Origin of the sequence: Rhizobium sp. ERR 1071 (assembly GCF_007828675.1) — a bacterium.
Classification (GTDB): Bacteria; Pseudomonadota; Alphaproteobacteria; order Rhizobiales; family Rhizobiaceae; genus Rhizobium; species Rhizobium dioscoreae.
On record NZ_VITM01000021.1, the window covers coordinates 1 to 54,440 of the forward strand.

Below are 54,440 nucleotides of genomic sequence, written 5' to 3' on the forward strand. Positions count from 1 at the left end.
CGTGTCGATACTCGTTAGACATAAGCATGTCCTCAAGCCTGTGCTTGAGCCTTTCTGCTTATGCCGACTGTCCGGTCAGAACGGGGTGCAGTTCAAATCTTTTGGAGCGCCCCGACTTCCGGACTCGTCACAAATTTACCAGTTACGAATCCCGTAGCGATAATGCCGGCCGCCACGCGGAAATAGCTCGAAGTAGTCGTCCAAGCCTTCGATGGCACGTACCCGTATCCAAATTGATGCGCGAACGCGCTTATTAGGGAAAGAACCAGCGAAAAGAGAAGCACAAGGCCCAGGCAAGCGAGCATCCAGCGAGCCGATCTTTTCTTTGTTGTGTCGTTCATAGGATCGCCTCTGCCTCGGGCCATGCGCATCATTTCTTGCACACCCTCAGTTGCACTAGCAAGGCCTCTTTCTCATCAGTTTCGCTAGACTTGACTCTTCCCCAAAATGAGAACATTTATAGAACATATTAAGGGAGACGCAATGAGCACCGCCGAAAAATTCATCGTGCTGCCGTATCGAAAGAATCGCGGGAACCTTGTTCCAGGCGAGATGCGACAGGCTTCGAACGCCGTCAGTGCCGAGAAGATTGCCACGGCTATGTCTGCCCGGTTTATCGGTGTTGCGGCTTACGCCGTCATGGTCGACGAGGAAACCGGCGATATGTCGTCGCCGCGTCTGCTAGCGAAACACGGCGAAATCGCCGACCTGAACGCCGCCTGAGATAGATTGAAAATTTGATGAGAAAGGGCCTGCTGCAATGCGGCGGGAGCGGAGACGTGCGCAACGCTGAACCTGCCACTTCCCCACCAAACATGCTTGCAGATCATAAGGGGGAAACGGTCGATTTCATCTGCGAGGATTGCGAGATTCTGAAGTGGCTGAAACCATCGGCTCTCTTGGAGCAATACGGTAACCAGACGATGCCGTCGCTCCCGCCGCTTGTCGCGAAGTCGCTGGGATGCAAGCGCACCGAGAACGCCTTCTATGACCGATGCAAGATGCATTTTCACTTCTCGCCAGGCGAATGGGCGAAGCGCATGGGGTACATCGATCCCCGAGAGCAGAAGCGCGGACAGCTTCGCTTTTCCGACCTGAGCCGATGGCATAGGCTTTACGTGCATGCAGCTGCGGACGGAAAAACGAGCTCGATCGTGAGCGACTTGAGAAATCGGCGGGAAGGAAGCCTTGATTTCTGACGCCGCCGGCAAGCTTGTTTGCAAAAAATGCGGCGTAAAGGGTTCGGCAAAGATCATCGTCCGCTCGCCCCCACGGGATTAGGGGGAAAGACCATGTGCAATCTTTATAATGTGACGACGAACCAGGAAGCCATTCGGCAGCTCACCAGGGCGATGATCGACAACATCGGCAACCTTGAGCCGGAGCTGGATCTCTATTCGGATCAGATGGGGCCGATCGTGCGGAACACGCCGGCCGGCCGAGAGCTGGCGAAGGTTCGCTGGGGCTTGCCGTCGTCTCAGAAGGCGCAGCTGGACGCCGCCACGAAGCGAGCCGATAAGCTGCGCGCAAAAGGCAAGGAAGTGAACTAATCATGCCGCATATAGCTCTTCGTTCCTTCATGGGTCGTGCAGAAGCGGCCGCCGCGAGGGCCGGTGCAATATTCGCCGCTGTCGCAGGAACAGTCGCCGGTCTCCGTCGGCGCCATTTCGGTTGAGCCCGATCCCATCAGACCTGCCGCCATCCCGAGGCCTCCAGTATAGGCTGGACAGGATTTCTTACTGCCGCTGACAGATCCGTCGTTGCAGACGAAGGTATTGCCCTGGCAATGGTTGATGCCGCCCTTATGACCGCTGCAGGGCGTATTTTGTGCATGCGCAATGAATGGGGCCAGCAAGAGTGCTGTAGCAAGGACGATAGTCGGTTTTCCCATTGCTTTCCCTAACTTGAACCGCACGATGTCTGTCTATGTCGTCGGTCGTAGTGCTTGCCGGCTGCCCCGAGTACAGTCGATGCAGCCACAATAAAATTCTTCCCTTGCGATGCCCAACCAGCCTCAACATCTCTTTCGCATACTCCCAAAGGCTGTGTTAATGATATATTAAAATTCAATTTGACGTAGCAATAGATTATGCGATGGTATCCTCGGGCAACTGAGGGGTTATCCGTGAAAATAGAATTTCTGACTCGACGCGTAAGCGCCGTGGCGATTTCGATTGCGCTTGCGAGTTGCACCACAACCCAAGCAGAATTTAGCAAGAAGCCGGCGGCGGTAAGCAAGGCAGCGCTATGTAAGACAGTGCTCGAAACACAAGATCCTGTGTTTCAGCAACAACTCTTAACCGAGCTAAACCGGCGCCGGATAAGCATCCCTGAGTGTCAGCAAATGGTCATCCAACAGAGGCAGGCAGCTGCAGCTTTAGTCGCCGTCGCCCTGGTTGGAACTGCGGTGGCAGTTTGCGCCAACAATAATTGCGGGGGTGGATCATATTACACGCCCGCGCCGCGATATCCGGGCAACTGCTATTCGTATTACGACCGGGCGACCGATGGAACTTTATGTGGCAACCGAAGCGCTATGTCCCGGCCCGGCGGTTGGTGATGGTAGGGGCTGCTTTTAGTCCAATAATCGAATCGACGGAGGAAGATAATCGCGACCCAAGCGCGATTCATTTCTTTAATCAACATAAAGGAATTCAAGCACTTTTCGAGCTGACTGGTATACCTCGACGCGATAGTAAAGGGCCGCTGAATGCCTTGCAACTGACTGAAAAAGCAGCCCATTTGAATTTTGACCCGGTAAAGGGGAAATTGCGGTGACCGCCCGACGGCGCGGCGAGCGAAATAGCCACATTGCAGCGCACAAAATCTGCTAGGGAGGAAAACGAATCGTTTTGCCGACAAGCGTAAGGATGTGCCGTGTTCGTTTTTTCGAAACTTGTCTGGATTTTCGGTCAGCCGCTGTCGCTGGCCTTCCTGTTTGTCCTGCTGGCATTTATCGCCGCACTGCTGCGCTGGCGCGCTACCGTCATCACCTCGGCGCTCTTGTCGGCGCTGATCCTGTTCGTCTCGCTGTATACAACGGCCGGCGCTTATGTTGTTCAGACGCTGGAAGAGCGTTTTCCGCACCCCGCAGCCGATCCCGCCGATCTCAAATGCATGATCGTTCTGGGCGGCGCCACGCAAAACGAAGTGACGACGGCGCGCGGCGGCTATGAGCTTGATTCGGCCGGCGATCGGCTGATAGAAGCGCTGCGTCTCGCGCAGAAATACCCGCAGTCACGCATCGTGATCTCGGGCGGCGATGGCTCGATCGGCGGCACCTATGAGGGCGATGCCGTGATTTCCGAACGCTTCTTCACTGCACTCGGCATTCCGACAAGCCGCATGGTCGAGGACAAGACTTCACGCACAACCTTTGAGAATGCGGTCAATACGAAGGAGCTGCTGGCGCAGAACGGTCTTTCGAATTGCCTGCTCATCACCTCGGGCTTCCATATGCCGCGCTCGATGGGCATCTTCCGCAAACAGGGCATCGATGTCGTGCCTTGGCCGGTCGATTATCGCAGCACCGGCAAGGAAAGCCTCGGCCTCGATTTTACCCAGCCATCACGCAATGCCCAACTGCTGGCGACGGGCCTGCGCGAATGGGTCGGTCTGGTCGGCTATTACGCGGTCGGCCGGACCTCGGCAATCTATCCCGGACCATAATATTATGTGGCCGGACCGTCGCCACATGTCCGGGCCGAATGACGTGCACGCACCGCAAATTCTATTTCTGAGATATGGTGACGAATTTGACGCCACGCACCCTGACGGTGATTTCGCAAGCGGCTTCGCCATCCTTGCGGTCGCAGAAGCGCGGATGCATTTTCATGACCAGCACCATGTTGCCGAAACGCTGGATGAAATCGTAGCCGTAGATCTTCGCCGTGGCGACGAGCAGATAGCCGCCCTCGGCCACTTGGACGTAGAAATTGTAGGGGCAGCCTTCGTCCGTGCAGTAGGGGCCTTTTTCGCCCTTGCAGGTGATCTCGCCCTCATTAATGACGATATCCATCAGCTTGTCGTTGTTGATGTCCTGCTGGGTAGCGAAATGATCGCCGAAGCTCACCTGGCCGTCGCAGCTTTTGGTGAAGTGATCCTTCTCGAAGGCCACGGGGTCCTGCAGGATCGATTGCTGCGCCTCGGCCACGGCAGGCATGATCACGAGAGCGAAGAGGTTGAGGATTACGATCAGCAGCGATTTCACGGGGGATTCCTTTTCGAAGCGCCGTTACGGCCACGATAGCAGCCGCAGCCGCTGCGACATCTTTGCACGCGCCTGCTTGCGCGGCCCTTGCCGTCGTGATTCATTTCGGAAAAATTGCCGGCCTCCCGTTGGAGTTTTCGATGTCGCTTCTCTCGTTTCTTGATTATGCCGGCGTCGCCCTTTTTGCCGCAACCGGCGCGCTCGCGGCTTCGCGCAAGCAGCTCGATCTGATCGGCTTCCTGTTCCTGGCGGCCGTCACTGGTATCGGCGGCGGCACGTTGCGCGATATCGTTCTGGGCCGGGTGCCGGTCTTCTGGGTGCTGAACCCGACCTATATCATCATCTGCGCCATGGTCGGCGTTCTGGTCTTCTTCACCGCTCATCTCTTCGAATCGCGCTATCGGCTGCTCATCTGGCTCGATGCCGTGGGGCTATCGGCCTACTGCGTGATGGGAGCGGCCAAGGGTATGGCAGCCACGGGCTCGCCCACCGTTGCGATCGTCACCGGCGCGCTGACGGCAACCTTCGGCGGCATCCTGCGCGATCTGCTTGCGAACGAACCTTCGGTCCTGCTGCGCCCGGAAATCTATGTGACGGCCTCAATCGTCGGCGCCGGCGTCTTCACCGCCGCCAATGCGACGACGCTGCCGCTTTATGTCTCTGCGGGATTGGGCGTGATCGCGGCCTTCGCGGTGCGCGGCGGCGCGCTCTGGTTCGGCTGGACCTTTCCGACCTATCACCATAAGCCAGGCCGGCATCCGGACGATGTGATGTAGACGCGAGGCATCAGGAATTAGGCAGTGGGCAATAGCGGGACGCTATGAAACAATTCTATTTCCTATTGCCTCTGCTTACGGCGCAGGCGGATCACCACGTCGACATGGGCGATTTCCATGCCCTGCGGCGGTTCGGGCAGATTGTCGATCGTCAGGTTGCTGATCGGGATATCCAGCACTTCGTTGTGGCCTTCCACGAAAAAGTGATGGTGGTCGGAGACGTTGGTGTCGAAGTAAGTCTTGGTGCTTTCGACGGCGAGCACGCGGATCAGGCCCGCCTCGGTAAATTGATGCAGCGTGTTGTAGACGGTCGCGAGCGAAACCGGAACGCCGGCGGCAACGGCTTCCTCGTGCAGTTCTTCCACCGTCAGATGCCGGTCGCCCTTGGCGAAGAGGAGGTCTCCCAGTGCGATCCGCTGTCGGGTCGGTCTCAGGCCGACATTGCGCAGCCTGGTTTCGATCGCGATTTCGGCTTCTTCCGCCATTCAGGGACTCCGGATTCCTGATCTCTATAATTCTTTACTAAGCCATATAACTTTTGCCTTGATTGCTTTCAATAGTTTCCATGGGGTGGGAAGGTGCTCAAAAGCCGGAAAAATCGGGCTTTTGCCGCATTTGGCACTGGTAGCAGCTCTGGCGTTCCTGTATGCGACCACCACATAGGAGCTACTGTGTTCGATCGAACGGCTGAATGAGAGTGTGATGGTTACGCTTCATTTTCTGTCGATCTTGCACTAAAGCTTCACATCCATCGGCATTCATGCGGGGGAAACGGAATTTTTATGACGACGAGACAATCCAGCTTCAATTACGAGGAAATCCTGTCCTGTGGCCGCGGCGAACTGTTCGGCCCGGGCAACGCACAGCTTCCCCTGCCACCGATGCTGATGGTCCATCGCATTACAGATATTTCCGAAACGGGCGGAGCCTTCGACAAAGGCTATATTCGCGCCGAATACGACGTGCGTCCCGATGATTGGTACTTCCCCTGCCATTTTGCCGGCAATCCCATCATGCCGGGCTGCCTCGGCCTCGACGGCATGTGGCAGCTGACCGGCTTCTTCCTCGGCTGGCTCGGCGAGCCCGGCCGCGGCATGGCGCTTTCCACTGGCGAAGTGAAGTTCAAGGGCATGGTTCGTCCGGACACGAAGCTTCTCGAATACGGCATCGACTTCAAGCGCGTCATGCGCGGCCGCCTCGTCCTCGGCACCGCCGACGGCTGGCTGAAGGCCGATGGCGAGACCATTTATCAGGCGACGGACCTGCGCGTGGGCCTGTCCAAGGACAAGGTTGCCTGAACTGCGGCACCGCCGCCTCCACAAAGACAGATGTTTTAGAAAAGGTCATCGACATGAGACGGGTAGTTGTTACGGGTCTGGGTATTGTCTCTTCGATTGGAAACAATGCTCAAGAAGTGACCGCCTCGCTGCGCGACGCCAAATCCGGTATTTCCTTCTCCCCCGATTTCGCTGAGCACGGTTTCAAGTGCCAGGTCTGGGGCGCGCCTAAGATCGATACGACCGACCTGGTGGATCGCCGCGCCATGCGCTTCCTGTCGCAGGGCGGTGCCTGGAACCACGTCGCCATGAAGCAGGCGATCGCCGATAGCGGCCTTGAGGAAAGCGATATCACCAACGAGCGCACCGGCATCATCATGGGCTCCGGCGGCCCGTCGACGCGCACGCTGATCGAAGCTGCCGACATCACCCGCAAGAACAACAGCCCGAAGCGCATCGGCCCCTTCGCCGTGCCAAAGTCGATGTCGTCGACGGCCTCGGCCACGCTTGCGACTTGGTTCAAGATCCACGGCGTCAATTACTCCATCTCGTCTGCCTGCTCGACCTCGGCGCACTGCATCGGCAATGCTGCCGAAATGATCCAGTGGGGCAAGCAGGACGTCATGTTCGCCGGCGGCCACGAGGATCTCGACTGGACCATGTCGAACCTCTTCGACGCCATGGGCGCCATGTCGTCGGACTTCAATGAGAACCATCCGGAAACCGCCTCGCGCGCCTATGACGCCAAGCGTGACGGCTTCGTCATCGCCGGCGGCGCCGGCGTGCTGGTTCTGGAAGAGCTTGAGCATGCCAAGGCACGCGGCGCCAAGATCTATGCCGAAATCATCGGCTACGGCGCTACCTCGGACGGTTACGACATGGTCGCGCCGTCAGGCGAAGGTGCCGTGCGCTGCATGCGCCAGGCGCTCGCCACCGTGAAGGGCGATATCGACTACATCAACACCCACGGCACATCGACGCCGGTGGGCGACAGCAAGGAAATCGGCGCGATCCGCGAAGTCTTCGGCGACAAGATCCCGCCGATCCAGTCGACCAAGTCGCTGACGGGCCATTCGCTCGGCGCAGCGGGCGTTCAGGAATCGATCTACTCGATCCTGATGATGCAGGAGCGCTTCATCGGCGAAAGCGCCCATATCACCGAACTCGATCCGGAATTCGAAGGCGTGCCGATCGTGCGCAAGCGTATCGACAATGCCAAGTTCGATATCGCTCTTTCGAACTCCTTCGGCTTCGGCGGCACCAACGCCACGCTCGTATTCCAGCGCTATAACGGATAAGGCAATGACGGGAATTATGCAGGGTAAGCGCGGCCTCATCATGGGCGTCGCAAACAACCATTCGATTGCCTGGGGTATTTCAAAGGCACTGGCCGCCGAAGGCGCTGAACTGGCTTTCACCTTTCAGGGCGAAGCGCTCGGCAAGCGCGTCAAGCCGCTCGCAGCCGAAGTCGGCTCGGATTTCCTACTGCCTTGCGATGTCGAGGATCTCGCTTCGGTCGATGCCGTCTTCGACGCCATCAAGGAGCGCTGGGGCAAGCTGGATTTCATCGTCCACGCCATCGGCTTTTCCGACAAGAACGAGCTGAAGGGGCTCTATGCCAACACCACGCGGGAGAATTTCACCCGCACCATGGTGATTTCCTGCTTCTCCTTCACCGAGATCGCCAGGCGCGCCGCCGAACTGATGACGGAAGGCGGCAGCATGCTGACGCTGACCTATAACGGCTCGACGCGGGTCATTCCGAACTATAACGTCATGGGTGTTGCCAAGGCGGCTCTCGAGGCCTCCGTCCGCTATCTCGCTGCGGATTACGGCCCGCGCGGCATCCGCGTCAACGCCGTTTCCGCCGGACCGATCCGCACGCTTGCTGGCGCCGGCATTTCCGACGCCCGTGCCATCCTCTCTTGGAACCAGCGCAATGCGCCGCTGCGTAAGTCTGTCACCATCGACCAGGTCGGTTCGTCGTCGCTCTACCTCCTGTCGGATCTGGCAGCAGGCGTGACTGGCGAAGTCCATTTTGTCGATGCTGGCTACAACATCACTTCCATGCCGACGCTAGAAACGCTGTCGAGCGCAGATACGGAATAAGCCTCCGATCTCAGTCGTGTCCTCCCGGTTTTGGCCGGGAGGATCAATTTCCGGATATCCTTTCAGAGGATTCCCGATGACGTCCATCGATGACGCAAAACCTTTGGCATCGACCGACCGTCTTATCCTTCGCCGCTTTGTGCCAGAGGATTTTGTCGCCTACAGCGCCTATCGCTCCCTGCCGGAGATCTATCGTTTTCTTTATCGCGACCCTCCTTCGCCTGAAGTGTTGCGAGAGCGTTTCGATATCCGCCTGAACTCCCCTTTCTCCGAGGACGGAGATACGCTGCTATGTGCTGTCATTCGGCGGGAGGATGGCGCTTTGGTGGGTGACGTTAGCCTGACATTTGCAAGCAAGGCCGCACTTCAGGCCGAGCTCGGCTATACCTCTAACCCAGCCTATGCCAGGAAGGGATATGCTACCGAGGCGGCGGAAGCCATGATTACCCTCGGTTTCGAAAAATTCCGCTTTCATCGGATATTCGCCCGGCTGGATGCGAAAAATGCCGGCTCAGTCGGTGTCGTCGAACGCCTCGGCCTGCGCCGTGAGGCGCTTCTGATCGAAAACGATCGCTTCAACGGTGTCTGGGGCGACGAATGCGTCTACGCCGTGCTGAACCGCGAATCGGCCGCAAGAGCGTCGAAACGAAGCCCCTGAGCCCCGCTCAAAAAATGGCGGCCATCTGACCGCCATCATTCCTCACTTCTTCGCCCAGAGCACCTTGTAGCGGGCGTTGCGGCAGGTCTCGCCGAACTCCTTGAAATTCTCCGCCAGCACCGGCTCATAGGGCAGGCCGCGATTGGCGACCAGCATTAGCCGTCCGCCGCCGCGCAGCGCCGAAGCGGCAGTCTTGATCATCGCCTGGCCGAGCGAAGGTTCGGCGGCATGGCCCTCATGGAAGGGCGGGTTCATGATGATCAGGTCGTACTTGTCCTTGACCGGCTCGCTCGCCAGATCGTGCCAGAAGAAGCGCTGCGCGACCTTGGGGCAGTGCGACAGCAGATTGGCCCGTGCGGCCTCCAGAGAGCCGTAATGGGCCTCGTAGAGGTCGATGCGTTCGATTCTCGGCGACTTCATTGCCAGCTCGACGGAAAGGTAACCCCAGCCGGCGCCGAAATCGGCAGCATCGCCGGTAAAATCGGTCGGCAGGCGCGAGGCAAGCAGCTCCGAACCGGCGTCGATACGGTCGTGGGAGAACATGCCGGGCGCTGTGGTGAAGCTGTCGTCAACGAGCGTCGCCGGCTTCGCGAGCTGCGCCGTCAGCAGCTTGATATCGGCAGGGCGGGTAAACCAGAAGGCAACGCCGTGATATTTGGGCATATGCTCGATGTCGAGACCGAAGGCCTCGACGCGCTTGCGCAACGGCTGGATGCCGTCTTCCTTGCCGCCGGCAACGACGATGAGGCCGCCTTCTCTCACGCGCGTCAGGGCTTCGGCGATGTGATCCTCGTTCTCGCCCTTGTGCTTGCCGCAAAGCACGAGCGCGCCGTCATAGCCTTCGCCTTCGATCTCCGGCGTCACGTTGATGCGCTGCGCCTGCAGCTGGCGATAAAAGGGACGGAAGCCCTGGACGGCGGAAAGCTCGGCAGCAAATCCCTCCGGCAGCGCAAAGCCCGCCTCGGCGCCGAGGAACAGGATCCGCTGACCCTCGCCGGGCGCGTCGACGGTGCCGGAGGCAAAGGGATGGAACAGGGTCTTCAGGGCATCGCGGCTCATGGGCGTGGTCTCGTTATGGGAATGGGTTTCGTCTGTCGGATATGCGCCATCATCGTATTCTGGGCTTGCCCCTCACCCTAGCCCTCTCTCCGCATGCGGGGAGAGGGCTAGGGTGAGGGGCCGGGCACCCACTTTCTACAAAACGGTCGGCACCGATAATATAAAAAGGGCGCGGAAAAGATCCCGCGCCCCGGAAAGTTTATGAAGGCGCGGGCTTATTCGGCCGCGTCATCCTTCTTCTTTTCGGCAACGATTTCCTGGCCGGTTGCCTGGTCGACAACCTTCATGGACAGGCGAACCTTGCCGCGCTCGTCGAAGCCGAGCAGCTTGACCCAGACCTTGTCGCCTTCCTTGACGACGTCCTGCGTCTTGGCCACGCGCTCGGAAGCGAGCTGCGAGATGTGGACGAGGCCGTCGCGGGCGCCGAAGAAGTTGACGAAGGCGCCGAAGTCGGCGGTCTTGACCACAGTACCTTCGTAGACCTGGCCGACTTCCGGCTCGGCGACGATCGAGTGGATCCACTTGCGGGCCGCTTCGATTTCCTTGCCGGAGGAGGAGGCGATCTTGACGGTGCCGTCGTCCTCGATGTTGATCTTGGCGCCGGTCTTTTCGACGATTTCGCGGATGACCTTGCCGCCGGAGCCGATGACTTCGCGGATCTTGTCGACCGGAATGTTCATGACTTCGATGCGCGGTGCGAATTCGCCGAGCTGGCCGCGGCTTTCGGAGATGGCCTTTGCCATTTCGCCGAGGATGTGCAGACGGCCGCCCTTCGCCTGGTTCAGGGCGACCTTCATGATCTCTTCGGTGATGCCGTCGATCTTGATGTCCATCTGCAGCGAGGTGATGCCTGCTTCCGTGCCGGCAACCTTGAAGTCCATGTCGCCGAGGTGGTCTTCGTCACCCAGGATGTCGGAGAGAACGGCAAAGCGCTCTTCTTCCTTGATCAGGCCCATGGCGATGCCGGCAACCGGCTTTGCCAGCGGCACGCCGGCATCCATCAGCGCCAGCGAGGTGCCGCAGACGGTCGCCATCGAGGAGGAGCCGTTGGACTCGGTGATCTCGGAGACGACACGCAGCGTGTAGGGGAACTGTTCCGCCGACGGCAGCATCGGGTGGATGGCGCGCCATGCGAGCTTGCCATGGCCGATCTCGCGGCGGCCCGGAGAACCCATGCGACCGGTTTCGCCGACCGAGTAGGGCGGGAAGTTGTAGTGCAGCATGAAGTTTTCTTTGTACATGCCGGTCAGGCTGTCGACATACTGCTCGTCCTCGCCGGTGCCGAGCGTGGCAACGACGATCGCCTGCGTCTCACCGCGGGTGAAGAGCGCAGAACCGTGCGTGCGCGGCAGCAGGCCGACTTCGGCGAGGATCGGGCGAACCGTCTGCAGATCGCGGCCGTCGATGCGGCTCGACGTGTCGAGGATGTTCCAGCGAACGATCTTCGCCTGCAGGTGCTTGAAGATGGCGCCGACTTCTTCGGCCGTGTACTTGGCTTCGCCTTCTTCCGGCAGGAAGTGTGCCTTCACCTTCGCCTTGACGGCGTCGACGGCAGCGTAGCGATCGGCCTTCTGGGTGATCTTGTAAGCGTTGCGCAGTTCCGCTTCGGCAAGGCCGAGCATTTCCTTTTCGAGCTCGGAATAGTCTTCCGGCTGGAAGTCGCGAGGCTCCTTGGCGGCGACTTCGGCGAGCTTGATGATCGCGTCGATGACGGGCTGGAAGCCGCGGTGACCGAACATGACGGCGCCGAGCATGATGTCTTCAGGCAGTTCCTTGGCTTCGGACTCAACCATGAGAACGGCTTCCTGCGTGCCGGCGACGACGAGGTCGAGGCTCGATTCATCCATCTCGTCGAGATGCGGGTTCAGCACGTATTCCCCGTTGATGTAGCCGACGCGGGCGCCGCCGATCGGGCCCATGAACGGGATGCCGGAGAGCGTTAGGGCTGCGGAGGTCGCGACCATGGACAGGATGTCCGGATCGTTTTCGAGGTCATGCTGGATGACGGTGACCACAACCTGCGTGTCGTTCTTGTAGCCTTCCGGGAAGAGCGGGCGGATCGGGCGGTCGATCAGGCGGGAAACGAGCGTTTCGTTTTCGCTCGGACGTCCCTCGCGCTTGAAGTAACCGCCGGGGATCTTGCCGGCTGCGTAGGTCTTTTCCTGATAGTTGACGGTAAGCGGGAAGAAGTCCTGGCCCGGCTTCGGCGCCTTGGCGGAAACGACGGTCGCAAGCACGACGGTCTCGCCGTAGGTGGCGACAACGGCGCCGTCGGCCTGGCGGGCAATCTTGCCGGTTTCGAGCTTCAGCGGGCGGCCTGCCCACTCGATTTCGACGGTATGGATATCGAACATATCTTGTCCTTGCACTATGCGGGAAAAGGCGCCGAGGCCGACGAATTCGGCAGGGCACATCTTCAACCGCACGAAATGTGACGCATCACGGGCAAGACAACGAGAGGCTTTCGAAGGTCGGCCGAAGCGTGAAGCTTCGGCTGAAAGCATCCGGCAATCCTGCCCCATGACAGGTCAACGGTTGTTGTTGGCAGCACCGGCCCATCCGGCCTGCCGGCGGTTTCGCATCGCACCGGCGTAAGGCGCGAGGGAAACTGGTCTCAAGGGTTTATACCCTTCATAAGCATCCGGCGGGCGTCCAGGTGAACGCCCGCCGGAAATTCCGTTAGCGGCGGATACCGAGGCTGTTGATCAGCTTGGTATAACGGCCCTCGTCCTTCTTCTTGAGGTAGTCAAGGAGCGAGCGTCGGCTGGAAACCATCGTCAGAAGGCCACGACGGGAGTGGTTGTCCTTCTTGTGGTCCTTGAAGTGTTCCGTGAGGTTGTTGATGCGCTCGGTCAGGATCGCAACCTGGACTTCCGGAGAACCGGTGTCGCCTTCGGCGGTAGCGTATTCCTTGATCAGCGCAGCCTTGCGCTCAGCAGTGATCGACATCGGATGGTCCTTTCTATGAGAGGAGATTGAAGTCGCCAAACGCCGGGATGTCGTCCAGCATTGGCCGCGAATGCAATCAGGCATGCCTGATGCTGGCGCTGCCTATAAACCAAATGAGCGCCAATGGAAAGAGGGTTCTCCCCGGGGCGCCTTTCAGCGCCCCGCCATGGCATCCCGGATCATGGCATTGTAGCCTTCCGGATCCTGCAGCATGGCGAAATGGCTGGCATCCTTCAGGATGACGAGCTTGGCGCCCGGGATCTCCTTCGCCATCATCTCGGTATGGTCCAGCTTCACCGCTTCGTCATGGTCGCCGATAGCAAGTGTCACTGGCACCGTGATCTTGCCGAGGTCGGCTGCGGTCCATGCCGGCTGCGTCTCCCACATCTTCGAGATCTGTTTGACGAATGCCTCATATTCGTTCGGGGTCGGCGACAGCTTCCTGTAATAGTCGCCAGCGACGTTGATGTAGTCGTTGAAAGTCTTGTTGCTCATTACATCGGGTTTCACGCCGTCGGTGGTGACATTGGCGGCCTGGGCGACCACGCGCGTCAGCTTTTCGGGATGTTTCATCGCCATGTCGATGCCGATGATGCCGCCATCGGACCATCCAACCAGCGTCACCTTGCCGACCTTCAGATAGTCGAGCAGCGCGGCGTAATCCAAGGTCATCAGATCGTAGCCGAAAGGCTGCTGGCTGCGCGTCGAGCGGCCATGCCCGCGGCTGTCGGCGACGATGACGAGATGATCTCTCGCAAAATCGGCAACCTGAGCGCCCCAAACATCGGCATTCCCGAGACCGCCATGAATGAAGAGGATCGGGTCACCTTCGCCATATTCGGCATAATACATCTTGATGTCATTGACATCGGCCATGCCGCTCGCCTTCGGCTGCGGCATTGGCGGGAACGGCGGCAGCCCGGCCCACCGTTCGGCGGATTGGGCGTTCGTCACCGTCAGGAACAGGGAAAGGAATGCAACTATTCCGAATGCAACGCTGCGCATGTTTGCCCCCTTTGGATGGCCATGATGGCCCGTCGGGGAACATATCGTATAGCCATCGCCCGCAATAGTCGCTATTTGCGGTTGATTGAGGTCAGCCGAACACGCGCTTCGGACGGAACTCGCCCTGGCCGATCTCGCCGATCGCAATCAGCTTGCCGCGTGCCGTGGCATAGGCCTCGGTTTCGGCAACCGGCGCATCGCGGCCGCGCACCAGGATCGGGTTGCCCATCTTCAGGCGGTGTGCCTGGTCGTCGCTGATGACGAGATGCGGCAGCGAAGACAGCGCCTCGGCCGTGTCGATCAGCAGCGCATCGAGGGCTGCAAGCCGCTCGTCCGTATCTTCGATCTCTTCCAGCGCCACGAGATCGGCAAGCGGCACCATCGTCTCTTCGGCGAAGGGAGCGACGAAGCTGCGGCGCAGGCCGGAAATATGGCCGTAGCAGCCGAGATCACGGCCGAAATCGCGGGCAAGCGCGCGCACATAGGTGCCCTTGCCGCACTCGACTTCGAAATGCGCCGTATTGGCATCCGGGCAGGCAAGCAGCGTCAGGCGGAAAATCTCGACTTCGCGTGAGGGGATCTCGACCGTCTCGCCTTCGCGAGCAAGGTCATAGGCGCGTTCGCCTGATATCTTGATGGCGGAGAACTGCGGCGGGACTTGCTGAATGACGCCGGTATATTTCGGCAGAAGCGCGCGAATATCTTCTTCGCTCGGACGCTTGTCGGAGGTGGCGGTCACTTCGCCTTCAAGGTCGTCGGACGCGCGTTCTTCGCCCCAGGTCACGGTGAACTCATAAATCTTGCGGCCGTCCATGACGTAGGGAACCGTCTTGGTGGCGTCGCCAAGTGCGATCGGCAGCATGCCGGAGGCGAGCGGATCGAGCGTGCCGGCATGGCCCGCCTTCTGGGCCTTGAACAGCCACTTGATCTTGGAAACGGCTTCGGTCGAGCCGAAATCCACCGGCTTGTCGAGGATGAGCCAACCCGAAATCGGACGGCCCTTGGGTTTGCGTGGCTTGGACATTCTCTGTCTCTGTTATTGATCTTGGTCGTTATCGTCGCCGAGATCACGGCTGACCTCGGGCGAGCGCAGAAGCGCGTCGATCTTCTTGTAATTGTCGAAGCTCGTATCGTCGCGGAAGCGAACTTCCGGCATGTACTTCATCTGGCGAAGCTGCGGGCCGAGACGGCCGCGGATGTATTTCGCATGGCGGTTCAGCGCTTCGATGACGGCGCCGTGGTCGGTAACGCCAAGCGGCGTCACGAAGGCGGTCGCGATCTTCAGATCGGGCGACATGCGCACTTCGGAAATGGAGATCACGGTGCGCTCGATCAGGTCGTCGCGCACTTCGCCGCGCTGCAGAACCTGCGTGATCGCTGAGCGCACCTGCTCGCCGACGCGAAGCATGCGCTGCGAAGGCGCGGAAGAAGTTGGTCTGGTCATGGTTGTTCCGTTAGCAGCGTCCTTTGGACGCGATAAAGCGGGTCAAATGACTCGATCCGGCGCAAAGGTCAAGGCTGGAGAGGGTTTGCGGCCTGCCAGAAGCCGAGAATCCTTGCGAAAGCGGCATCCTGAGCGTCCTGATCGGCAAAGGCGGATGCCGGGATGTAGGTGACAAAGGTTTCGGTATCGAATTCAATCCGTCCGCTGCGGCGGCTGATATTCAAGATCTCGCTCCAGCCAAGCCAAATCGATGTCTGCGCCGAATTCCAGGCGGCACCTTCGGGCGTGATCGTGACAGTGACGGTGACATCAGGGCGCAGGCGCGATTGCATCACCCTTAGGCGTCGGCGTGTGGCCCACCTAAAATAGAGCAAGATCAGTGCGTAGCAGATCAGTGTCGGTACGAGCCAAATGATCGCCATCTCACCCAGGCCGATCGATCGCGACAGCCCGAACACGGGAATGAATACATATTCCCGAAGAAGATGGAAAAAGACGGGAAGCGCTACGCCGACCGCGATCGCCGACACGAAGAACCAGGCCGTCTCGCTCTGTGCATTCCTTGGACGGCGAAGGGCAAAACGCTGTCCTGCCTGGCGCATCACGGCGACATGTTCCGCCGGCTGGCGAACGAAGGAGACGGTGAGGGATTGATCGCCTGCAAGCTCTGTCGTGATCTCCATGGCGTACCCATTTAGCGGCATTTAAAAAAACCGCCGGTTTCCGCCGGCGGTTTTGATATCTAGCAAATCGAAGGATTGCTTACAGCGTACGGGTGATGTGCTCGACGCGGAAGCATTCGATCGTATCGCCGACGCGGATGTCTTCGTAGTTTTCGAAGGCCATACCGCATTCCTGGCCCATGTTGACTTCGGAGACTTCGTCCTTGAAGCGCTTGAGCGTCTTGAGCTTGCCTTCGTGGATGACGACGTTGTCGCGAACCAGGCGAACGCCGACACCACGCTCGACCTTGCCTTCGGTGACGCGGCAACCCGCGACCTTGCCGACCTTCGTGATGTTGAACACCTCGAGGATCTCGGCATTGCCGAGGAAGGTTTCGCGGCGCTCCGGAGAGAGCAGGCCCGACATCGCTGCCTTCACGTCATCCACCAGATCGTAGATGATGTTGTAGTAGCGGATCTCGATGCCTTCGCGCTCCGCCAGCGTGCGGGCCTGAGCATTGGCACGGACGTTGAAGCCGATGATCGCTGCGTCGGATGCACCGGCGAGCGAGATATCGGATTCGGTCACGCCGCCGACGCCCGAATGGACGATGCGCGCGCGCACTTCGTCGGTGCCGAGCTTTTCCAGCGCGCCGGCAATGGCCTCGATCGAGCCCTGCACGTCGCCCTTGATTACCAGCGGGAATTCCTTGATGCCCGAGGTCTGCAGCTGCGACATCATCTGCTCCAGCGAGCCGCGCTGACCGGACTGGCGAGCGGCTGCCTTGTCGCGGGTGAGGCGCTGGCGGTATTCCGAGATTTCGCGGGCGCGGCTTTCGCTTTCGACGACGGCGAACTTGTCACCGGCCTGCGGTGCACCGGAAAGGCCGAGCAGTTCGACCGGCATGGCCGGCCCTGCTTCCTTCACATGCTCGCCCTTGTCGTTGACGAGCGCGCGAACACGGCCCCACTGATCGCCGGCGACGACGATCTGGCCCGGACGCAGCGTACCCTTTTGCACGAGCACGGTGGCGACGGAGCCGCGGCCACGGTCGAGCTGGGCTTCGATGACCGTGCCTTCGGCCGTGCGGTTCGGATTGGCCTTGAGATCAAGGATTTCCGCCTGCAGCAAGATGGCTTCGAGCAGCTTGTCGAGGTTGGTGCGGTTCTTCGCGGAGACTTCCACGTCGAGCACTTCACCACCCATCGATTCGACGAAGACTTCATGCTGCAGCAGTTCCGTGCGGACCTTCTGCGGATTGGCTTCGTGCTTATCGATCTTGTTGATCGCCACGATGATCGGAACACCGGCCGCCTTGGCGTGGTTGATCGATTCGATCGTCTGCGGCATCACGCTGTCGTCAGCCGCCACCACGAGGATCGCGATATCGGTCGCCTGGGCGCCGCGCGCGCGCATTGCCGTGAAGGCGGCGTGGCCGGGCGTGTCGATGAAGGTGATCTTCTGACCGTTCTGCTCGACCTGATAGGCGCCGATATGCTGGGTGATGCCACCGGCTTCGCCGGCGACCACGTTCGCATGGCGGATGGCGTCGAGCAGCGAGGTCTTGCCGTGGTCGACGTGGCCCATGATGGTGACGACGGGCGGACGCGAAACCAGTTCGCCTTCCTCGTCGGCAACATTGAAGATGCCCTGTTCAACGTCGGATTCCGAAACGCGCTTGACCGTGTGGCCGAATTCGCCGGCGATGAGTTCTGCCAGATCGGCGTCGATGACGTCGCCCGGCTTCATCATCTGACCTTCCTTCATCAGGTACTTGATGACGTCGACGGCGCGTTCGGACATGCGCTGCGACAGTTCCTGAATGGTAATGGTCTCGGGCAGCACGACTTCACGCGAGATCTTTTCGCGTGTTTCCTGCATCTGGCTGCGGCGGAACTTTTCCTGGCGGCGGCGCATGGCCGAAAGCGAGCGGCCGCGTGCGTTGCCGTCTTCGTCGACATCGGCGGTCGTGACCGTCAGCTTGCCGCGGCGGCGTTCTTCGTCGGTCTTCGGACGCGTGGTGACCGGCTTTGCCGGCTCAGGCCGGGTGATCTTGCCACGGACCGGAGCACCACGGGACGGGCCACGGCCTTCCTCATCCTCGTTGCCCGGGCGACGGCGATTGGCCGGCGCTTCCGCGGCGGCTGCGCCGGGGCGGGCGGACTGCGGGGCGGAAGCATCCGGACGGCGTACAACGGCCGGCGCCGGAGCAGGCTGCGTAGCCGGCTTCGGAGCGTCAACCTTCGCCTCGACTGGAGCGGCCGGGGCCTGTTCGGCGACCTTGGCTGCTTCTGCGGCGCGAGCGGCCTCTTCTGCAGCGCGACGGGCAGCTTCGGCCTGTTCGGCGACGCGGCGTGCTTCTTCTTCCTGGCGGCGGCGAGCTTCTTCCTCGGCGCGACGAACGGCGTCTGCCGCATCGCGGGCCTGTGCGTCAGCCAGCGCGCGGCGGCGAGCATCCATCTCGTCGGCCGACAGATGGTTCAGAACCACCGGACGCGACGAGCGCTCCTGCTGCGGGCGCTGCTGATAGCCCTGGTTGGATTGTGCCGGCCGCTGCTGCTGGCCGCCAGGCTGATGAATGCGCGGAGCCGGCTGCGGCGGGCGCGGCGGCTGCGGCGTCGGTTCGGCGACGCGCGTCACCGAGGGCGCCGATGTCGTTACCGGCGTGATTGGCTTTTCGTCTTCAGGACGTAGCGGGCGGCGCTTACGGGTCTCAACCACGACCGCCTTGGTGCGACCGCGGCCCATGTCCTGGCGCACGGTGCCCTGGTTTACGCCTGAAGGCTTCAAGGTGAGGGTCTTCTTACCCGAAACACTCAGCGTCTTGTCGTCTTGATTGTCGGTCATTCCGTTCCTGTTCCTTCGGACAGGGCACGGAAACGTCCGTCAGACCCTGTCGTTCAATGCATGTACCTTAATGAGGCGTCCGGCAAAGGCCGGTGACCGCGTCATTGTTTTCGCCGGCCAGCGCCGCCCGTTGCCCGGGACTGACCGCCGTTGCGGTACCGTTCGAGCAGGTTTGCGCGCTTCACTACACCCTCACCCGCCTGCCCTGCAAGCGCTGCGGCATGGATAAAAGCATTCTGGCCCATCAGTTCGTCCATTTCCGCCTCCGTAAAGACACGGAAGGACGGTATTTCCGCTTCGGTCTCCATGCCGAGATGCCAGGCCTTTCTTGCCTGATCGATCTTGCGCACGCCATCGGCGGCGGCGTTCATCGCATGGAACACGGCAAGTGCCGACCCGTTGCGAACGGCGCCATCCACCTTCGACGAGCCGGATACGAACTGGCCCGCCTTGCGTGCCATGTTCATCATCCCGGCCAGTTGCGCCGCTAGAAGGCGGTCGACGGTGGCGCCGAGATCGCTCGGCGCGGTCACCTCCGCCTTCAGGGCGCGGGAGAACAACTTCTTTGCCACTGCCTTGTCCACGAGTGCCCGGTCGATCTTGACCCAGCATCCGCGTCCCGGCAGCTGCCGCTTCAGATCCGGAACGACTGTTCCGTCCGGAGCGGCGACGAAGCGGATCAGCTCATCCGGCGATCCGCTTTCGCGTGTTACGATGCACATACGGCCATTTGCGCCGTCACCCGAAAGATCGTCGTCTTCGGGCGCGGCCTTCGGCCCCTCTGCGCTCATCATGCTTCCTGCTCGGCCTCGCCTTCACCTTCCGATACCTCTTCGGCTTCGGCGGCGAGATCGGCTTCGGTGATCCAGCCGGCCAGCAGGCGGGCCTGCACGACCATCTGTTCGGCTTCGACGCGCGAGACTTCGAGCTTGGAGAACAGGCCTTCGAACTTCTTCGTTTCGCCGTTCTTGCGTTCGCTCCAGCCGACGAGATCGTCGGCGGCGCAGCCGGCGAAGTCCTCGATCGTCTTGATGCCGTCTTCGCCGAGGGCGACCATCATCTGTGCAGTCATGCCGTTGATCTGGCGAAGCTCGTCGGAAACGCCGAGCGCCTTGCGCTTCTCGTCCATCTCCGCTTCGAGCTTTTCGAGATATTCGCGGGCGCGCGTCTGGATTTCCTGGGCGGTATCTTCGTCGAAGCCGTCGATCGAGGAGATTTCGTCCAGATCGACGTAAGCCAGTTCCTCGACGGCGGCAAAGCCTTCCGAGGCCAGAACCTGGCCGACCATCTCGTCGACGTCGAGCGCGTCCATGAACAGGTTCGTACGCTCGTTGAATTCCTTCTGACGGCGTTCCGATTCCTCGGCTTCCGTCATGATGTCGATATCCCAACCGGTCAGCTGCGAGGCGAGGCGGACATTCTGGCCGCGGCGGCCGATGGCGAGCGAAAGCTGCTCGTCCGGCACCACGACTTCGATGCGCTCTGCATCTTCGTCGAGAACGACCTTGGCGACTTCGGCCGGCTGCAGCGCGTTCACGACGAAGTTCGCCGGCTCGCTGGACCAGGGAATGATGTCGATCTTTTCGCCCTGCAGCTCGCCGACGACGGCTTGAACGCGCGAACCGCGCATACCGACGCAGGCGCCGACCGGATCGATCGACGAGTCGTTCGAGATGACGGCGATCTTGGCGCGCGAACCCGGATCGCGGGCGACCGACTTCACCTGGATGATGCCGTCGTAGATTTCGGGCACTTCCATGGTGAAGAGCTTGACCATGAACTGCGGATGCGTGCGCGACAGGAAGATCTGCGGGCCGCGCTGCTCGCGACGAACGTCGTAGACATAGGCGCGGACGCGATCGCCATAGCGGAAGTTTTCACGCGGGATCATTTCGTCGCGGCGGATGATGCCTTCGCCACGGCCGAGGTCGACGATGACGTTGCCGTATTCGACGCGCTTGACGGTGCCGTTGACGATTTCGCCGACGCGATCCTTGAATTCGTCGAACTGGCGGTCACGTTCGGCTTCGCGCACCTTCTGCACGATGACCTGCTTGGCCGACTGGGCGGCGATGCGGCCGAAATCCATCGGCGGCAGCGGATCGGCGATAAAATCGCCGAGGGCTGCGTCCGGGTTGCGGTCGCGGGCCAGTTCTAGCGGGATCTGCGTGGAATAGTCTTCGGCCTTTTCGACCACTTCGAGCAGACGCTGGAGGCGGATTTCACCCGTCTTCGGATTGATATCGGCGCGGATATTCGATTCCGTGCCATAACGCGAGCGCGCGGCCTTCTGGATCGCATCCGCCATTGCGGCAAGCACGATCTCGCGGTCGATGACCTTTTCGCGCGCCACTGCATCTGCGATCTGCAGAAGTTCTAGCCGGTTCGCACTGACTGCCATTGTTCTTAGTCTCCGTCTTCCTGCCTTTAGGTTTCCCGTTCCGTCAGGCGGTTCGTTGATCGGTTATTCCTGGTCGTCCGCTTCGTTCTGGTTCGCTGCCTCGGCTTTCGCCAGCTTATCGGCGCGCAGCGCGTCGCGGATGAGATCGTCCGTCAGGATCAGCTTGGCCTCGGCCAGCGTGCTGAACGGAATGGTCACCTTGGGCTCCTCGCCATAGGCGACCTGGTCGCGTTCGATCGTGAAGCCGTCATTGTCGACGGCGGCGATCTTGCCGCGGAAACGCTTGCGGTTATCAACGAGGATCGACGTTTCGCACTTGACGATATGGCCGATCCAGCGCTGAAAATCCGACTTTCGCACCATCGGGCGGTCGATACCCGGCGAAGACACTTCGAGATGATACGCCTTATCGATCGGATCTTCCACATCCAGGACCGGAGAAATGGCCATGGAGACCTCTTCGCAGTCCTCGACGGTCATGGTGCCGTCGTTGCGCTCGGTCATGATCTGCAGTGTCAGGCCGTTCAGATTGAGGAGGCGCACGCGCACCAGACGGAAGCCCATGCCCACAAGCACGGGCTCGATGATCGCGGCGACGCGCTGATCAAGGCCGGTTTCGACGATCAGCCGGGGTTCATTGGTATTGTCTGCGTTTGTCACGTCCGACAAGCATTCACTCCGCATTGTTCATGCATTGGGAGATCGCGCTAATAAAAAAGAGCGGGTCCTTGCGGCCCACTCTTCATCACACGATCAAGAATTTGATGCGGATATAAGCCTCTTTCTGGAAAATTGCAAGGCATTCGCGCCGAAAGCCTTTTCCGCAGCTATTTCAGCACGCCGAGCATGGAGCTATCGGGATAGCAGGTGGGCTTCATGCCGCTCTTTTCCTGCCATTGACCGATCGAGCGCCGGGTTTTGTAGCCGGGCAGGCCGTCCGTGCCGCCGACATCGTAGCCCTTGTGCTCCAGAACCTTCTGCATATTGGCGACATCCGAGCGCAGCATCTTGCCGACATCGCCCCATTTTTCCTGAAAAGCGCCGCTGCCATTGGCGATGCGGTCGGCAAGATTGCCGATATAGAGGCCGTAGAGATCGGAATTGTTGTATTCCTTGATCACGTAGAAATTCGGCGTGACGATGAATTCCGGTCCATCGCGGCCGGCCGGGACCAACATCATGCCGCTGGCGCGCATTTCGTCCGCTGGGAAGGCCTTGCCGGAAACCGGCTTGATCCCAAGCGAAGCCCATTGCGAGATTGGCTTCGCTAGATCAGGTCCTTCCTGCGCGCAGGACATATTCTGCGGAATGGTCACTTCGTATCCCCAGCCACGGCCGCGCTGCCAGCCCTTCTGAACCATATAGTTGGCTATGGAGGCCAAAGTGTCCGGCACTGAGGTCCAGATGTTGCGATGGCCGTCGCCATCGAAATCGACGGCATATTTCAGATAGTTGGTCGGCATGAACTGCGGCTGGCCGAGCGCGCCGGCCCACGAGCCCTTGAACTGATCCGGCGTCACATCGCCATGGTCGAGGATGCGCAGTGCCGCGATCACTTCGGTGCGGAACATATCCTTGCGCGTCGACATGAAGGCCTTGGTCGCCAGCACCTGCATCGCCGAATTCGGCAGCTTGGCGGCGCCGAAGCCGGTTTCGCGGCCCCAAATCGCAAGCAGGATCGGTCCCGGAACGCCATAGGTCTTCTCGATCCGCCGCAGCACCGGCCCATATTGCGAGGCGAGGCTCCGCCCGGTCGCGGTGAGCTTCTGCAGCCGCGCCTCGTTGAAATAGGGGGCGGGCGAGGAGAATTCCGCCTGTGTCTGTGCCTGCTCCTTCGGCTTCGGGAAACCCGGCGGCTCGAGGTCAGGCAGATCCCAGTTCAGCATCACGCCGGCAAAGGCGGCCTGGAAGGTCTTTTCCGAAATCCCGGCCTTTCGCGCTTCCGGCCAGAGATCCTTCTGAATCCAGGTTTGAAACTGCGCTTCGACATCGGCTTTCGAGGCGGCAAGCGCAGGGAGGGGGAGAAGGGCGAGGAGGAGGACGCAGAGTAGGGAAAGCAGCCTTTGTGCATGCCGAGTCGCTGATACGCCCCTCTGTCGCTTTTGCGACATCTCCCCCACTTGGGGGGAGATTGTTGGGAGTTCGCTGCCGCCGTTATCCGTAAAATTTCCCTCGGCATCTCCAGGCAGGATATTGGTTTGAGGCAGATCGCCGCTGCGGGCCACCAATCTCCCCCCTTGTGGGGGAGATGTCAGCGAAAGCTGACAGAGGGGGGTAAAAACTCTCCTCATACTCTTTCCTTTGTTGCGGCTCTCAAATCGCCGTCCGCGCCCTCAGCGCCGCCGCCAGCGTGCCTTCGTCGAGATAATCGAGCTCGCCGCCCACGGGCACGCCATGGGCAAGGCGGGTGATCTTGACCTCGAGGCCATCAAGCTGGTCGGTTATATAGTGTGCTGTTGTTTGCCCCTCGACCGTCGCATTGACCGCGATGATGATCTCTCGGATCCCGCCTTCGCTGACGCGCGCGATCAGCCCACGAATGTTGAGATCATCAGGCCCGACGCCGTCGAGCGGCGACAGGACGCCGCCGAGGACATGGTAGGCGGCGTTCATCGCGCCTGATCGCTCCAGCGCCCAAAGATCGGAGACATCCTCGACGACGATGATGACGGACTGGTCGCGGCGATCGTCGGTGCAGACAGTGCAGGGGTCGACGGTATCGACATTGCCGCAGCGCGAGCAGATCTTCACCTTGTCGTAAGCGTCGCCCATCGCATGCGACAGCGGGCCGAGCAGCTGGTCCTTCTTCTTGATCAGATGCAGCGCCGCGCGGCGCGCAGAGCGCGGCCCGAGGCCTGGTACTTTCGCCAGGAGCTGGATGAGTTTTTCGATTTCGGGGCCGGTGACTCGCTTTGCCATGGGAGGCTTTTAGCTCATAAGCTTCAAGAACGGAATCTCGGAAGGAACGGTTGACCGATGAAAATTCTGGCCATGTGCCGCGCTGCCCCTGAAACGCTGCCGGGCAAGAAGGCGAAAACCGGCATTAACAAGCACGCAGTCAGCGGTGCCGTCATGATCGACGAAATGGGACTGCTCGGCGATGCCATCTGCAATCGCAAGCATCACGGCGGCCGTGATCAGGCTGTTTATGTGGAGGGCTCGCTGACGCTGGACTGGTGGGCAGCCGAGCTTGGGCGACCGTTGGAGCCCGGCGCCTTCGGCGAAAACCTCGTCATCGATGGCCTGGACAATTGCAAGGTCGCCGTCGGCGATCAATTCATAGCCGGCGATCTTGTTCTGGAAGTGACCTCCGCGCGCATTCCCTGCTCGACCTTCGCGGCGAAGATGGATGATCCGCAATTCGTCAAGCGATACATCCGGGCCGGGCGGCCCGGCATCTATTGCCGCGTTCTTGCGAGCGGCACAGTGAGCGCTGATATGCCGGTCACCTACCTGCCCTATGCCGGCGAGAGGTTGGCCATGCCAGAAATGATGGCGACGTTCGGCAGGCGATTGTCACCGGAGGATCGGGCGCGCTATCTGGCGGCGCCCATTCATCACAAGCTGCGTGCGCTCATCGAAAGCGGCGCAGCAGTCTGAAATCACCGCATGGCAATCGCGACGGCGGCGCCTGCCATGGTGCCAGCGCTGGCGCGATTGGCGATGCGTACGGCGCGGCGGCTCTTGAGGAAAGTTCTGGCCTTCGCGGCAAGCATCGCCCAGGAGAGGTCGATGACGACGAGCACCGCAAACATCGTCGCTACCAGCTCGGCCCAGCCCGAAATCGTTACGCCGTGCAGATCAATGATCGAGGGCAGCAGCGCCACATAAAATACCATGATCTTGGGATTGCCCATGGTAACCGTGAAGCCCGCGAGGAAGAGCCGTATGGCTGATTGCTCGTCCGGCAGCTCCTCTCCCGCCGTATCGGAGGAGGCAAACCACATCTTCCAGGCAAGGTAGAGCAGATAGGCGACGCCCAGCCACTTGATCGCCACGAAGGCCAAATGGAAGGTTTCGGCGATGGTCGCAAGGCCGGCAACGGCGCAGGTCAGCCAGATCGCCTCGCCGAGCCACATGCCCGAGAGGAAGGGCAGCACGTTTCGCGCGCCCTTCGTCAGCACGCGCGCCACAAGTGCAGCTATGTTCGGTCCCGGCGATCCCGCCGCAATGAATAAGGCACCGGCAAAAACAAGCAGCGTCGACAGGCTCATCGAATTCCCTCCAACAGGGCAGGCTGGACGATATCTGGAAGAAGAACGCCAGAGATAGCATTCCGGCGCGGCTTTTCCAAATACCGGATTTATGTTCAGCAAAGCTCGGCGCGAAAACGCTCAAAGATTGCCTTGCCTTCCGACCAGTCGCCCAGTCCGGATGCCGCATTGATATGGCCGTGTGGCCCGACATCGACGAAGGTGCTGCCCCAGCTTTCGGCACTGCGACGCGCATGATCGAAGGAGCCGAAAGGATCGTCGGTGCTGGCGACGAGAAGGGACGGAAAAGGCAGTCGCTGCCGTGGCGGATTGGCAAAGCTGCCGGCTTCGGCAAGATAGATTTCGCCTGTGGGATCGGGCGCGGCCACCATGAACGCGCCAAGGATCGCTGTCTTCTTGATGGGCGCCCAATGGGCGATCAGCTGGCAGGCAAGGCTGTGCGCGATCAGGATCGGCGGCGTTTGCGAAAGGGAGATTTCGCGCTCGAGCGCGGCAACCCAATCCGAAAGTATCGGTCTGTCCCAGCTCGACGGCTGGAAGCGCCGCATGGTCGGATCGTCCCGTTCCCACAATGTCTGCCAGTGACCTTCTCCCGAACCGCCCAGTCCCGGTAGCGTGATGATGTCGCTCATATCTATCCTTTCTCCATGGTTCTACACGGAGAAAAGCTGGCATGCCGGGATGTCGATTGACATTGCAATCCATCGGATAAAACTTGTCCCAACCGATGAATTAAAGGCGAGCAATGGATACTATCGAAAGAGAACTGGATCCGACGGATCTGTCGATCATCGAAATCCTGCAGCAGGACGGGCGAATCTCGGTATCGGAGCTCGGCCGCCGCGTCGGCCTTTCGCAGCCGGCGGCATCGGAGCGGCTGAAGCGGCTGGAGGAGCGTGGTGTGATTGCCGGCTACCGTGCCGTCATCGATCCCGCTGCCGTCGGGCTCGGCATGATGGCAGTCATCCGGCTGCGGACCACGCATGAGCATATCCGGCCGTATCTGAAGCAGTTTTCGGAAATGCCCGAGATTATCGAGGTGCTGAGGCTGACGGGCGAGGATTGCTTTTTGCTCAAGGTTCTCGTGCCGACACCGGCTGACCTTGAAACCATCGTCGATTCAATCGCCCGCCATGGTGCGGTGACGACATCGCTGGTGCTGCGGAACGAACCTGTAAAGGCGATAGGCCGCGATCTCATTCGCAAGGCGGCCGCACGCTGAAAGAAATAGTCCAACCTCAGAACGGCAGCTTGAAACCGGGCGGGATCGGCAGACCGGCGGTCAGCTCGCGGGTCTTTTCGGCGGCGATCGCCTCAGCCTTTTCCTGAGCATCCTTGTTGGCGGCGACGATCAGGTCTTCGAGGATCTCGACATCGTCTTCCTTGAAGAGCGAGGGATCGATCTTGAGGCCGACCATCAGGCCCTTGCCGTTGACGGTGACGGTGACAAGGCCGCCGCCGGCCTTGCCTTCGACGCGGATGTCGGCGATCTCCGACTGCATCTTCTCCATCTTCGCCTGCATTTCCTTCACTTTGCCCATCATGCCCATGATGTCGCGCATCGTCTTTGGTCCTTCTTCTCCGAGTCTCTGTTTGAGCGGCAGGATATGTCGTCATGGTCGTCAACCGCTTCAAGCCGAAGCGGTTCCGTCAGCATTCATCCTAGCCTTAGAATTCGATGTCGTCGCCGGGTAGAATATCGCCATCGACGGATTCGGCGATTGCCGGCGGAGCAGTTGCTTCCTCTTCGTCGTCCGTCTCGGGTGCCCGCACCCGCACGTCGATGATCTTTGCGCCCGGAAATTGCGCCAGGATCGCTGCAACATCGGGGTCCTGCCGTGCATCGGCGACGCGCTGCTTCTGGGCGTTCGCTTCTGCTTCGACAAGTGTCGGCTGGCCCTCCTCGCGGCTGAGGCTGACGATCCAGTGAATACCGGTCCATTCCTTCAGCTTGACGGCAAGCTCATTCAGCAGAGTGCCGGGAGCGCCCGGTGCCAGGCTGACATCGAGCCGGCCCGGCTCCAGCTTGACCGGGCGCACGAAGGTACGCACCAGCGCCTTCATCTTCGGATCGCGCTTCTGGCTCGCAAGCTCGGCGATATCGGCCATCGAATTAACAGGCACAAGTGGCTTCGGCGCTTCAACCGGTTTTTGTTCGATGCGCCCGACAGGCTGCACGTCCGGCTGTGTATTCGGAACGGAGCGCAGCATAGCGACCGGTGCGGAAGGCGTAGGTCTTGGCGCTGGCGTTTCCACTGCACGCGCCATGGCATTGCCCTGATAGGACACCGCTCCGCCGCCACTGCCGCCGCTCGTAGACGGCGAGGGGCGGGAGCCGCCATTGCCGTCGGAAAATTCGGCAAGCCTGCGTGCCGCATCTTCCGGGGCCGGCAGATGGGCCGCGTGCGCAAGCCGGATCAGCACCATTTCCGCAGCGCCGGCGGTGCGTGAAGCGTTCTCCGTTTCGGCAATGCCCTTGAGAAGCATCTGCCAGATGCGGGAAAGTGCGGTTACCGCAACGCCTTGCGCGAATTCCGCCGCTTTCGTGCGCTCGACTTCGCTGAGCGACGGATCGTCGGCAGCATCGGGCACATATTTGAGGCGGGTCACGATATGGGTGAAATCAGCAAGGTCGGTCAATACAACGACGGGATTTGCGCCGGCCTCGTACTGGCTGTTGAATTCGGCAAGAGCTGCCGAAACATCGCCTTTGACGACATGGCCGAAGAGATCGACAATGCGGGCGCGGTCGGCAAGGCCGAGCATGGCACGCACCGCATCGGCGGCAACGAAGCCGCTGCCGTGGGCGATCGCCTGGTCGAGCAGCGACAGACCGTCGCGCGCCGAACCTTCGGCGGCACGCGCGATCATGGCGAGCGCTTCCGGCTCGGCCTCGATGCCTTCCTTGCCGGCAATGGTGGTGAAGAGCCCGACGAGATCGGAGGCGCTGATACGGCGCAAGTCGAAGCGCTGACAGCGCGACAGCACCGTGATGGGAACCTTGCGGATTTCGGTGGTGGCGAAAATGAACTTCACATGCTCGGGCGGCTCTTCGAGCGTCTTCAACAGCCCGTTAAAGGCCGCCGTCGACAGCATGTGCACTTCATCGATGATGTAGACCTTGTAGCGCGCCGAGACCGGGCGGTAGCGCACCTGCTCGATGATCTCTCTTATATCGTCGATACCGGTGTGCGAAGCGGCGTCCATCTCGATGACGTCGACATGCCGACCTTCCATGATCGCCTGGCAATGGTCGCCAGGCTCACGCAGGTCGATGGTGGGCCGATCGATGTCAGCGGTCTTGTAGTTGAGCGCGCGGGCAAGGATGCGGGCGGTCGTGGTCTTGCCGACACCGCGCACGCCGGTCAGCATATAGGCTTGGGCGATACGGCCGGTCTCGAACGCGTTGGTCAGCGTACGGACCATCGGCTCCTGGCCGACCATCAGGTCCGTGAAGTCCTTGGGTCTGTATTTGCGGGCCAGCACCCGGTAGCTGGTGCCGGTCGAGGCGGCATCTTTTGCTTGTCGCTCGGTGTCGCTCATCGCCCTGCTTATTGCCCGGTGCCCTGCTTGTCGCCCGGAAAGCCGGGTCCTGCTTTCGGAAAGGGTGGGAGGCTGGCACGAATGACCCGTGCCGGGCTCGTTAGGGCTGCTTCCTTCCGGACCTGACCCGGTTGGCGAGTGGCTCGTCCACCACCAACCTCCCGGATGCACATATCGGCAATATCGTCATCAAAAGCAAGCCAAGGTCAAAAAAAACTGCTAAACATTTGATAAAACAATGGAGGATGCCCCCTTGAACGAGTTTACGCTCGACGATCGTCTGGCGAATGACAGCGTTTCCGTCACCATAACTGGCCTGTGCGACGTCAGGCTGATGAAGGATCGCCGCTGGCCATGGCTCGTGCTCATCCCGCGCCGGCCCGGCAAATCGGAGGTCTTCGAGCTGACTCCGCTCGACCGGATCTTGCTGACCTTCGAAACGGATAAGGTCGCAAGCGCCCTGAAGACGGTGACGGCTGCGACAAAAATCAATGTCGGGGCACTTGGAAATATCGTCCGTCAGCTGCATGTTCATGTCATCGCGCGGTTCGAAGGTGATGCCAACTGGCCAGGCCCCGTCTGGGGCTACGGCAAGGCGGAACCCTATTCGGACGAAGACATGAACAGCCTCATAGCCAAGTTGCGGGAAACGCTTTTACAATGAGCCATTCCATCTTTTCCTCGGATGCGCCCCATCCGGAAGCCAGCAGTCTCACCGCTTTTGCGGAAAACCAGCTCAACCGGGATGCCGAGCATCGCGACGAGGAATCGATCAAGCAGGCGCTCGCCAAGGAAGGCACGCATATCCTGGCTTTCGCCCAGGACCGGCTCGTCCTGAAGCATGACGGGCAGGTGCTCGATCCTCTGTTTGCCCGCTACGAGCTGAACGACCTCGATCCGAATTGGGACGAGGCCGTTCTCCTCGGCTACCGCAAGACAGGCGAGCCCCGGCTTGCCGTGCCCGTGCGTGTCAATCCAGACGAGCTTGCCAGCCAGTACAAGCCGGCCGACATGCGCGCTCTGTGGCGTGATCTGCTGCTGGAAGGCGAAATCCTCGGTGAAGCCGCGCAGGGCGTGAGCCTCATTCGCTGGAATGGTGACAACCGCTTCTGCGGCCGCTGCGGCTCTGTCATGGAAAGCCGCATCGGCGGCTACAAGCGGATCTGCACGGCCTGCGAACATGTGATCTTCCCGCGCACCGATCCGGTCGTCATCATGCTCACGATCGACGAGGAGCGGAATCTCTGCCTGCTTGGCCGCAGCCATCACTTCGCGCCAGGCATGTATTCCTGTCTCGCCGGTTTCGTCGAACCGGGCGAGACCATCGAGAATGCGGTGCGCCGCGAAACGCTCGAGGAATCCGGTATTCATATCGGCCGCGTGCGCTATCACGCTTCCCAGCCTTGGCCGATGCCGCATTCCCTCATGATCGGCTGCTATGCCGAGGCGAAGTCCACGGACATCCACATGGACGAAGCCGAGCTTGAGGATTGCCGCTGGTTCACTCCGGAGGAGACGCTAGCCATGCTCGATCGCGTTTCGGCCTCCGGCAACACATCTCCACCCAAGGGCGCCATTGCCCATCGCCTGATGCGCGATTGGGTGGAATGGAAACGCTAGGTTTTATCGTGTCATGGCCCGCTCGGAACGCTTGCTGACGCTGCTGCAGACATTGCGGCGCTATCGCCGACCGGTCAGCGGTGCCGTTCTGGCGGAGGAGACCGGCGTCAGCCTGCGCACGCTCTATCGCGATATTGCCAGCCTGCAGTCGCAGGGTGCGATGATCGAGGGCGAACCGGGGATCGGCTATGTTCTGAAGCCCGGCTTCATGCTGCCGCCGATGATGTTTTCGCAGGATGAGATCGAGGCGCTGGTGCTGGGATCGCGATGGGTAGCCCGCGCTACCGATTCGCGCTTGGCGGCAGCCGGCGCCGACGCGCTTGCCAAGATCGCCGCCGTGCTGCCCGCCGACCTTCGCGATGAGGTCGACCAGGCGGCAGTGGTCGTTGCCACGCGACGTGTCACCGAAGACAAGGCCGATCTTTCCCTCATGCGCAAGGCGATCCGCACGGAGCGCATGGTGCAGCTGACCTATGGCGATGTGAACGGCGCCATTTCCACCCGGCGTATCTGGCCCTTCGCGCTCGGCTATTTCGACAATGCCCGCATCATCATGGCCTGGTGCGAGCTGCGTCAGGATTTCCGCCATTTCCGCGCCGACCGCATCGTCGATTTTGCGGTGCTGGAGGCGCGCTATCCGCGCCGGCGTGTCGCGCTTGCCAGGGAATGGCATGCCCGTGAGGGCATGGTCCACAATTGATCCGCCAAAGCATGTCTGGCAAAAGTGTGCAGCGTTTTTGCGACAACGACATGCGTAAAATCAAAGATCCAAAGCGCAGGAGGCGAATCTGAAAGATCGCGACCCGCTTCAGTGTGATGCTACTGCCAGAAACTGTCAGTAGATGCGGCTATGATGGGTCCATCCAATCAGGAAGGAGGACCGATCATGGCAGGCAACGTTTCCATCATTTCGCAACATGTGCATCGCGGCGGCGTCGAGGCGCTTAAAGGCAAGCATCAGTCATGGCCGGCTCGTCTCTCTGAGCTCGCGCTTGGCTATTTCACCCGCCGCTGGAATCGTCTCGATATCGAGGAAGCGCCGAGTTCCGTGATGCGGGATCTCGGTTTTCTCGATGGCCGTGCACCTTACCGTGAGGAAGAGCGGATGCATTAGAGCAGCTCCAGGAAAACTGCGCGGCAGTTTTCCGTCAGGAATTGCGGGAAATAAAGAGGTAGGGCGGTTCGGAAATTCCGCGAAAGACTGAACAGCCCCGGAGCATCCCGCGCGAAGTTCGCCGCGACTTTGCGATAACGACATCGGTAAAATCGGAAATTCAAGTGCAAGACACTGATCCGAAGGCTGCAACAGGCTTCGGAAACGTGGCTTCGCACGCACTCATCATGACAGACAAAGCCATCCTCGGCGGCTGAGCTCCGTCCGCCGGGCTACAGCCGCATGCCCTTAAATCCATCAAAACAAGAGGACTATTCAGATGACCAGCCCCAACCTAATCATCTTCTATGTCAAGGACCCCAGCGAAAGTACGCCGTTCTACCGCGATCTCTTCGGCCGTGAGCCGGCCTTCGCGTCGCCGAACTTCGTGGCTTTCGCGCTCGACAACGGCCTAAGTCTCGGCCTCTGGCGCCGAAGCAGCGTCGAACCCCAGCCCTCCGCCATCGGAAATCGCGGCGAACTGGGCTTCATGGTCGAAGGCGCTGGCGCCGTCGAGCAGCACTACAAGGATTGGAAGGCACGCGGCCTGCCGATCGCGCAGGAGTTGACGACGATGGATTTCGGCCCAACCTTTGTTGTGCTCGACCCGGACGGCCATCGCCTGCGCGTTTGTGAGCCGGATAAGTGAGTTTTGGTGGCAATTTGCGCTTCCCCTCTTCCCGTTAAAGGGGAGAGGGGAACTCGTTACCAAGGCTTTATGATAATCTCCTTTTAGAGATTGCCCCGCATCGGATGACCCTTGTAGACGCCGAGGATGCGGACTTTTTCGGAGAAGAAGCGCAGTTCCTCCAGCGCCCGGCGCACATGTGGATCAGAAGGATGACCTTCGATGTCGGCATAGAACTGCGTCGCAACAAAACGGCCGCCGAGCTGATAGCTTTCGAGCTTTGTCATGTTGATGCCGTTGGTGGCGAAGCCGCCGAGTGCCTTGTAGAGCGCGGCCGGAATGTTGCGGACGTTGAAGACGAAGGTCGTGACGATTTTTTCGTCCGGCGCACTGCGCTCGGCCCAGTCCTCGTCGCGCGACAGGATGACGAAGCGCGTCATGTTGTTTTCGGTGTCTTCGACATTCTCGGCGATGATTTCCAGCCCGTAGAGATCGGCCGCAAGCCGGGGCGCCAGTGCCGCCATGCTGCGATCGCCGGTTTCCTTCACCAGCTTGGCAGCACCCGCCGTATCGCCTGCAATGACAGGCTTCCAGCCGTTCTGACGCACGATGTTGCGGCATTGGCCGAGCGCATGGATGTGGCTGTGCACCGTGCGGATCTCTTCCTTCTTCACGCCTGGCAGAACCATCAACTGGAAACGAATCGGCATGAAATATTCGCCGACGATATGCAGTCGCGATTCCGGCAGCAGATGATGGATATCGGCGACTCGCCCGGCGATCGTGTTCTCGATCGGGATCATACCGAGATCCGCATCACCATTATCGATGGCGGTGAGGGCATCCTCGAAGGTCTGGCAGGGCAGCGGCTCCATGGTCGGGAACATGTCACGGCTGGCCATGTCGGAATTGGCGCCGTACTCGCCCTGGAAGGAGATCTTATTGGTCTTGGTAATCATGGGACTGCCCTTGGGGGAATGCCGTCAGAGAGAGGCGGCGGAGAGGATGCGTCTGGCCTTTTCGAGGTCGGCGGGAGTATCGACACCGAGCGGTATCGTGTCAACGATCTCGACATCGATGCGCATGCCGGCCTCCAGCGCCCTCAGCTGTTCCAGTGATTCGCGCCGCTCCAACGTCGATGGGCCGAGGCTCACGAATTTCGCGAGGGCGGCGCGGCGGTAGGCATAGAGGCCGATATGGTGATAGAGCGGCCCTTTGCCATACGGTGCGGTCGTGCGGGTAAAATAGAGCGCGTGCAGACGGCTGTCCGAGATCGGTGAGCCGACGACCTTGACGACGCTCGGCGCGGTCTTTTCTTCCTCGTCCTTGATCTCGACCGTCAGCGTTGCGATGTCGACGGCCGGATTTTCGAGCGGGCGCAGCGAGGCGCGGATCGTCTCAGGATCGATGGTCGGCAGGTCGCCCTGTACATTGACGATGATCTCCGCGCGACCTTCGGGATCGACGGCCTGCAGGGCTTCGTAGATGCGGTCCGAGCCGGATTGATGGTCGGTGCGCGTCATGACGACCTCGAAGCCGGCATTGGCGACGGCGGCATAGGTATCCGCATGGTCGACGGCGACGACGATGCGACCGATCGCCGCCTCGCGCGCACGCTTGGCAACCTGTACGATCATGGGCAGACCGCAAATATCTGCGAGCGGCTTGCCCGGCAGGCGCGTGGAGGCCATGCGGGCGGGAATGAGGACCAGCGTCTTGTCTAAATTTGAATCACTCATTGTTGGGCCTTCTATTCCCGAGGGAAAAGTGTCAAAACGTCTCATGGTGGAGACCGTTTACAGAGTTGCAAGAAACAGCCAAAAGACATAGGTTTCGCGCGAATTCAAGATGGGCCAGCGGAGGATGCTGGCGGCGAGGGGAGCATAGCAGATGAATTCATCCTACGTGAACATGGGAGTCGGGGCACTTCTGGCCACGCTGTTCGTGTTGAAGTCCGTGTCGCTCGCGTCAGGATTTATTTTCCATTCAGAGGCACCGGAAAAGCCCGGTTTTGCCATCGTCGCGACCGAGGAGCCGGCTGCTGGCGGTGACAAGGGGGCTGCTGCCAAGGCGGAAACGCCGATCGCTCAGCTGCTGCAGAAGGCGGATGCCAAGGCCGGCGAAGCGATCTTCAAGAAGTGTCAGGCCTGTCATTCCGGAGAGAAGGGAGGGCCAAACAAGGTTGGCCCTGATCTCTGGGGCATTGTCGACCGCCCGGTCGCAGAGCACGAGGGCTTTGCTTATTCGGCTGGCATGAAGGACTTCTCCAAGGGCGGTTCGGAAAAGTGGACCTATGACCACCTCTATCACTTCCTGGCCGCTCCGAAGAAATTCGTCGCCGGAACGGCGATGGGCTTTGCCGGCCTGCCGAAGGAAGAGGATCGCGCCAACGTGATCGCCTATCTGCGCACGCTCGCCGACACCCAGGTGCCGCTGCCGGATCCGAACGCACCGGCCGCGACGAACTGAGGCAAATTCTCGGACCAATTGAAAAACGCGGTCGCCAGGCCGCGTTTTTGTATTGATCGTTCAGATTGAAAGCCGGCGTGAGCGCGTCCGCTGATCGAGGTCGAAGACCTTCAATCCATCCTCGGCGCTTGGCGGCATGCGCCAATCCTCGGCGATCAGCGCCTTTCGCGCATCGCGCAGGCCGGCCTCCCAATGTTCGCGCATGGACAACGCAGAAAATTCGTAGTCCTTCGAATGCGAGCGGAACTGCTTGTTGCGATAGATCAGGTGGATGATCGTCACGCCGTAATCGGAGCAATGCTGCTCCAGTTTCTTGATTTCCGGATCGGCCTTGGCCTCTTCGGGAAGGCGGGCATAAAGATCTGAGATGGTCCGCCGCAGGCGATGACGCTCGAGAAAGAGGTCGGTGTTGAGCCGGGTCCGGCTGGAATAGGTAATGTCCTTGCGCCGCTCCTCGACTTCCTCGAGATCCTGCGGCAGCGGGCCGACGGCGCTGAAGAGATCGACCTGAAAGACGACCGTATCGATATCGGCACCATTGCGCAGCACGTAGCTGAGCGGCGTGTTTGAGACGAGGCCACCGTCCCAGTAATGCTCGTTGCCAATCTTGACCGCTGGAAAACCGGGCGGCAAGGCGCCGCTCGCCATCACGTGCTCAGGCCCGATCTTGATGTCCCTATTGTCGAAGAAGGCAAAATTGCCGGTGCGCACATTGACGGCGCCGAGGCTTAAGCGCACCGGGCCATGGTTGATTCGGTCGAAATCCACGTGATCGATCAGCGTCTGGCGCAGCTGCTCCGTATCATAGATGCTGGTCGCGCCCGCCGAGCCGCGTGTCTGAAACCAGGCCGGAATCTGCCAAGGGGAAAAGAAGCCGGGCACGCCGAAGGTCGAAACCCACCAACTGCTGACCGAGCGATAGAAGGGATTGGTCTCGCGCCGATCTTCCATCAGCAGATCGACGGGAAGATGCACGGTCACCTTGTTCCAAAAGGAACGCAGAGCCTCAAGCCGTTCGCCGGGCACGTTGCCGGCCATGATAGAGGCATTGATCGCGCCGATCGAGATGCCGGCGATCCAATCCGGTTCGATATTCTGTTCTCTGAGTGCCTGGAAGGCACCCACCTGATAGGAGCCGAGCGCGCCGCCGCCTTGAAGCACAAAGACCTTCTGCGAATAGGCTGACGCGGGGTTGGTGACTGGAGCTGCAATATTCATGTGCCATCCTTTGCTGCGCTCCGGGTGGGAAGGCCGGGATGCGCAAAATATATGACCATTTTCCTGCCTGCCTCTCCGTAAGCGGAGAGATGCCATTGTTGTCGGCGGGGTCGAGCTTCGGCTATCCGAGCAGATAGGCCCAAAGCGACACTGAGAACGCCCCGAGCGCTGTCGTCAAGGTAATCGTCGAGGCCGCGAGACTGTGGCCGACCCCGAAGCGATTGGCAATCAGCCAGGCGTTCACACCTGTAGGAACTGCGGCAGTCAGCACGAGCGCGGCGCGCCATTCCGCGCTAAGGCCAAGGAGGTGGCCGGCTGCTAGCACACAGGCTGGCAGAAGGAATAGCTTGAAGGAGGCGATCACACTGGTGATGCCGAGATTGCCTGACATTCCGTATTGACGCAGCGCCATGCCGAGCGAGATCAACGCCGCCGGGCCGGCGATATTGGCAATGCTGTCGATAGCGGTTCCGAGCGTCGCGGGAATGGGAAGGCTGGTCAGATGAACGACGAGGCCGCAGAAAAGGCCGATAACGAGCGGATTGCGGACGAGATTGCTGCCGACCTGCCGCAGCAGCTCGGGGGTGCTGCGGCCGGCGCCGGCATTTTCCTTGCGCTCGGCCTGTTCCATCAGCAGCGTGCCGGCGATCATCATGGTCGGCAGGTGCACGGCGATCAGGATCGACATCGCCATGACGCCATCCGGCCCGACGGTGCGCCCGACCAGCGGCAGGCCGATGAAGATCGTGTTGGCGAAGGCCGAGGAAACGCCGGCAAGCACGCCTATGCGAGCATCCCGCCCGAAGAACCGGGTCGCGACAATATGGCCGGCGGTCCAGGTGATGGCGACGCCGGAGAAATAGGCGATCCAGAGCCGAAAAGGCGATGCGCCGCGAAAATCCGCCTCCGCTATGGTCTGGAACAGCAGGAGCGGCACGGCGATCTTGAAGACGAACTCGCTCATCGCCTCGCCGACCTCGGCCTTCAGCAGGCCGGTGCGAACGATCATCCAGCCGACAAGAATGAGCAGGAAGACCGGAAGAACATCGGTGAGGATTTCGGACATGCCGGGCGAGGTCGTGAAAAAAGTGTGACTCTGGAGGGTGATCCGGGAGTTGTAGCAGTTCGCCGACGTGTGAGAACCCACAAAAACAAAAAAGCGGGCATTGCCCGCTTGTGTGTCCGGTCTCGCCGGAAAGTCCCCCCGGTGCACATGCCGCCAGTTCATCCGTGGTCGGCCCGCGTACCGGTGAGGCGGAAGGCATCATTCCTTCCCAGACTGGCTCGGAAGTCTTTCGAGCTTCCCATCCCAGCCGCTTGATAAGCATTTAAAGATAGAAAGTGACAGGCAAATGACTGATTGGAATTAAGTTGGCAGCCTCGGCGCTGATTTTTCTTCCAAACTTCGGAAAAACCGATATTACCGGATACCGGCTATCACCAATACCGGGATCCTCCAATAGATGACTCGTTTCGACGTACTGACCGTTGGCAATGCCATCGTCGACATTATCGCCCGTTGCGACGATCAGTTCCTGATCGACAACAAGATCACCAAAGCCGCGATGAACCTCATCGACGCCGAACGTGCCGAGCTCCTTTATTCGCGCATGGGCCCGGCTCTCGAAGCCTCCGGCGGCAGCGCCGGTAATACGGCTGCGGGTGTTGCGAATTTCGGCGGCAGGGCAGCTTATTTCGGCAAGGTGGCAGAGGATCAGCTCGGAGAGATTTTCGCCCATGATATCCGCGCCCAGGGCGTGCATTACGAGACCAAGGCGAAGGGCACGTTCCCGCCGACTGCCCGCTCGATGATCTTCGTCACCGAGGATGGGGAGCGCTCCATGAATACCTATCTCGGCGCTTGCGTCGAACTCGGTCCGGAAGACGTCGAGGAACAGGTCGTCGCAGATGCCAAGGTAACCTATTTCGAAGGCTATCTCTGGGATCCGCCGCGCGCCAAGGAAGCTATCCGCGAATGCGCCCGTATCGCCCATGCCAATGGCCGGGAAATGTCGATGACGCTCTCCGACAGCTTCTGCGTCGGTCGCTACCGCGACGAATTTCTCGATCTCATGCGCTCCGGCACCGTCGATATCGTCTTCGCCAATCGCGACGAAGCCCTCTCGCTCTACGAGACCGACGATTTCGAGAAGGCGCTGAAGCTCATTGCAGCCGATTGCAAGATCGCCGCCGTGACGACAGGCAAGGACGGTGCCGTCATCGTGCACGGCAGCGAACGCTATGTCGTCGACGCCCATCCGATCGAGGAACGTGTCGACACGACCGGCGCCGGCGATCTTTTCGCCGCCGGCTTCCTGTTCGGCTATACGCAGGGCCGCAGCCTGGAAGATTGCGCCAAGCTCGGCAACCTCGCCGCAGCGATTGTCATCGAACAGATCGGCCCGCGGCCGATGCGGTCACTCTCGGAGGCCGCGAAGGAGTTCGGCCTGCTCTGACGGAAATCCGTCCGCGCATGATCGTAACAGCCGTCCGCTGCCGAGAGCGCCGGGCGGTTTTTACGTTTGACACGGCTGCCTAAAGTGTCGCGCAAAAGCGTGTAGCGGTTTTGCGAGAACGACATGCGCAAAATCAAGGACCTAAAGCACAGGAAGCGAATCTGAAGATCGCGACGTGCTTTAGTGCCAGAAGAGCGTTGCGGTCCCGCCCTCGTAGAAGATGAGGATGCCGAGAGCGATCAGGACGAACGGCACGATCCTGTGGCCGTGGCGACGGATCGGTGCACCCAAGGTCGGATGATTGACGAGCGAGTGCGCGGCACCAAGCCAGATGGCCGTCAGCACCGCGAACATGCAGCCGATGGCGAGGATCTCATAGGCGGAACGCGTTGCGAAGATCGGCGTATAGATGCTGATATTGTCGCCGCCATTGGCGATCGTCACCAGCGCGACCGCCACAATGTTTCCATGTCCCGCCGAAGCTTTCGCATGATCTTCCGGATCTTCGCCGGTCTCGATGCCGTTCCAGAGTTCCCATAGTCGCCTGAGGCCAAAATAGATCGGCGCAAGGCCGAGCACGCCGATATAGGCAGCCGGAATGACGAGAACCAGAAACGAGGCGAGGGCGCTGAAGCCATAGAGCGCGCCGATGCCGAGATATTGGCCAATGACGATCTGTCTCAGGCGGAATTTCCGGTCGGCGAAAAAGCCGAGAAGGACGAATATGTCATCTATGTTCGTCGATGCGAACATGACGATGGCAACGCCGAAAACGCCTAGCACGTAACCCAAGATCGCCGGTCTCCCTATCCGATCCCGGATACAGCATTGCGTAGCGAAAGTCGCGTGGCTGCGTTCGGCGCCAAGCGAGCGGTCGTTACTTGAAGGCTTCGCCTGGGTAAGCGCCCCAGATCTCGGATTGCGCCACCCATCCCTCGGTGCCGTCGGCGGTGACGAGGCACCAATCGCCCGTGCATTCCTTGACGCTCATCATCACGCCGGGCTGAAGCTTGGCAATGACCGCGGCGGATGGCTGGGATTCGCGGCGCATGTTGACGAAGACGGCCTTGCCCTTGCCCTTCATCCAGGGAGCGGCGATGGCCGAGCGCTGGCCCGACAGCAGAGATTGGTTGACCCAGCCTTCGGTGCCGTCGGCATCGCGCACGCGCCGCCAGTTATCATATTCTTGGATGATTTCGACCGGCAGGCCCTGCTTAAGGTATAACCACGACACTGCGTAATCCGCGCTCGGGCCGATGCGCAGATTGACCCGCTTCGATTTCAGTGTGACGAAGCGCGGCAGCGGCAGGCCGCTCGGCCCCTTGGCGGCCTGGGCCGCGGCAAGATCGGCCGACACAGCGGCCATCATCAGGCCGATTGCGAAAATGGCGCAGGACTTCAAGACGTTGCCACGCATGGGATTTCCGTTCGTTCGTCATGACAAAGGCGCGCCATTCCGGCGACCTTTCGCTCCGGTGAGCGGCAAATCCTCGGATCGCGTCAGCGAGTTTTGTTTGTCTTCGCCTGCGGGTCTGGTAGAAATGCCCGGAACGGGAAAATTATCCTGCTTCTTGGTTAAGAACATCTGAACAAGGCATCGCCGCTCGCCATGACGACGAAGAAAAAACCGAAGGTCTATGTCACGCGCAAACTGCCTGACGCGGTGGAGACGCGCATGCGCGAGCTCTTCGATGCCGAACTCAACATCGATGATCGCCCGCGCACGAAGGACGAATTAATTGAGGCCGTCCGCTCTGTCGATGTGCTGGTGCCGACAGTCACCGACCGCGTCGATGCCGAGATCATCGAAGAAGCCGGCCCGCAGATGAAGCTGATCGCCAGCTTCTCCAACGGTACGGACCACATCGATGTCGAGGCTGCAGCGCGCCGCGGCATCACTGTGACAAATACGCCCAATGTGCTGACCGAAGACACTGCCGACATGACCATGGCGCTCATCCTCGCCGTGCCGCGGCGACTGGCGGAAGGTGCGCGCGTGCTGACCGACAGCCCCGGTGAATGGGCCGGATGGTCGCCCACTTGGATGCTCGGCCGCCGCATTCATGGCAAGCGCATCGGCATTGTCGGCATGGGGCGGATCGGCACGGCTGTTGCCCGCCGCGCCAAGGCATTCGGCCTGTCGATCCATTATCACAACCGCAAGCGGGTCAATCCGGCAACCGAGGACGAACTGGAGGCGACCTATTGGGACAGCCTCGACCAGATGCTCGCCCGCGTCGATATTGTTTCGGTCAATTGCCCATCGACGCCGGCTACCTATCACCTCATCTCGGCCCGCCGCCTGGCGCTGCTGCAGCCGACGAGCTATATCGTCAACACGGCGCGCGGCGACGTCATCGACGAGACGGCGCTGATCAAGATCCTGCGCGAGGGCAAGATTGCCGGCGCCGGCCTTGACGTGTTCGAGAACGAACCCGCCGTCAATCCGAAGCTGGTGAAGCTCGCCAACGAAGGCAAGGTGGTGATCCTGCCGCATATGAGCTCGGCCACACTCGAGGGCCGCATCGACATGGGCGACAAGGTCATCATCAACATTCGCACCTTCATCGACGGCCATCGCCCGCCCAATCGCGTTCTGCCGTTTCGGTGACTGAAGCATGCTGATTCGCCCGCCGAAACGCGGCTGAATACCCGGCTGCAAATTTGATCTCACTTCCCTCTCGCCGGTCATGTGCATGTCACAAAGCCGGCCCAGAGGTGACCACAAACATAAATCAGGAAGGGCGGAAATCATGGCGCGGGCGCTGCCGCATGAGCGGGTGCAATATGTGGTCGAGGGCGGCTTCAAGCTGTCGGGAGAGATCGAACCGAGCGGCAACAAGAATGCTGCATTGCCGATCATCGCCGCATCGCTTCTGACCGATCAACGTGTCGAGCTCAGCAATGTGCCGCGTATCCGCGATGTCGAGGCGCTGGTGGAGCTGATCCAGTCGGTCGGTGCAAAAGTGCGTTGGCTGGGAAAGAACGAGCTCGAAATCGAAGCGCGGGAGCTTCGTCCTGCCAATCTCGATCCCGATCTTTGCGCCCGCATCCGTGCCTCCATCCTGCTTGCCGGTCCGATGCTCGCGCGCTGCGGCGAGATCACCTTGCCGCCGCCCGGCGGCGACGTCATCGGCCGCCGGCGCGTCGATACGCATTTCCTGGCGTTGGAACAGCTCGGCGCCAAGATCGAGGTCAACAGCGTCTACAGCTTCCGCACCGAGGGCTTACGCGGCGCCGATGTCTTCCTCGACGAGCCCTCCGTAACGGCGACCGAAAACGCCCTTTGCGCGGCTGTCTTCGCTGAGGGGACGACCATCCTGCGCAATTGCGCCTCCGAGCCGCATGTTCAGGATTTGGCACGATTCCTGATTGCCATGGGCGCCCGAATAGAGGGCGTCGGCACCAATATGATGACCATCCATGGCGGCCAGCGACTGAGCGGCGCGTCGCATCGCATCGGCCCCGATCACAATGAAGTCGGCTCGCTGATCGGCCTTGCCGCCGTCACCGGTTCGGAAATCACCATTCGCCGCGCAGGCGTCGAGCATCTGCGCTCCACGCTGATGACCTTCGAGCGCCTCGGCATCCGCTGCCAGATCGACGGTGACGATCTCATCATCCGCTCCGGTCAGGAAATGAAGATCCAGCCCGATTTCGGCGGTCACATTCCGAAGATCGAGGATCAGCCCTGGCCGGCCTTTCCCGCTGATACCATGTCGATCGCCATCGTCACCGCCACGCAATGCGATGGTGTCGTGCTGATGTTCGAGAAAATGTTTGAAAGCCGCATGTTCTTCGTCGACAAGCTGATCGCCATGGGCGCCCGTATCGTGCTGTGCGACCCGCATCGCGCCATCGTTGCCGGCCCCTCCAAGCTGCGCGCCGCCCAGCTCGAAAGCCCTGATATTCGTGCCGGCATGGCGATGCTGATCGCGGCCATGTGCGCCGAGGGCACGAGCGTCATCAACAATGCCCAGCAGATCGAGCGCGGTTACGAGCGCATCGAGGAGCGGCTGAACGCCCTGGGTGCCCGCATCACCCGCATCCCGCCGCGCGAGGCGTGACGGCTCCATCCACCGGCTGAGGGTGCGCTAGGCAATCGCCTTGCGCATCTCGATCGATGTCGTCCGATCGAAGCCGGCGTGGCGATTTTCGGCCGTCTTCCGAAAGCCCCATGCGGCGAAGGTGGCGTGATTGTCGGTGAGCTCGATCCGTGTTTCCAGCCGCAACGCCTTGAGGCCAAGCTCTCGTGCCGTTGTCTCGGCCACGCCCAGCAATCGCTTGCCGATACCTTTACCCTGTGCTGCCGGCAGCACGGCGAGCTTGCCGACATAGAGGCTTTGCGCCTCCGGCCGGCAGAAAATGCAACCGACCAATTGCTCGCCATCGAGTGCCACATAAGCGATCTCGCTAAGCGCCTTCGCTTTCAGAGTTTCGAATGTCAGCGCGTGCGCGGAGGAGGGCGGATCGATGCGGTCGTTCATGTAAGCGAAGGATGCCAGGATGAGAGCCAGCAACGCATCCCAGCGATCGAAGCCGTTATCGAGGCGACGAAGTGCGATTTCGCTCATTCGGCGGCGACCCGGGCACGTTTGCGACGATAGCGCACGGTTTCGAAGCGCGAGGAAAGCCCATCATAGAGCAGCAGGCGGCCGATCAGCGGCTCGCCGATGCCTGTGATGAGCTTGATCGCTTCCATCGCCATGAGCGTGCCGATGACGCCGGTCAAGGCGCCGATGATGCCCGCCTCGGCGCAGCTCGGGATTAGACCTTCCGGCGGCGGTGCTGGGAAGAGATCGCGATAGCTCGGATTGGGGTTGCCATCGGCGTCGCTTTCATAAGGCTTCAATGTGGTCACGGAACCATCGAATCGGCCGACTGCACCTGTCACCAGCGGCAGATGCGCCGCCTCTGTCGCGTCGGCAGCCGCATAGCGTGTATCGAAATTGTCGGAACCGTCGATGACGAAATCGAAGCCGGCGAGGTGCCGCGCGGCCGTATCGAGGCTGAACCGCTCCTCGAAGCGGATGACGCGTACATGCGGGTTCAGCCGCGCGATCGCGTCGGTCGCGCTCTGCGTCTTCATCTCGCCGATCGTGCCCGTGTCGTGAATCACCTGCCGCTGCAGATTGGACAGCGAAACGCGATCGTCATCGGCAATCCCAAGCGTGCCGACACCGGCGGCAGCAAGATATTGCAACACCGGCGCACCAAGGCCACCGGCACCGATGACAAGCACGCGCGCCGCCTTCAATTTTTGCTGGCCAGTGCCACCGACCTCCGGCAGGAGGATATGGCGGTGATAGCGGGCGATTTCGTCTGAGCTCAAAGGATCCATGGGCGCAAGTCTAGCACAATCGAGGGCGAGGAGGCGCTAGGATTTCGTAATGCCGCCATGCGCCACGGTAAAGAATTGCGCGCGCTCGCCAAGGGCCGAGAACATGGATTTGTCCGTGCCGGTCATGAAGGCCTGGCCGCCGAGCCCGTCGATGAGATCGAAAAGCGCAGCACGCCGTCCCTCATCAAGATGGGCGGCGATCTCGTCGAGCAGCAGGATCGGCGCATAGCCTGTGAGATTGCCAACCAAACGCGCATGGGCAAGGATGAGGCCGACGAGCAGCGCCTTCTGCTCACCCGTGGAGCACCGCTCCGCTTCCATATTCTTCTCGCGATGCCTCACCATAAGATCGGCCCGATGCGGCCCATCCAGTGTGCGACCGGCGGCCGCATCGCGGTAACGTCCCTCGCGCAGCATATCGGCATAGGTATCTTCGAGATCGACGGCCGGCCGGTCGAACTGTCCGTCGAGGAAGCCGGAAAGCTCAAGCGCCGCGGATGGAAATGGTGTCGTCTCGCGCGTCTCGGCAATCAGCCGTGAGAGAAGGCCGAGCATTTCCTGCCGCGCGATCGCCATGGCGATGCCGAGGCTCGCCATCTGCTCCTCGATGCCGCCGAGCCAGGATGGATCGAACCGGCTTTCGGATAAAAGCTTGTTGCGGCTGCGCATGGCGCGCTCGAAATCGCTGGCGCGGCGGCCATGAGCGGGGTCAAGCGACAGGACTAGCCGGTCAAGGAAACGGCGGCGTTCCGAGGAGCCGCCGGTAAACAGGCCGTCCATGGCCGGCGTCAGCCAGAGAACGCGCAGATGATCGGTCAGCTCGTCGACCGTCTTGGCTGGAGTGCCGTTGATTCGCAGCCGACGGGCGGCTGATTCGTCGGTCGTATCGATGCCGGTGCCGATTTCGACGCTGCCATCCATGCCCTCGATCTCCGCGAAGATGGAAAAGCCGCCTGGCGCATCGACCCGGGTGACATCGGTATAGGCGGCGCGACGCAGGCCGCGGCCAGGCGATAGCAGAGAGACCGCTTCCATGAGATTGGTCTTGCCGGCGCCGTTGTTGCCGGTCAGCACCACGTGCCGCTCGTCAAGCGTCAGCGCCGCCGCCGCATAGTTGCGGAAGTCGGTCAGCTTGAGGCGCGAGATGGAAACCTTGTTCGGCATCTGTCTTTAAGATTCGCAATCGATGGCCGAGGGGTATGCCGAACCCCGCGCAAGTGCAAGGTTTTTGCCGATGGTTCGAAATGTAAGCGCCGTCACGGGCCACCCTCGTCCTTCGACAAGCTCAGGATGAGGGTGGAGTGAGGCCCGCAGGCTGAGGGAAGCTGTGGGCAAAGCGGGGGGAGGAGCCCTCATGGTGAGCAGGCCTGAAGGGCCGTCTCGAACCACGAGGGCGGGTGATTGATCCGCTATTCGGCATCCTTGTCTTTTGAAGAGATCTGCTTGAATTCCCGCCGATATTGGCATTAGCGCACGGCACTACCTATATCGCCATGCTCGGAGAAGTTTTGTGTGAAGAGGGCATCAATTGGAATTTGCAAAGGCATTGCTTGCGCATACCCACGTTGGTTGGACACGTGTGAAGGCTGGCGAATCAGGCGATCTCGTCTATCGGCGCGAAGATGGCCTCGCTTATGCGAAAATCGCTTCGGCTGAGCGCTCCATCGATCTTGCCGGCGAGCGCGATAGGCTGCTTTGGCTGCAGGACAAGGGAATCGCCGTCCCAGGAATTATCGATTGGCGTGAGATGGAGGAGGGTGCGTGCCTGATCATGACGGCAATTCCCGGCGTACCGGCAGCCGAGCTGGATGGAGATGCGCTGCTGAAGGCCTGGCCATCGATGGCGCGGCAGCTGAAATCTCTTCATGAGCTGCCGATTGATCGATGCCCCTTCGATCGCAGCCTGTCGCTGATGTTCGCAAAGGCAGCGGATGTGGTTTCGCGAGATGCTGTAAACCCAGATTTCCTGCCGCCGGAGGATCACAAGAGGTCGGCCCGCGAACTGCTGGATCGCATTGAGCGCGATCTGCCGGTTCGGCTCGATCAGGAAGCCATCGACAAGGTCCTCTGCCATGGCGATGCCTGCATGCCCAATTTCATGGTTGATCCGCATAGCCTGCAATGTACCGGGCTGATCGATCTAGGCCGTGTCGGCAAGGCCGATCGCTATGTCGATCTCTCGCTGATGATTGCCAATGCCGAGGAGAGCTGGATGACGCCCGAACAAGGAGAACGAGCCTTTTCGATCCTGTTCGAAACCCTGGAAATCGCAGAGCCGGACCGCGAACGTCTCGCCTTCTATCTCCGGCTCGATCCGCTGACATGGGGCTGATTCGCGCGAGAGCGGCGATTCGTTCATCCAAATAAAAAATCCGGCCGAGTCATCGGCCGGATTCATGTGAAACATTTTGATTCGCGGCTCAGTCGCTGAACGTGTCGAAGAAATCCTTCATGCGGGCGAAGAAGCCTGTCGATTCGGGATTGTTGTCCTTCGAGGAGATTTGCTCGAATTCCTGCAGCAGTTCCCGCTGCCGTTTGGTCAGCTTCTGCGGCGTCTCGATCTGGATCTGGATATAGAGATCGCCGACCTGGCTGGAGCGCAGCACCGGCATGCCCTTGCCCTTCAGTCGGAACTGCTTGCCGACCTGCGTCCCCTCGGGAACGGTGACGCGCGATTTGGTGCCGTCGAGCGTTGCGACATCGAAGGTGCCGCCAAGTGCCGCCGTCGTCATCGATATAGGCACCGCACAATAAAGATCGGCGCCATCGCGCTGGAAGAACTCATGCGGCTTGACGGAGAGGAAGATGTAGAGATCGCCCGCCGGTCCACCGCGCAGACCAGCCTCGCCTTCGCCCTGCAGGCGAATGCGCGTACCATCTTCGATGCCGGAGGGAATGTTGACGGAGAGCGAGCGCTCCTCGGTCACGCGGCCCTGGCCGTGGCACTTGGTGCAGGGATCGGGGATGATCTGGCCGCGGCCATGGCAGGTCGGACAGGTGCGCTCGACCGAAAAGAATCCCTGGGCAGCGCGCACGCGGCCGGAACCCTGGCAGGTGCCGCATGTCTTCGGCTGCGTGCCGGGCTTGGCGCCCGAGCCGGAACAGACGTCGCAGGTGATCGAGGTCGGAACCCGGATCTGCGCCGTCTTGCCGCTGAAGGCCTCCTCCAGCGAGATTTCCATATTGTAGCGAAGATCGGCGCCGCGCTCGCGGCCGCCGGAAGAACGCCCGCGCGAGCGGCCGCCACCCATCATCTCGCCGAAAATGTCCTCGAAAATATCGGAGAAACCGCCGCCGCCGAAACCGGCTCCGAAGCCGCCACCGCCGCCCATGCCGCCATGCTCGAAAGCGGCGTGGCCATAGCGGTCATAGGCTGCGCGCTTCTGCGGGTCCTTGAGCGTTTCGTAGGCTTCGTTGATTTCCTTGAACTTCCGCTCGGCATTGCTGTCGCCCGGATTCTTGTCCGGATGATATTGCATTGCCAGCTTGCGAAAGGCGCTCTTCAGCTCTTTCTCGTCCGCCGTCTTGGAGACGCCCAACGTCTCGTAAAAATCCGCTTTTGCCATATTAAGGATTAGAACCCCGGAAATGGATTTCCGGCTGCCAAAAGGCAGCCGGATCTAAGTTTCCTCAAACCTTTCGGTTCGCGCTTATGCAGACCGCTTGCGGTCGTCTTCGTCCTTGATTTCCTCGTAATCGGCATCGACGACATCGTCCTTGCCGCCTGCTGCCGAGGCATCACCGGAACCGGCTTCCGCCTGCTGGGCCTCATAGATCGCCTGGCCGAGCTTCATGGAAACCTCCATGAGCGTCTGGGTCTTGGCCTTGATGTCTTCGGCATCCGGCTCGGAAGCTTCGGTCGCCGTCTTCAGCGCTGCGATCGCGTCGGAGATCGCGGTGCGATCGGCTTCGCTGACCTTGTCGCCGTAATCCTTCAGCGACTTCTCGCTGGAGTGGATCAGGCTTTCGGCCTGGTTCTTGGCTTCAACGCCTTCGCGACGCTTCTTGTCTTCAGCGGCATGGGCTTCCGCATCCTTGACCATCTTCTCGATGTCGGCATCGGAGAGACCGCCGGAAGCCTGGATGCGGATCTGCTGTTCCTTGCCGGTGCCCTTGTCCTTGGCCGAAACCTGAACAATGCCGTTGGCGTCGATATCGAAGGTGACTTCGATCTGCGGAACACCACGCGGTGCCGGCGGCAGGCCGACGAGGTCGAACTGGCCGAGCAGCTTGTTGTCGGCAGCCATTTCACGCTCGCCCTGCGAAACGCGGATGGTCACGGCCGACTGGTTGTCGTCGGCGGTCGAGAAGGTCTGCGACTTCTTCGTCGGGATCGTCGTGTTGCGTTCGATCAGACGGGTGAAGACGCCGCCCAGCGTTTCGATGCCGAGAGACAGCGGGGTCACGTCGAGGAGCAGAACGTCCTTGACGTCGCCCTGCAGAACGCCGGCCTGGATGGCTGCGCCGAGTGCGACGACTTCATCCGGGTTGACGCCCTTATGCGGCTCCTTGCCGAACAGCTGCTTGACGACTTCCTGTACCTTCGGCATGCGGCTCATGCCGCCGACGAGAACGACTTCGTCGATTTCAGCAGCGGTAACGCCGGCATCCTTCAGCGCTGCCTTGCACGGAGCGATGGTGCGCTGGACGAGATCGTCGACCAGGCTTTCCAGCTTGGCGCGAGTCAGCTTCAGCGTCAGGTGCTTCGGGCCGGTGGCGTCTGCCGTGATGAAGGGCAGGTTGATTTCGGTCTGCTGCGAAGACGACAGCTCGATCTTGGCCTTTTCGGCAGCTTCCTTCAGACGCTGCAGGGCAAGCTTGTCGCCCTTGAGGTCGATGCCGTTGTCCTTCTTGAATTCGGCAACGAGGTATTCGACGAGACGCATGTCGAAGTCTTCACCGCCGAGGAAGGTGTCGCCGTTGGTCGACTTCACTTCGAAGACGCCATCGCCGATTTCGAGGATGGAAATATCGAAGGTGCCGCCGCCAAGGTCGTAAACGGCGATGGTCTTGCCGTCCTTCTTGTCGAGGCCATAAGCGAGTGCTGCAGCCGTCGGCTCGTTGATGATACGCAGAACTTCGAGACCAGCGATCTTGCCGGCATCCTTGGTTGCCTGGCGCTGAGCGTCGTTGAAGTATGCGGGAACGGTGATAACGGCCTTGTCGACCTTTTCGCCGAGGTAGGATTCGGCGGTTTCCTTCATCTTCTGAAGGATCATTGCGGAAATCTGAGCGGGCGAATAGCCCTTGCCGTTGGCTTCGACCCAGGCGTCACCATTGTCGCCCCGAACGATGTTGAAGGGAACAAGGTGCTTGTCCTTCTCGACGGTCGGATCTTCGTAGCGGCGGCCGATGAGGCGCTTGACAGCGAAGAGGGTATTTGTGGGGTTGGTGACAGCCTGGCGCTTGGCAGGCTGGCCGACGAGACGTTCACCATCGTCGGTGAAGGCAACCATGGAGGGGGTGGTCCGGGCGCCTTCGGCATTTTCGATCACTTTTGCGTCCTTACCGTCCATGACGGCGACGCAGGAATTTGTCGTTCCAAGGTCGATACCAATTACTTTTGCCATGTCATTCTCTCCTTGAAGCAAGCTATCGGAACCCCTGTCAGGCATTCCATTGACAGCCCCTTACGGGATGGTCTTGAGGATTGCGCAGCCATGACTGCGGTGATGCCGCGTATATAAGTAGCGGTTTTACTGACTGCAAGGCAGGAAATCGCCTGAAATCCAGCAAAACAAATGGTTTGTCGCCCAAATTCCACGTGGTCCCGTATGCGCCGGGGATCAGCGGATTTGACACGACCGCGTATCAGAGCAGCCTTGCCGCGGCCATGCAAGCGTCTGCTGCATGATTCCTTAAATCGGGATCGATTTAGGGAAAAAATTATACAGCAGATATGAAGGGCTGCGGCGGCCTTTGCGCGCGATATATGACGCGCGGCGCTGTAAGCGCAAAATTGCAATTTTATCGGCCGAGGATGACGTCGAGCAGCGACGAGCGGTGCGACCGTGTGGTGGCGACCGGAGCGCCGCTTTCGCCAACATCGGCGGGCGGTATATCGCTATCATAGGGGTTGGAGCTGTAGGGATTGGTGTCGTCGGCAAGATTTGCCGGCGGCAAATCTTGCGGATCGTCGTTGGCGGCGGTCTGGTTGACGATCTGCGGCTGGATCGGCTGCTGCGACGGCCTTTGCTGCAAGGTCGGCTGCTGCACGGGCTGTCCGCCATCGGCGACGCCGGAGATGATGTTGCCGATGGTGGTCGGCTGATCGCCGTTCGGTCCCGTCTGCGCCATCGGCAGGCCGTTGTCGATGATCTGGCCGCCGCCGAAGATCGGCGTCGGCGTGATGCCCTTGTGGGCGGCGACCATGAATTCCTTCCACGCTTTCGCCGGCAGCCCGCCGCCAGTCACCTTGCGCATCGACTTGCCGTCGTCATTGCCGAACCAGACGCCCGTGGTCAGATGGCTGGTGAAGCCGACGAAGAGCGCGTCGCGGAAGGATTGGGTCGTGCCTGACTTGCCGGCCGCCTGCCAGCCGGGAATGCGTGCAGCCTTGCCGGTGCCATTGGCGATGACGCCGGCCATCATGGCGTTCATGTTCGTGACAATATCCGGGTTCAGGACGCGCTCCGGATTGTCTGTATTGGCCTGGTAGAGCACCTTGCCGGAGGCGGTCGTCACCTTGGTGATGACATGCGGAGCCACTTTGTAGCCGCCGTTCATGAAGGTGGCATAGGCGGAGGTGAGCTCCAGCAGTGATACTTCCGAGGTGCCGAGCGCGATCGAGGCATTGGCCTGCAGGTCGGATTCAATGCCGAGCCTGCGGGCAACCTTGATGACCTGATCCGGCCCGACTTCGGCGACGAGCTGCGCGGCAACGGTGTTCAGCGATTTAGCCACCGCAGTTGCCAGCGTCACCGGGCCGCTGTAGCGCTGCTCGTAATTCTCAGGCGCCCAGTTGCCGATCTTGACCGGCATGTCGTTGCGGATCGAATTCGGCGTCAGGCCCATCTCAAGCGCCGCGGTATAGACGAAGGGCTTGAAGGCGGAGCCAGGCTGGCGCTTGGCCGTCACGGCACGGTTGAACTGGCTCTGCGCATAGTCGCGGCCGCCGACCAGCGCACGGATGGCACCCGTCGCATCGACGGAGACGAGCGAGGCCTGCGAGGCGTTGAGCTTCTTGCCTTCCTTTTCGAGCACGTCGCTCAGCGCCTTCTCGGCCTTTTCCTCCAGCGACATGTCGAGCGTCGTGTCGACGATCAGGTCTTCCTTGACGTCGCCGCCGATCAGCTTCGGCAACTGGTCCATGACCATGTCGGCGACGTAATTCTCGGCACCGCTCCAATAGCTCTTCGATCGGGTCGGGGGCTGCGCCATCGCCGTCTTGATGTCGGATTCGCTGATGAAGCCCTGGTCGTGCATCGCCTGCAGAACGAGCTGCGCGCGGGCCTCGGCGGCGGCCGGATCGCGGGCCGGCGACAGTCGCGAGGGGGCCTTGACCAGACCAGCGAGCATGGCGGCTTCGCCGAGATTGACGTCCTTTGCCGATTTGTTGAAGTAGCGCCGCGAGGCAGCCTCGACGCCATAGGCGTTGGAGCCGAAATAAACGCGGTTTAGGTACATCGTCAGGATCTGATCCTTGGTGTACTTGTGCTCCAACCACAGCGCCAGCAGCACTTCCTGCACCTTGCGTTCCAGCGTGCGGTCCGGCGAGAGGAATAGGTTCTTGGCAAGCTGCTGCGTCAGCGTCGAGCCGCCTTGGACGGCGTGCCCGGTTACCACATTGGTCACGACGGCGCGGGCAAGGCCGATCGGGTCGAAGCCGAAATGCGAATAGAAGCGCCGATCCTCGATGGCGATGATGGCTTCCGGGATATAGGGGGACATGTCGCCGAGCGCGACCGCTTCGCCGCCCGTCGTGCCACGATTGGCGATCAGGCTGCCGTCGAGATCGTTGATCTTGACGTTCGGTGGCCGCTCTGGGATCGACCACGTGCTGGCGCTCGGCATGCGCGAGCCATAATAGGCGACGAGACCGGCAAGGCCGATGCCGGCCCAGAGGCAAAGCACGAGGCCCCAGTAGATCGTCGAACGGATGAAGCCGAAGAAGCCGCGCCGCGGCCGCGCACGGCGTGCCGGTTTGCGGCGGCTGCTGGCACGGGTGCGGCGAGGCTTTTCGACCACGGGTTCATCCTCGTCGTCTTCATCCTCATCTTCGTCGGGTTCCGGCTCTTCATAGTATGTTTTGGAAGAAGACGAATATTTCTTGGCCGAGCGCCTGTTGCCGACGATGCGCTCCCCGGCATTGAATCCGTCCTCGATGCGTTCCCGGCCGCTGGAAAAGGATGGTTCTATCCTCTGGCGTGATTTCTTCTTATCTGCCATTGCCGGCCGGTCGTACCTCGGTGCCCTTGTATTCCATGTCTTCTATCAGGCTGATTACGGGAGCGGTAGAAATCTTTAAGCTTGATCCGTCGCCTGGTCGGCGCGCGACCTCGAAAACCCTCATTGGCTTTCAAGGCGGAGCAACCCGCTATTCGTCCACGCACCGCTCGTGAAGACATCAAGTCCCGCCTGAACTGTAAATGCGGCGATTTAAGGAGGGATTAAGAACATTCCGATCCGCTTGCCGCTGCCTTCGCCCGGCGCCTGCCAAGCGTGTGCAGGGAACTTTTCGCCATCCAGAGCATTATCCCCTCACAAAAACGATAGAGGGCGAACCCATGAGTTCATTGCTGAAGATAGAGGAAGTTGAAGAGAGCAAGTTGCGCGAGGTCTGGAGCGTCGAGGATTTCGTCCGGCGTCATCGGATTTGCAAGGAGGAGGAAGCCCGGCTGAAAAAGCTGTTTGGCGACTTCGCAACAAAGCAAGAATTGCTCTCAAACGCGCAAAGGCCGCCCCAATTCCGTTGATGGGTCGCTGAAAGGATTTGGCAGGCCGGCGCGATGTTTCGTGGGCTGCTGCGACCGAGGGATTCGCAGCGGAGGAGGCTATGCCGATGTGGAAACGTTTCGAATTGTGGCTGGTCGACCAGATCGACCGGATGTTCGGCCTCGAACGGCTTGCACGCCGCGCCGGTTTTTCGCCGGATGAGGCAAGGCGGATCGCACGTGAAAAATAGATCGCCCGTGCGGCTTCCGTTATCCGCAACCATGTCCGTTCTCCTAAAATCTCAGGACAGCGCCTCGCTTGCCTTCATGCGGAGCGAGGCTACGATCCGGATGCGTCGATACTTCGCGCGGCGCCTGCAATCTTCCATATTTTCGAATGGGCTGATCAAGGTTATAGTATTGACATGTGGCCGTCTTGCAGGGCGGTTCCAAGCAATTGGTAGCGCGTGAGGAGGAGTGTTCATGCGACACATCAAATGGAGCAATCCAATCGAGATCGGTTTTGCTCAGGGTACGTTCCAGGTCGTGACAGGCCCGTCCGAGGCCCTCAATTGCATGGCCAATCTCTGGCCTGACCGGCGCGGTCCACTCTACGTGGCGGCAAGAAGCCTTTGCCGGGCTGCCATCGACGGCCGCAAGTCCGCCGAAGAGGCACGGGAAATGTTCATCTCGGCGACGCGGGAAGCGCATCTCAAGATGCATTGAAGCATGCCGCTATCATCGCGAATCAACCGCCCAAATCTTGCGAACCGCCGGAAGCGCGGCAGAAGTCGAGAGTTTGAGCGCGTCTCCTCCACGAAAGCATCTCTTGAATGCAGCTCCCGTACGATGGTGAGCGCGTTCTCCTCGGAGGCGATGCAATCTCACCAAAAGGCCGGCGACTTTCAAAGTCGCCGGCCTTTTGGTTTTTCAGGCGGTCGCAGGTCTGGCCGTCAGCGGTTCGAGCCTCTCACGGACATCCGGCAATTGGGCTCCGATGCGGGGCATGGATCCCTGTGGTCAGGGCTATAAGGCCCCGGCTCGCCTGCATTCGGCCGCGGATTGGCCTGCTGCGGCGGCTGCTGCGGCTGTGGTTGCGGTTGAGCCTGCTGCGGTTCCGGACGCGGGCGGTTGTCCGGACGATTATTGTCAGGGCGATTGTTGTCGCGCTGGCGATCCGGCCGGTTACCCCAATCCTGGTTGTTGTCCGGGCGCTGTCTGCCCCAGTCGCGATTGCCGTCGCGTTGCCTGTCCCAGTCGCGATCACGGTCGGGCCGGCGATCCCAGTTGCGGTCCGGTCTGTCATTCCAGTCCGATCCGCGATCCCAATCGCGATTGCGATCCGGGCGACGGTCCCAATTGCGGTTCGGCCCGCTATCCCAGCCTGGAGGATTGCGGTCCCAGCCGCTGTCGGGGCGGCGATCGACCCAGCCCGGGCCGCGCCGCCAGCGGTCGCGGTCACGATAGAAGTCGCGACCGCGATAATAGCGACCCCAGTAGTCGTCGAAGTTGAAGACCACCGTCGGG

58 protein-coding genes and 1 other RNA gene (1 of these 59 running past the window's edge) are annotated in these 54,440 nt (G+C 60.7%); 25 read left to right on the forward strand and 34 right to left on the reverse strand.

Going from position 1 to position 54,440, the window contains the following annotated elements:
- The first annotated feature begins 483 nt into the window (after positions 1 to 483).
- The 3 genes from FBZ99_RS32080 (at position 484) to FBZ99_RS32090 (ending at position 1,550) form a co-directional block, all read left to right on the forward strand.
- Complete coding sequence (locus FBZ99_RS32080) at positions 484 to 723, forward strand: hypothetical protein (RefSeq protein WP_113397391.1); 240 nt, start codon at positions 484 to 486, stop codon at positions 721 to 723.
- Between the two features lie 56 nt (positions 724 to 779).
- Positions 780 to 1,199: a hypothetical protein gene (locus FBZ99_RS32085; RefSeq protein ID WP_145637224.1), complete on the forward strand. Its 420-nt coding sequence runs from the start codon at positions 780 to 782 to the stop codon at positions 1,197 to 1,199.
- A 93-nt stretch (positions 1,200 to 1,292) separates the two neighbouring features.
- Positions 1,293 to 1,550, forward strand: coding sequence for a hypothetical protein (locus tag FBZ99_RS32090; protein ID WP_186450379.1), 258 nt, complete (start codon positions 1,293 to 1,295; stop codon positions 1,548 to 1,550).
- Here FBZ99_RS32090 and FBZ99_RS32095 read toward each other — a convergent pair.
- On the reverse strand, positions 1,547 to 1,891 hold the full coding sequence (locus FBZ99_RS32095) for a hypothetical protein (protein ID WP_113397393.1): 345 nt from the start codon (positions 1,889 to 1,891) through the stop codon (positions 1,547 to 1,549). The two genes, FBZ99_RS32090 and FBZ99_RS32095, sit on opposite strands and share 4 nt — an antisense overlap.
- A gap of 626 nt (positions 1,892 to 2,517) precedes the next feature.
- Between FBZ99_RS32095 and FBZ99_RS32105 the strand changes: the two genes are divergently transcribed.
- Both FBZ99_RS32105 and FBZ99_RS32110 read left to right on the forward strand, forming a co-directional pair.
- Positions 2,518 to 2,778, forward strand: a complete 261-nt coding sequence (locus tag FBZ99_RS32105) for a hypothetical protein (RefSeq protein ID WP_162751074.1) — start codon at positions 2,518 to 2,520, stop codon at positions 2,776 to 2,778.
- A 99-nt stretch (positions 2,779 to 2,877) separates the two neighbouring features.
- Complete coding sequence (locus FBZ99_RS32110; protein WP_113397394.1) at positions 2,878 to 3,669, forward strand: YdcF family protein; 792 nt, start codon at positions 2,878 to 2,880, stop codon at positions 3,667 to 3,669.
- A 61-nt stretch (positions 3,670 to 3,730) separates the two neighbouring features.
- Here FBZ99_RS32110 and FBZ99_RS32115 read toward each other — a convergent pair whose 3' ends face one another.
- Positions 3,731 to 4,210, reverse strand: a complete 480-nt coding sequence (locus FBZ99_RS32115) for a hypothetical protein (RefSeq protein ID WP_113332405.1) — start codon at positions 4,208 to 4,210, stop codon at positions 3,731 to 3,733.
- Positions 4,211 to 4,350: 140 nt separating this feature from the next.
- Here FBZ99_RS32115 and FBZ99_RS32120 point away from each other — a divergent pair, with 140 nt between their 5' ends.
- On the forward strand, positions 4,351 to 4,986 hold the full coding sequence (locus FBZ99_RS32120; protein WP_113354148.1) for a trimeric intracellular cation channel family protein: 636 nt from the start codon (positions 4,351 to 4,353) through the stop codon (positions 4,984 to 4,986).
- A gap of 62 nt (positions 4,987 to 5,048) precedes the next feature.
- Here FBZ99_RS32120 and irrA read toward each other — a convergent pair whose 3' ends face one another.
- Positions 5,049 to 5,471 (reverse strand): iron response transcriptional regulator IrrA, encoded by a 423-nt coding sequence (irrA, locus tag FBZ99_RS32125; protein ID WP_113332404.1) that lies wholly within the window; start codon positions 5,469 to 5,471, stop codon positions 5,049 to 5,051.
- A gap of 297 nt (positions 5,472 to 5,768) precedes the next feature.
- Between irrA and fabA the strand changes: the two genes are divergently transcribed.
- The 4 genes from fabA (at position 5,769) to FBZ99_RS32145 (ending at position 9,030) form a co-directional block, all read left to right on the forward strand.
- Positions 5,769 to 6,284 (forward strand): 3-hydroxyacyl-[acyl-carrier-protein] dehydratase FabA, encoded by a 516-nt coding sequence (gene fabA, locus FBZ99_RS32130; protein WP_015338264.1) that lies wholly within the window; start codon positions 5,769 to 5,771, stop codon positions 6,282 to 6,284.
- A gap of 53 nt (positions 6,285 to 6,337) precedes the next feature.
- Positions 6,338 to 7,561, forward strand: coding sequence for a beta-ketoacyl-ACP synthase I (gene fabB, locus FBZ99_RS32135; RefSeq protein WP_112434869.1), 1,224 nt, complete (start codon positions 6,338 to 6,340; stop codon positions 7,559 to 7,561).
- A gap of 4 nt (positions 7,562 to 7,565) precedes the next feature.
- The gene (fabI, locus tag FBZ99_RS32140) at positions 7,566 to 8,372 is read left to right on the forward strand and encodes an enoyl-ACP reductase FabI (RefSeq protein ID WP_113354146.1); all 807 of its coding nucleotides are present in this window, start codon (positions 7,566 to 7,568) and stop codon (positions 8,370 to 8,372) included.
- 76 nt (positions 8,373 to 8,448) lie between these two features.
- Positions 8,449 to 9,030 carry a GNAT family N-acetyltransferase gene (locus tag FBZ99_RS32145; protein ID WP_113420955.1) on the forward strand — a complete coding sequence of 194 codons (582 nt, stop codon included), beginning with the start codon at positions 8,449 to 8,451 and terminating at the stop codon, positions 9,028 to 9,030.
- A gap of 42 nt (positions 9,031 to 9,072) precedes the next feature.
- Here the strand turns inward: FBZ99_RS32145 and FBZ99_RS32150 are convergent, their stop codons facing one another.
- The 13 genes from FBZ99_RS32150 to recR all read right to left on the reverse strand — a co-directional run bounded on the left by FBZ99_RS32150 (position 9,073) and on the right by recR (position 24,317).
- Positions 9,073 to 10,089, reverse strand: a complete 1,017-nt coding sequence (locus FBZ99_RS32150) for a class I SAM-dependent methyltransferase (protein WP_113420956.1) — start codon at positions 10,087 to 10,089, stop codon at positions 9,073 to 9,075.
- Positions 10,090 to 10,304: 215 nt separating this feature from the next.
- The gene (gene pnp / locus FBZ99_RS32160; protein ID WP_113420969.1) at positions 10,305 to 12,443 is read right to left on the reverse strand and encodes a polyribonucleotide nucleotidyltransferase; all 2,139 of its coding nucleotides are present in this window, start codon (positions 12,441 to 12,443) and stop codon (positions 10,305 to 10,307) included.
- A gap of 325 nt (positions 12,444 to 12,768) precedes the next feature.
- Positions 12,769 to 13,038, reverse strand: coding sequence for a 30S ribosomal protein S15 (rpsO, locus tag FBZ99_RS32165; RefSeq protein WP_113354142.1), 270 nt, complete (start codon positions 13,036 to 13,038; stop codon positions 12,769 to 12,771).
- A 153-nt stretch (positions 13,039 to 13,191) separates the two neighbouring features.
- Entirely contained in the window at positions 13,192 to 14,043 is an 852-nt protein-coding gene (locus FBZ99_RS32170) for an alpha/beta fold hydrolase (RefSeq protein ID WP_113420957.1), read from the reverse strand.
- 91 nt (positions 14,044 to 14,134) lie between these two features.
- Entirely contained in the window at positions 14,135 to 15,067 is a 933-nt protein-coding gene (gene truB / locus FBZ99_RS32175; protein ID WP_113389925.1) for a tRNA pseudouridine(55) synthase TruB, read from the reverse strand.
- Between the two features lie 12 nt (positions 15,068 to 15,079).
- Positions 15,080 to 15,487: a 30S ribosome-binding factor RbfA gene (gene rbfA / locus FBZ99_RS32180; RefSeq protein WP_113420958.1), complete on the reverse strand. Its 408-nt coding sequence runs from the start codon at positions 15,485 to 15,487 to the stop codon at positions 15,080 to 15,082.
- Between the two features lie 68 nt (positions 15,488 to 15,555).
- A complete protein-coding gene (locus FBZ99_RS32185; protein ID WP_113396117.1) occupies positions 15,556 to 16,170 on the reverse strand; it encodes a hypothetical protein in 615 nt (204 codons plus the stop codon).
- Between the two features lie 79 nt (positions 16,171 to 16,249).
- On the reverse strand, positions 16,250 to 18,997 hold the full coding sequence (gene infB, locus FBZ99_RS32190; protein ID WP_113354138.1) for a translation initiation factor IF-2: 2,748 nt from the start codon (positions 18,995 to 18,997) through the stop codon (positions 16,250 to 16,252).
- A 101-nt stretch (positions 18,998 to 19,098) separates the two neighbouring features.
- A complete protein-coding gene (locus tag FBZ99_RS32195) occupies positions 19,099 to 19,791 on the reverse strand; it encodes an RNA-binding protein (protein ID WP_069613594.1) in 693 nt (230 codons plus the stop codon).
- Positions 19,788 to 21,398, reverse strand: coding sequence for a transcription termination factor NusA (nusA, locus tag FBZ99_RS32200; protein WP_113389927.1), 1,611 nt, complete (start codon positions 21,396 to 21,398; stop codon positions 19,788 to 19,790). Before nusA ends, FBZ99_RS32195 begins: the two co-directional genes overlap by 4 nt.
- Positions 21,399 to 21,461: 63 nt before the next feature.
- On the reverse strand, positions 21,462 to 22,067 hold the full coding sequence (gene rimP / locus FBZ99_RS32205) for a ribosome maturation factor RimP (RefSeq protein ID WP_113330935.1): 606 nt from the start codon (positions 22,065 to 22,067) through the stop codon (positions 21,462 to 21,464).
- A 158-nt stretch (positions 22,068 to 22,225) separates the two neighbouring features.
- Positions 22,226 to 23,509: a lytic murein transglycosylase gene (locus FBZ99_RS32210; RefSeq protein WP_113420970.1), complete on the reverse strand. Its 1,284-nt coding sequence runs from the start codon at positions 23,507 to 23,509 to the stop codon at positions 22,226 to 22,228.
- Between the two features lie 202 nt (positions 23,510 to 23,711).
- On the reverse strand, positions 23,712 to 24,317 hold the full coding sequence (gene recR, locus FBZ99_RS32215) for a recombination mediator RecR (RefSeq protein ID WP_069613597.1): 606 nt from the start codon (positions 24,315 to 24,317) through the stop codon (positions 23,712 to 23,714).
- Positions 24,318 to 24,374: 57 nt separating this feature from the next.
- Between recR and FBZ99_RS32220 the strand changes: the two genes are divergently transcribed.
- On the forward strand, positions 24,375 to 24,998 hold the full coding sequence (locus tag FBZ99_RS32220) for an MOSC domain-containing protein (protein ID WP_113354136.1): 624 nt from the start codon (positions 24,375 to 24,377) through the stop codon (positions 24,996 to 24,998).
- 2 nt (positions 24,999 to 25,000) lie between these two features.
- On the opposite strand, the gene FBZ99_RS32225 is transcribed toward FBZ99_RS32220, so the two are convergent.
- Positions 25,001 to 25,612, reverse strand: coding sequence for a LysE family translocator (locus tag FBZ99_RS32225; protein WP_113354135.1), 612 nt, complete (start codon positions 25,610 to 25,612; stop codon positions 25,001 to 25,003).
- Between the two features lie 95 nt (positions 25,613 to 25,707).
- Complete coding sequence (locus tag FBZ99_RS32230) at positions 25,708 to 26,244, reverse strand: RBBP9/YdeN family alpha/beta hydrolase (protein ID WP_113420960.1); 537 nt, start codon at positions 26,242 to 26,244, stop codon at positions 25,708 to 25,710.
- Positions 26,245 to 26,357: 113 nt separating this feature from the next.
- Here FBZ99_RS32230 and FBZ99_RS32235 point away from each other — a divergent pair, with 113 nt between their 5' ends.
- On the forward strand, positions 26,358 to 26,834 hold the full coding sequence (locus FBZ99_RS32235) for an Lrp/AsnC family transcriptional regulator (RefSeq protein WP_113354133.1): 477 nt from the start codon (positions 26,358 to 26,360) through the stop codon (positions 26,832 to 26,834).
- Between the two features lie 16 nt (positions 26,835 to 26,850).
- Here the strand turns inward: FBZ99_RS32235 and FBZ99_RS32240 are convergent, their stop codons facing one another.
- The 3 genes from FBZ99_RS32240 to ffs all read right to left on the reverse strand — a co-directional run bounded on the left by FBZ99_RS32240 (position 26,851) and on the right by ffs (position 29,317).
- A complete protein-coding gene (locus tag FBZ99_RS32240) occupies positions 26,851 to 27,174 on the reverse strand; it encodes a YbaB/EbfC family nucleoid-associated protein (protein ID WP_037155519.1) in 324 nt (107 codons plus the stop codon).
- 106 nt (positions 27,175 to 27,280) lie between these two features.
- Positions 27,281 to 29,155 (reverse strand): DNA polymerase III subunit gamma/tau, encoded by a 1,875-nt coding sequence (locus tag FBZ99_RS32245; protein ID WP_113354132.1) that lies wholly within the window; start codon positions 29,153 to 29,155, stop codon positions 27,281 to 27,283.
- A gap of 64 nt (positions 29,156 to 29,219) precedes the next feature.
- Positions 29,220 to 29,317, reverse strand: an RNA gene (ffs, locus tag FBZ99_RS32250) — signal recognition particle sRNA small type.
- A gap of 91 nt (positions 29,318 to 29,408) precedes the next feature.
- On the opposite strand from ffs, the gene FBZ99_RS32255 reads away from it, so the two are divergent.
- The 5 genes from FBZ99_RS32255 (at position 29,409) to FBZ99_RS32275 (ending at position 32,577) form a co-directional block, all read left to right on the forward strand.
- On the forward strand, positions 29,409 to 29,819 hold the full coding sequence (locus FBZ99_RS32255; RefSeq protein ID WP_113354183.1) for an HIT family protein: 411 nt from the start codon (positions 29,409 to 29,411) through the stop codon (positions 29,817 to 29,819).
- Positions 29,816 to 30,775, forward strand: a complete 960-nt coding sequence (gene nudC / locus FBZ99_RS32260; RefSeq protein ID WP_113420961.1) for an NAD(+) diphosphatase — start codon at positions 29,816 to 29,818, stop codon at positions 30,773 to 30,775. Before FBZ99_RS32255 ends, nudC begins: the two co-directional genes overlap by 4 nt.
- Positions 30,776 to 30,788: 13 nt before the next feature.
- Positions 30,789 to 31,475: a helix-turn-helix transcriptional regulator gene (locus FBZ99_RS32265; protein ID WP_069613605.1), complete on the forward strand. Its 687-nt coding sequence runs from the start codon at positions 30,789 to 30,791 to the stop codon at positions 31,473 to 31,475.
- A 186-nt stretch (positions 31,476 to 31,661) separates the two neighbouring features.
- The gene (locus tag FBZ99_RS32270) at positions 31,662 to 31,889 is read left to right on the forward strand and encodes a hypothetical protein (RefSeq protein ID WP_246661253.1); all 228 of its coding nucleotides are present in this window, start codon (positions 31,662 to 31,664) and stop codon (positions 31,887 to 31,889) included.
- Between the two features lie 319 nt (positions 31,890 to 32,208).
- A complete protein-coding gene (locus FBZ99_RS32275; protein WP_113354130.1) occupies positions 32,209 to 32,577 on the forward strand; it encodes a VOC family protein in 369 nt (122 codons plus the stop codon).
- 83 nt (positions 32,578 to 32,660) lie between these two features.
- Here FBZ99_RS32275 and FBZ99_RS32280 read toward each other — a convergent pair whose 3' ends face one another.
- A complete protein-coding gene (locus FBZ99_RS32280; RefSeq protein WP_113354129.1) occupies positions 32,661 to 33,515 on the reverse strand; it encodes a prephenate dehydratase in 855 nt (284 codons plus the stop codon).
- A gap of 24 nt (positions 33,516 to 33,539) precedes the next feature.
- Complete coding sequence (locus FBZ99_RS32285; RefSeq protein WP_113354128.1) at positions 33,540 to 34,295, reverse strand: 3-deoxy-manno-octulosonate cytidylyltransferase; 756 nt, start codon at positions 34,293 to 34,295, stop codon at positions 33,540 to 33,542.
- A gap of 151 nt (positions 34,296 to 34,446) precedes the next feature.
- Here FBZ99_RS32285 and FBZ99_RS32290 point away from each other — a divergent pair, with 151 nt between their 5' ends.
- On the forward strand, positions 34,447 to 35,025 hold the full coding sequence (locus FBZ99_RS32290; protein ID WP_113354127.1) for a c-type cytochrome: 579 nt from the start codon (positions 34,447 to 34,449) through the stop codon (positions 35,023 to 35,025).
- Positions 35,026 to 35,085: 60 nt separating this feature from the next.
- Here FBZ99_RS32290 and FBZ99_RS32295 read toward each other — a convergent pair whose 3' ends face one another.
- Positions 35,086 to 36,243: a patatin-like phospholipase family protein gene (locus tag FBZ99_RS32295; RefSeq protein WP_113354126.1), complete on the reverse strand. Its 1,158-nt coding sequence runs from the start codon at positions 36,241 to 36,243 to the stop codon at positions 35,086 to 35,088.
- A 121-nt stretch (positions 36,244 to 36,364) separates the two neighbouring features.
- Complete coding sequence (locus FBZ99_RS32300) at positions 36,365 to 37,309, reverse strand: AEC family transporter (protein WP_113354125.1); 945 nt, start codon at positions 37,307 to 37,309, stop codon at positions 36,365 to 36,367.
- A 397-nt stretch (positions 37,310 to 37,706) separates the two neighbouring features.
- Here FBZ99_RS32300 and FBZ99_RS32305 point away from each other — a divergent pair, with 397 nt between their 5' ends.
- Entirely contained in the window at positions 37,707 to 38,699 is a 993-nt protein-coding gene (locus tag FBZ99_RS32305) for an adenosine kinase (RefSeq protein WP_113354124.1), read from the forward strand.
- Between the two features lie 180 nt (positions 38,700 to 38,879).
- On the opposite strand, the gene FBZ99_RS32310 is transcribed toward FBZ99_RS32305, so the two are convergent.
- Both FBZ99_RS32310 and FBZ99_RS32315 read right to left on the reverse strand, forming a co-directional pair.
- Complete coding sequence (locus tag FBZ99_RS32310) at positions 38,880 to 39,482, reverse strand: cadmium resistance transporter (protein ID WP_246661254.1); 603 nt, start codon at positions 39,480 to 39,482, stop codon at positions 38,880 to 38,882.
- Between the two features lie 94 nt (positions 39,483 to 39,576).
- A complete protein-coding gene (locus FBZ99_RS32315; protein WP_113330920.1) occupies positions 39,577 to 40,116 on the reverse strand; it encodes an SH3 domain-containing protein in 540 nt (179 codons plus the stop codon).
- Positions 40,117 to 40,308: 192 nt separating this feature from the next.
- Here FBZ99_RS32315 and FBZ99_RS32320 point away from each other — a divergent pair, with 192 nt between their 5' ends.
- Both FBZ99_RS32320 and murA read left to right on the forward strand, forming a co-directional pair.
- Positions 40,309 to 41,310, forward strand: coding sequence for a 2-hydroxyacid dehydrogenase (locus FBZ99_RS32320; protein WP_113354123.1), 1,002 nt, complete (start codon positions 40,309 to 40,311; stop codon positions 41,308 to 41,310).
- Positions 41,311 to 41,452: 142 nt separating this feature from the next.
- A complete protein-coding gene (gene murA / locus FBZ99_RS32325; protein ID WP_113354122.1) occupies positions 41,453 to 42,766 on the forward strand; it encodes a UDP-N-acetylglucosamine 1-carboxyvinyltransferase in 1,314 nt (437 codons plus the stop codon).
- Between the two features lie 27 nt (positions 42,767 to 42,793).
- Here the strand turns inward: murA and FBZ99_RS32330 are convergent, their stop codons facing one another.
- The 3 genes from FBZ99_RS32330 to recF are packed head-to-tail and all read right to left on the reverse strand — an operon-like array spanning position 42,794 to position 45,204.
- Positions 42,794 to 43,273: a GNAT family N-acetyltransferase gene (locus tag FBZ99_RS32330; RefSeq protein WP_113354121.1), complete on the reverse strand. Its 480-nt coding sequence runs from the start codon at positions 43,271 to 43,273 to the stop codon at positions 42,794 to 42,796.
- Entirely contained in the window at positions 43,270 to 44,040 is a 771-nt protein-coding gene (locus FBZ99_RS32335) for a molybdopterin-synthase adenylyltransferase MoeB (protein WP_113420962.1), read from the reverse strand. Before FBZ99_RS32335 ends, FBZ99_RS32330 begins: the two co-directional genes overlap by 4 nt.
- A 36-nt stretch (positions 44,041 to 44,076) precedes the next feature.
- Complete coding sequence (recF, locus tag FBZ99_RS32340) at positions 44,077 to 45,204, reverse strand: DNA replication/repair protein RecF (protein WP_113420963.1); 1,128 nt, start codon at positions 45,202 to 45,204, stop codon at positions 44,077 to 44,079.
- Between the two features lie 364 nt (positions 45,205 to 45,568).
- On the opposite strand from recF, the gene FBZ99_RS32345 reads away from it, so the two are divergent.
- On the forward strand, positions 45,569 to 46,372 hold the full coding sequence (locus FBZ99_RS32345; RefSeq protein WP_113420964.1) for an APH(3'') family aminoglycoside O-phosphotransferase: 804 nt from the start codon (positions 45,569 to 45,571) through the stop codon (positions 46,370 to 46,372).
- Positions 46,373 to 46,460: 88 nt separating this feature from the next.
- Here FBZ99_RS32345 and dnaJ read toward each other — a convergent pair whose 3' ends face one another.
- The 3 genes from dnaJ to FBZ99_RS32360 all read right to left on the reverse strand — a co-directional run bounded on the left by dnaJ (position 46,461) and on the right by FBZ99_RS32360 (position 52,428).
- Entirely contained in the window at positions 46,461 to 47,606 is a 1,146-nt protein-coding gene (gene dnaJ / locus FBZ99_RS32350; RefSeq protein WP_113354117.1) for a molecular chaperone DnaJ, read from the reverse strand.
- Positions 47,607 to 47,690: 84 nt separating this feature from the next.
- Positions 47,691 to 49,610: a molecular chaperone DnaK gene (dnaK, locus tag FBZ99_RS32355; protein ID WP_113354116.1), complete on the reverse strand. Its 1,920-nt coding sequence runs from the start codon at positions 49,608 to 49,610 to the stop codon at positions 47,691 to 47,693.
- 397 nt (positions 49,611 to 50,007) lie between these two features.
- The gene (locus tag FBZ99_RS32360; protein WP_113501697.1) at positions 50,008 to 52,428 is read right to left on the reverse strand and encodes a transglycosylase domain-containing protein; all 2,421 of its coding nucleotides are present in this window, start codon (positions 52,426 to 52,428) and stop codon (positions 50,008 to 50,010) included.
- A 338-nt stretch (positions 52,429 to 52,766) separates the two neighbouring features.
- Between FBZ99_RS32360 and FBZ99_RS32365 the strand changes: the two genes are divergently transcribed.
- From FBZ99_RS32365 to FBZ99_RS32370, 3 genes are all read left to right on the forward strand, one after another.
- Positions 52,767 to 52,955, forward strand: coding sequence for a hypothetical protein (locus FBZ99_RS32365; RefSeq protein ID WP_069615327.1), 189 nt, complete (start codon positions 52,767 to 52,769; stop codon positions 52,953 to 52,955).
- Between the two features lie 86 nt (positions 52,956 to 53,041).
- The gene (locus FBZ99_RS33830; RefSeq protein WP_281408420.1) at positions 53,042 to 53,164 is read left to right on the forward strand and encodes a hypothetical protein; all 123 of its coding nucleotides are present in this window, start codon (positions 53,042 to 53,044) and stop codon (positions 53,162 to 53,164) included.
- 232 nt (positions 53,165 to 53,396) lie between these two features.
- The gene (locus tag FBZ99_RS32370; protein ID WP_095433530.1) at positions 53,397 to 53,639 is read left to right on the forward strand and encodes a DUF982 domain-containing protein; all 243 of its coding nucleotides are present in this window, start codon (positions 53,397 to 53,399) and stop codon (positions 53,637 to 53,639) included.
- 227 nt (positions 53,640 to 53,866) lie between these two features.
- On the opposite strand, the gene FBZ99_RS32375 is transcribed toward FBZ99_RS32370, so the two are convergent.
- Positions 53,867 to 54,440 carry the 3' portion of an SH3 domain-containing protein gene (locus tag FBZ99_RS32375; protein ID WP_145637229.1) on the reverse strand. Its footprint extends 308 nt past the window's final position, so only the last 574 of its 882 coding nucleotides appear in the window; the start codon falls outside the window, past its right edge — the gene reads right to left on this strand; the stop codon is at positions 53,867 to 53,869.

What these genes read in the sequence shown, in the direction of transcription:
- FBZ99_RS32080 (WP_113397391.1), top strand. Translation starts at nt 484, where the DNA reads ATGAGCACCGCCGAAAAATTCATCGTGCTGCCGTATCGAAAGAATCGC.
- FBZ99_RS32090 (WP_186450379.1), top strand. Translation starts at nt 1,293, where the DNA reads ATGTGCAATCTTTATAATGTGACGACGAACCAGGAAGCCATTCGGCAG.
- FBZ99_RS32095 (WP_113397393.1), bottom strand. Translation starts at nt 1,891, where the DNA reads ATGGGAAAACCGACTATCGTCCTTGCTACAGCACTCTTGCTGGCCCCA.
- FBZ99_RS32105 (WP_162751074.1), top strand. Translation starts at nt 2,518, where the DNA reads ATGTGGCAACCGAAGCGCTATGTCCCGGCCCGGCGGTTGGTGATGGTA.
- FBZ99_RS32120 (WP_113354148.1), top strand. Translation starts at nt 4,351, where the DNA reads ATGTCGCTTCTCTCGTTTCTTGATTATGCCGGCGTCGCCCTTTTTGCC.
- irrA (WP_113332404.1), bottom strand. Translation starts at nt 5,471, where the DNA reads ATGGCGGAAGAAGCCGAAATCGCGATCGAAACCAGGCTGCGCAATGTC.
- fabA (WP_015338264.1), top strand. Translation starts at nt 5,769, where the DNA reads ATGACGACGAGACAATCCAGCTTCAATTACGAGGAAATCCTGTCCTGT.
- fabB (WP_112434869.1), top strand. Translation starts at nt 6,338, where the DNA reads ATGAGACGGGTAGTTGTTACGGGTCTGGGTATTGTCTCTTCGATTGGA.
- fabI (WP_113354146.1), top strand. Translation starts at nt 7,566, where the DNA reads ATGACGGGAATTATGCAGGGTAAGCGCGGCCTCATCATGGGCGTCGCA.
- FBZ99_RS32145 (WP_113420955.1), top strand. Translation starts at nt 8,449, where the DNA reads ATGACGTCCATCGATGACGCAAAACCTTTGGCATCGACCGACCGTCTT.
- FBZ99_RS32150 (WP_113420956.1), bottom strand. Translation starts at nt 10,089, where the DNA reads ATGAGCCGCGATGCCCTGAAGACCCTGTTCCATCCCTTTGCCTCCGGC.
- pnp (WP_113420969.1), bottom strand. Translation starts at nt 12,443, where the DNA reads ATGTTCGATATCCATACCGTCGAAATCGAGTGGGCAGGCCGCCCGCTG.
- rpsO (WP_113354142.1), bottom strand. Translation starts at nt 13,038, where the DNA reads ATGTCGATCACTGCTGAGCGCAAGGCTGCGCTGATCAAGGAATACGCT.
- FBZ99_RS32170 (WP_113420957.1), bottom strand. Translation starts at nt 14,043, where the DNA reads ATGCGCAGCGTTGCATTCGGAATAGTTGCATTCCTTTCCCTGTTCCTG.
- truB (WP_113389925.1), bottom strand. Translation starts at nt 15,067, where the DNA reads ATGTCCAAGCCACGCAAACCCAAGGGCCGTCCGATTTCGGGTTGGCTC.
- rbfA (WP_113420958.1), bottom strand. Translation starts at nt 15,487, where the DNA reads ATGACCAGACCAACTTCTTCCGCGCCTTCGCAGCGCATGCTTCGCGTC.
- FBZ99_RS32185 (WP_113396117.1), bottom strand. Translation starts at nt 16,170, where the DNA reads ATGGAGATCACGACAGAGCTTGCAGGCGATCAATCCCTCACCGTCTCC.
- infB (WP_113354138.1), bottom strand. Translation starts at nt 18,997, where the DNA reads ATGACCGACAATCAAGACGACAAGACGCTGAGTGTTTCGGGTAAGAAG.
- FBZ99_RS32195 (WP_069613594.1), bottom strand. Translation starts at nt 19,791, where the DNA reads ATGATGAGCGCAGAGGGGCCGAAGGCCGCGCCCGAAGACGACGATCTT.
- nusA (WP_113389927.1), bottom strand. Translation starts at nt 21,398, where the DNA reads ATGGCAGTCAGTGCGAACCGGCTAGAACTTCTGCAGATCGCAGATGCA.
- FBZ99_RS32210 (WP_113420970.1), bottom strand. Translation starts at nt 23,509, where the DNA reads ATGTCGCAAAAGCGACAGAGGGGCGTATCAGCGACTCGGCATGCACAA.
- recR (WP_069613597.1), bottom strand. Translation starts at nt 24,317, where the DNA reads ATGGCAAAGCGAGTCACCGGCCCCGAAATCGAAAAACTCATCCAGCTC.
- FBZ99_RS32220 (WP_113354136.1), top strand. Translation starts at nt 24,375, where the DNA reads ATGAAAATTCTGGCCATGTGCCGCGCTGCCCCTGAAACGCTGCCGGGC.
- FBZ99_RS32225 (WP_113354135.1), bottom strand. Translation starts at nt 25,612, where the DNA reads ATGAGCCTGTCGACGCTGCTTGTTTTTGCCGGTGCCTTATTCATTGCG.
- FBZ99_RS32230 (WP_113420960.1), bottom strand. Translation starts at nt 26,244, where the DNA reads ATGAGCGACATCATCACGCTACCGGGACTGGGCGGTTCGGGAGAAGGT.
- FBZ99_RS32235 (WP_113354133.1), top strand. Translation starts at nt 26,358, where the DNA reads ATGGATACTATCGAAAGAGAACTGGATCCGACGGATCTGTCGATCATC.
- FBZ99_RS32240 (WP_037155519.1), bottom strand. Translation starts at nt 27,174, where the DNA reads ATGCGCGACATCATGGGCATGATGGGCAAAGTGAAGGAAATGCAGGCG.
- FBZ99_RS32245 (WP_113354132.1), bottom strand. Translation starts at nt 29,155, where the DNA reads ATGAGCGACACCGAGCGACAAGCAAAAGATGCCGCCTCGACCGGCACC.
- nudC (WP_113420961.1), top strand. Translation starts at nt 29,816, where the DNA reads ATGAGCCATTCCATCTTTTCCTCGGATGCGCCCCATCCGGAAGCCAGC.
- FBZ99_RS32265 (WP_069613605.1), top strand. Translation starts at nt 30,789, where the DNA reads ATGGCCCGCTCGGAACGCTTGCTGACGCTGCTGCAGACATTGCGGCGC.
- FBZ99_RS32270 (WP_246661253.1), top strand. Translation starts at nt 31,662, where the DNA reads ATGGCAGGCAACGTTTCCATCATTTCGCAACATGTGCATCGCGGCGGC.
- FBZ99_RS32275 (WP_113354130.1), top strand. Translation starts at nt 32,209, where the DNA reads ATGACCAGCCCCAACCTAATCATCTTCTATGTCAAGGACCCCAGCGAA.
- FBZ99_RS32280 (WP_113354129.1), bottom strand. Translation starts at nt 33,515, where the DNA reads ATGATTACCAAGACCAATAAGATCTCCTTCCAGGGCGAGTACGGCGCC.
- FBZ99_RS32285 (WP_113354128.1), bottom strand. Translation starts at nt 34,295, where the DNA reads ATGAGTGATTCAAATTTAGACAAGACGCTGGTCCTCATTCCCGCCCGC.
- FBZ99_RS32290 (WP_113354127.1), top strand. Translation starts at nt 34,447, where the DNA reads ATGAATTCATCCTACGTGAACATGGGAGTCGGGGCACTTCTGGCCACG.
- FBZ99_RS32295 (WP_113354126.1), bottom strand. Translation starts at nt 36,243, where the DNA reads ATGAATATTGCAGCTCCAGTCACCAACCCCGCGTCAGCCTATTCGCAG.
- FBZ99_RS32300 (WP_113354125.1), bottom strand. Translation starts at nt 37,309, where the DNA reads ATGTCCGAAATCCTCACCGATGTTCTTCCGGTCTTCCTGCTCATTCTT.
- FBZ99_RS32305 (WP_113354124.1), top strand. Translation starts at nt 37,707, where the DNA reads ATGACTCGTTTCGACGTACTGACCGTTGGCAATGCCATCGTCGACATT.
- FBZ99_RS32315 (WP_113330920.1), bottom strand. Translation starts at nt 40,116, where the DNA reads ATGCGTGGCAACGTCTTGAAGTCCTGCGCCATTTTCGCAATCGGCCTG.
- FBZ99_RS32320 (WP_113354123.1), top strand. Translation starts at nt 40,309, where the DNA reads ATGACGACGAAGAAAAAACCGAAGGTCTATGTCACGCGCAAACTGCCT.
- murA (WP_113354122.1), top strand. Translation starts at nt 41,453, where the DNA reads ATGGCGCGGGCGCTGCCGCATGAGCGGGTGCAATATGTGGTCGAGGGC.
- FBZ99_RS32330 (WP_113354121.1), bottom strand. Translation starts at nt 43,273, where the DNA reads ATGAGCGAAATCGCACTTCGTCGCCTCGATAACGGCTTCGATCGCTGG.
- FBZ99_RS32335 (WP_113420962.1), bottom strand. Translation starts at nt 44,040, where the DNA reads ATGGATCCTTTGAGCTCAGACGAAATCGCCCGCTATCACCGCCATATC.
- recF (WP_113420963.1), bottom strand. Translation starts at nt 45,204, where the DNA reads ATGCCGAACAAGGTTTCCATCTCGCGCCTCAAGCTGACCGACTTCCGC.
- dnaJ (WP_113354117.1), bottom strand. Translation starts at nt 47,606, where the DNA reads ATGGCAAAAGCGGATTTTTACGAGACGTTGGGCGTCTCCAAGACGGCG.
- dnaK (WP_113354116.1), bottom strand. Translation starts at nt 49,610, where the DNA reads ATGGCAAAAGTAATTGGTATCGACCTTGGAACGACAAATTCCTGCGTC.
- FBZ99_RS32360 (WP_113501697.1), bottom strand. Translation starts at nt 52,428, where the DNA reads ATGGCAGATAAGAAGAAATCACGCCAGAGGATAGAACCATCCTTTTCC.
- FBZ99_RS32365 (WP_069615327.1), top strand. Translation starts at nt 52,767, where the DNA reads ATGAGTTCATTGCTGAAGATAGAGGAAGTTGAAGAGAGCAAGTTGCGC.
- FBZ99_RS33830 (WP_281408420.1), top strand. Translation starts at nt 53,042, where the DNA reads ATGTGGAAACGTTTCGAATTGTGGCTGGTCGACCAGATCGACCGGATG.
- FBZ99_RS32370 (WP_095433530.1), top strand. Translation starts at nt 53,397, where the DNA reads ATGCGACACATCAAATGGAGCAATCCAATCGAGATCGGTTTTGCTCAG.